The organism is Candidatus Protochlamydia sp. R18 (genome assembly GCF_000648255.1).
GTDB classification, from domain to species: domain Bacteria; phylum Chlamydiota; class Chlamydiia; order Chlamydiales; family Parachlamydiaceae; genus Protochlamydia; species Protochlamydia amoebophila.
In genome coordinates this window covers 1-57,671 of sequence record NZ_BASL01000724.1, presented here as the reverse complement: position 1 = coordinate 57,671, position 57,671 = coordinate 1, and the positions used below count along the sequence as shown (strand labels likewise).

The window sequence follows — 57,671 nt, the reverse complement described above, 5'->3', positions numbered from 1 at the left end:
TCCTGTTGGAAACTTTCAAGTTTTTGGTCATGGAGTCTTACCTCCAGCCGATTATCAAAATGATTGTGAAATTGTCAAAGCAAAAGTAATCCAATTTATTAATAATAATAAAGATGCTTTTCAACCAAACCTAGTTGACGCATTTGAGCAACAGCTTAAAAAAATGCGGGCAATACTTTCTCGCCCCTCCGGTTTTCCACGATTTCTGGAGTTTTTTCTCCGTTTCATCAAAAAGCCTCCTCTTAATAGACAATTTGATGATAAGCAATTTTTGGAGACTTTATTTAACTCTATCAATTTAACACGAAATTCTCGAGCTCACCCCCTTTCACAATCTTTATCTGAAGCAGCAAATAGTTGCTCTACAAATTATTCTCCCTCAAACGCTTTCTCTGTTCCTGAAGCTGAGCACAATGCTTTTGATACAAATCCAGCCATTATTTCCTCAGATCCTTCTACTGTTGCTTTAACCGAGCATGTTGCAACAGAACATGAAATTCCGCCAAATGGGCAAATTAACCAAATCGTTTCAATAAATCCCCCTCCTCCGCCTCTTCCCCCTCCTCCGCCCCCTACACAAAGAAAACCGCTAGGTGCGACATCACAAACAAAAACGACCTCATTTTTGGAAAATCCTCAGGTACGATCTGAAACAGACTATTACACACTCGAATCAAAGAGATTAAAAAGGAAACTGAAAGAAAGGGCTAACCCCAGCGGTTTTTATTCTTATAAAATTAACCCTGAAGAAGCAAAGCTAGCGACAGCCATTAATGAAAAAATAAAAACAATCCTTGATAGATTAGAAAAATCAGAACCTACTACTCTTCAAGATGCAAACATCCAAGAGCTGATTCAATCTATGAAAAACGATTTACAAAAAAACGAAATCACGATCAAAGGCACTTCAACAGCTATTGCAGGCATTCATGTAAATGGAAATAACGGAGTTAGGACATTTTTTCCAGAATTTATTTCTGTCGCAAATAAACTCACAAATCAAGAAATTCAATTTGTTATTGGACAATATTTTAATGGAATAGCCCCTACTCAAACTCATCCCGACTATGCGACCTATAAATTATTTCAATGTGATTTAGACATTATTTTTAGTCAATGGGATACTTTGTCTACAGGAGAAATAGCTCAGGAGTTTAGCCTTTTTAAAGATACTTGGAATGATTATTTGAAAAAACAGCTTAAAAGCTTATTAGGTTTACTGATCAATCGACAAAATCCGAACCTGTATCAAGTTTCTAATAATCAAAAAGAACCTATTTACCAAAGAGTCTCTTATGAAGATTATCTAACCAAGCCTAAGCAAAAAGTTGTGCAGCAGGACCTTAATGAGCAGCCAACTGACGTGCTTTCTGAACTTACTAATAGTAAAAGGTTCCAATCTAAAAAAACTAGTAGTCGGGTGGGATAGTTAATCCATACTATTTCTTCATAAATTCCAAAAAGTTCTAAATTCAAAATTTAGATCTTTATTTTTTAGAAATCTACCGTATTCATAATGATATCAATTGAGAAGCGAGCATGATGAAAAATTATTTAATTGAAATCAAAAAACTTTCTAAAAATTTTCTTCATTCAGCCTCTCAACACTCTACATATGCATTAAAAGATATTGATCTTGCTATTCCCGCAGGGTGCATTTACGGCATTATTGGCATGAGCGGGGCTGGAAAATCCACCCTGCTTCGTTGTATAAATGGTTTAGAAGTCCCTTCAAAAGGTGATATTTTAATTGAAGGAAAAAGTTTATTTCAAAAAAATCCGACAGCACTTCGTGCTATCCGGCAAAAAATGGGTATGGTCTTTCAACATTTCCAACTTTTTTCTTCTCGAACAGTAGCAGAAAATATTGCATATCCGATGGAAATTGGTTTTATTTCACAGGTTTTTCAAGAAGAGAGAATTAATCAACTTCTCAACCTAGTTGGACTTGAACAAAAAAAAGAAATATATCCCACAAGTTTAAGTGGAGGAGAAAAACAACGTGTTGGCATAGCGCGAGCCCTTGCCAATCATCCTCATATACTTTTATGTGATGAGCCAACATCTGCCTTAGATCCAAAAACTACGCGCTCTATTTTGCAACTCTTAGCTGAACTCAATCAAAAATTTGGTTTAACCATTATTATCATTACACACCAACTAGAAACGGTTAAACAAATTTGCCACCGGGTCGCTGTCCTTTCTGAAGGTGAAATTGTTGAGGAAGGAGAAGTTAAACAGGTATTTATTCGCCCTCAACATCAAGCAACTCGCCATCTTTTACATTTAGATGGAGATCAAATTCCAGTAGATTTGATCCAACAAAGAAATCCTGATAAGTTGCTTGTCAGACTGGGTTTTGAAGGTAATCAAGCCAAAGAACCTATTATCTCGCAGCTTATCAAACAATTTGACATTGAAGTCAATATTTTATCGGGTGGGTTGGATTACTTACAAAAAACTATAGTAGGTAACCTTTTTGTAGAAATATCCGGATTACCCCAAAATATCCAAAAAGCCCAAGCATTTTTAGAAAGTAAGCAAATAATCTGTGAGATCATTTTATGAAGCATAACCAAATTCTCTTAGCTTTCTCTCTCATCCCTATTGAATTTTGGAATACTCTTTACATGGTTTTTTGTTCGGCTGTCTTAGCAATGTTATTTGGAATTCCTCTAGGAGTTGTTTTAACTATTACCGATAAAGGGCATTTAAAAGAAAATCGTTGGCTACATGAAATTCTTGGTTGGATTGTAAACATAGGACGATCGTTTCCTTTTGCTATTTTAATGGTGGCTCTGATTCCTTTCACACGCTGGATTGTAGGAACAAGTCTAGGGACAACAGCTTCTATTATTCCCTTGACAATTGCCGCTACACCATTTTTAGCTCGCCTTATTGAATCTTCTCTAAAAGAAATTGATAAAGGAATCATAGAAGCAGCAATGGTCATGGGATCTACTCCTACCCAAATTATTTTAAAAGTATTACTTCCTGAAGCTCTAGCCTCTATTGTACTTGGAATGACTACAACAATTATTAATCTCGTAGGCTATAGCGCAATGGCTGGCACAATGGGAGGCGGGGGATTAGGAAAAATTGCTATTCAGTATGGTTATCAAAGATTTAATGTTTTTTTAATGACAATAACGGTTATTTTACTAATCTTACTTGTCCAAGCTATTCAGGCAAGTGGCCATGCAATCGCTAGAAACATTAATCGTAAAAGAGGCAAAGGTTTGAATAAATGAAAAAATACCTTAAAAAAATAATTGGAGCATTTTATCCTGCTCTTCTAGTAGCTTTGGTTGCTTTATCAAGCTGCTCACGTTCTTCAAAAACACAGCTAGAAGTAGCTGCAACATCTGTTCCTCATGCAGAAATTTTAGAATTTATTAAACCTGAATTGAAAGAACAGGGTATCAATTTATCGATTATTACAGTCGATGACTATCATACCCCCAATCGAGCTCTTCAAGATAGAGAAGTCGATGCCAATTTTTTTCAACACCTTCCTTTTTTAGAAGCACAAATTGCAGACTTTGGCTATCAACTCGAGCCACTTGTTGCTGTCCACCTTGAACCTATGGGACTTTATTCTCAGAAACTTAAGTCTTTGAAAAAAATGAAAAATGGCCTTACTTTAGCTATTCCTAGTGACCCCTCTAATCAAGCTAGAGCTTTAGCTATGCTTCAACAACTTGGCTTTATTCGTCTGAAAAAAACAGATGCGATGAGTAGTGTATTTGATATTATTTACAATACTTATCACCTGAAATTTATTGAAATTGACTCTCCATTACTAGCACGCTCACTCAATGATGTAGACTTAGCGGCCATTACAACAAATTTCGCTTTACAAGCAGGTCTTTCTCCGCAAAAAGATGCTCTTGCTTTAGAGGACAAAAATTCTCAATTTGTGAATGTTGTAGCAGTCAGAGCCGGAGAAATAAATAGAAAAGATCTACAAATATTAAAACAAGTTCTGACTTCGGAAAAGGTTAAAGATTTTATTGAAAGTCATTACCGAGGAGCTGTTATTCCAGCTTTTTAATTTTATAATGATTTTTTAAATGGGTAAACTCGTAATCTGTCATCGAATATTACATCTATTAAATTTAAAATTATATGCACTGTAGACAAGTTTAAATGATCACCTCCCTCCCCTAATACTTAAGTTGAGTTTTAAAAACGTTAGAAAAGCACCTATAAAAAATTAAAGACTTGTAAATACATTTTTGATGTCATCTCATTAATAGCTACCAACTCAATTCTATGAAAAAAATTTTTGATCCTTTTTCTTCTAAACTGAAATATCTAATCTCTCGGCAATCTTTCATTTCAAAGCACTTTATTTTCATATATATAATAAGTCTATTTTTCTTTTTTTATTACCCAACGCATATTTTAGAAGCTACCGACAAGAAAAAAACTCTCTGTCTAAATATGATTGTTAAAAATGAAAAAGAAGTGATTACACGTTGTTTAGCAAGTGTTAAGCCCCTTATTGACTATTGGGTAATTGTGGATACGGGTTCAACAGACGGAACGCAAGACATTATTAAACAATTCATGCAAGACATTCCTGGTGAATTACATGAGCGCCCTTGGAAAAATTTTGCTCATAATCGAACGGAAGCTTTAAAACTCGCCTCTAAAAAAACAGACTATCTCTTATTCATCGATGCGGATGAAACATTTACTTATGAACCAAATTTTAAACTTCCTGAACTAAAAAAAGATTTTTACTTTATTCAAACTAATTTTAATGAGACAAGCTATTTTCGAACGCTGATCATTAATAGCCACTTAAATTGGAAATGGGTTGGTGTACTACATGAATTATTACAAGCTACGCCTAATACGGTAGACTGCGAAATTTTGCCAGGCATTACAAACATCGTACGCAGCGATGGAGCTCGTTCAAAAGATCCACAAAAATATCAAAAAGATGCAGCTATATTAGAAGAAGCCTTCTTAGAAGAACCCCATAATTTACGCTACGCTTTTTACCTTGCACAAACATACAAAGATGCTGGTATGAAGGAAAAAGCGATCACCGCTTATAACAAAAGGATAGCTTTAGGTGGATGGGATGAGGAAATCTTTTGGTCTTTGCTACAAATTGGTTTATTACATGAATCTCTTAACGCAAATCCAAAGACAATTATTGAAAGCTATTTACAAGCTTATCTTTACCGCCCAACAAGAGCAGAACCCTTATACCGATTAGCCCAATATTACCGGTTATCTGAAAATTATTTAAAAGGCTATCAAACTGCCGCTCAAGGCCTTCCTCTTAGAAATAGTCCAGATCTTTTATTTGTAGAGAAATGGATTTATGATTGGGGATTATTGTTAGAATACTCGATTTGCGCTTATTGGATTGGAAAATATGAAGAAGCGCTCTTGGCTTCCTATGCCATGTTAGCACAAGCTAGACTTCCAGAAAATGTACGAGAATGCGTAGAGAGAAATTTAGTTTGGATCAATTTGAAGCTTAAAGAATCGGCTTCTCAGCTCAACTTAGTCAAACCTATTTTAAAAACTTCTCTCGAAACTAAAAGCGAAGCCCAAGAAAAAAAACCTTAAAAAAATAAAAAAAATTCAATTAATAAACACATACTCTTTTTGGTTTATTTATTTATATATCTACTTGTCAACGGTACAATCTTGTGATATAATTTATTCAATTTTGTATAAAAACAGCCGTATTCGAGAAAATTCTCAAAATTGAGTCATTTTTTCCGAGAGAACCATTTTTTACTCAGCCTCTCATTAAAAAAACCTTTTTCGCGATTGTAATTTAGATTAAATTTTCTTTTAGACACCGCTAGAGTGTTAAAATCCAAACCCAAGTACTTAGCAAAAAATATGATTACTCTTTCTAAAATCTCAAAAAATTTTGGTAGTCGTGTTCTATTCGAAGATGTCACAATTACTTTCAATGCAGGAAACCGGTACGGTTTGACAGGTCCAAATGGTGCGGGTAAAACTACACTTCTTAAAATTATTATGGGTTTTGATGAAGCCACCTCTGGAACGGTTACTCTCCCTAATCGAGTAGGAATTTTACGTCAAAATATTGAAACTTTCAAAAATGAAAAAGTTGTTGATACAGTCATTATGGGTAATAAACGACTTTGGGATGCTATAAAAGAACGAGATAGCCTTTATGAAGTAGAGATGTCGGATGATGTAGGTATGCGCTTAGGAGAATTAGAAGGTATCATTGCTGAAGAAGATGGTTATAGCGCCGAAGCAAATGCTGAAGAGTTTTTAGCAGGAATGGGAATTCTTAATGAATATTTCAATGAAAAGATGCATACCGTTCCTACAGACATTCAATTCCGTGTTCTACTATGCCAAGCATTGTTTGGCGAACCTCAAGCTCTCCTACTTGATGAGCCGACAAACCACTTAGATTTAGATTCGATTGGTTGGTTAGAAAAATTTTTACATAATTATAAAGGAACATTAGTTGTTATTAGCCATGACCGTCATTTCTTAAATTCTGTTACAACTCACATTGCAGATATTGATTACGAAACCATTATTATCTATCCAGGAAATTATGATGAAATGATCGTTGCTAAAACATCTGTTCGTGAACGAGCAGATGCCGATGCAAAATCTAAAGAGAAAAAAATTTCTCAATTAAGAGAATTTGTCGCTCGATTCGGAGCTGGAACTCGTGCAAGCCAGGTACAATCTCGTCTAAGAGAAATTGAACGTTTGCAACCTCAAGACCTGAAAAAATCCAATATCCAACGTCCATATATTCGATTTATTCCTACAGAGAAAGCACCTGGAAAAATCTTACTCAAAGTTGAAGAAATAAGTAAAAGTTATGAGAACACTCCTGTTATCAAGCATTTTTCGATGGAACTCGATAGAGGAGATAAAATTGGGGTCATTGGAAGCAATGGACGAGGAAAAACAACTCTTTTAAAAATACTCGCACAAGTTTTACGGCCAGATAACGGTCAAGTTGAACTAGGACATCAAGTTCTAATCAGTTACTTCCCACAAGAACACTCCGATATCGTCGAGAAAAAAGGGCAAAAAACGGCCTTTGATTGGTTGAAAGAAAGACGTCCAGGAATTTATGATCAAGAGATTCGTAGTGTGATGGGTAAATTACTGTTTGGAGGAGATGATGCCTTTAAACCTGTAGCAACATTATCTGGAGGAGAAACTGCTCGTCTAATTTTAGCAGGAATGCTTTTATCTGAGCATAATTTAATTATTTTGGACGAACCAAATAACCATCTAGATCTCGAAGCTGTTTCTGCGTTAGGCTGGGGGTTAGCGGAGTATAAAGGAACCGTTGTGGTAGCCAGCCATGACCGAGACCTTATTTCAACTGTAGCTAATAAAATTATTGCTTTTGAACCAGACGGCATCCATTTCTTTGAAGGCAATCTGGAAGAGTATTTATTACATAAAAGTCATTCTTAATCTCTAATTATGTACAATTTTACTTCCAGGAAGTTTCTAAATCTCCCCTTGGAAAGACAACATAAAAAATGCGCAGAGCTAGTTCGTTACTTATATGAACTTTCTCTGCAAAATCAACTAAATCCTTCACTCCTTACGCTTTATCACGAATTTCTTAATTGGATGAAAGAAAATCCTCTTAATAATTCTACTATTCAAGAACTTTCTAACCGTTACCATTACCACCTAAAAAAAGCAAAACTTCAAAAGAAAGAACATCATCTTTTATCAACTGTACGCACGCAAGATCGTTCTACAGGAATCCCTAGCTGGCCAATTTCTATCTATCTGGACAACTTACGGTCAGCTCATAACGTGGGAAGTATTATCAGAACAGTAGAAGCTTTCTCCCTAGGCAGCATTTATTTTTCTACCCAAACTCCCTATACAAATCATAAACAAGTACAAAATGTTTCTATGGGAGCTTATCAATGGGTAAAATGTTATCAAAATGAAGATTTAAATGATTTGACACAACCTATTATTGCTTTAGAAACTTCTGAGGAAGCTATTAATCTATACGAATTTATCTTTCCAGAGCGTTTCACATTAGTAGTGGGAAACGAGGAATATGGTTGTAGCCAAGAAATTCTTACAAAAGCACATTATTTAATAGAAATCCCTTTAAGAGGCAGGAAAAACTCTTTAAATGTTGCCAATGCTTTCGCTATTACGGCAGGTGAAATCTATCGTCAAAGAAAAACTGCGAAAATTTATGAATACCTTGCCTTAGAACCTAATAATGAGTAAAAAATTCATGACAAAAAAAGAGTTCCCTCAAAAAAAAATTCCTCCGTCTATCACAAATTTTCCTTCACCGATTCGGCGACATCAAAAGCGTTTGTCGGATCAAGATAAAATAAAGCTAATTGCTGAACATTTTAAAGCCATCATGGAGACACTTGAGCTTGATGTGGAAGATGAATCTTTAGCTCGTACCCCAGAACGAGTCGCCAAAATGTACGTTAATGAAATTTTTTCGGGATTAGATGAAGAAAATTTTCCTGAAATAAGTTTTTTCAAAGATGAAATTCATCACGAACATAAAGCCAATATGGTTTTTGTTAAAGTCGGCTTTACAAGTTTTTGTGAGCATCACTTTGTTCCCATGTCAGGTTTTGCTTATGTTGCCTATATCCCTACAAATCAATTAATTGGGTTATCTAAAATTCCTCGGCTGGTGCGATATTTTGCTAAAAGGCCTCAATTACAAGAAAGATTAACTGCTCAAATTGCTGACTCTTTAGCCCTTCTTTTAAATACTGAGCATGTCGCCGTCTCTTTGACAGCGATTCATTCTTGTGTTCAGGCTAGAGGAATTCAAGATGAATGTAGCCATACGATTACAAATGTTTTACGAGGTCAATTCGGAGCTGATGGAAATTTAAGACGCGAGTTTTTTGAAGGAATCAATCGAAGAGTTTTTGAATAAAAAAAATTATTGGATTAATATGAATTAAAATTAAAAAAAATTCTTATTAAATAAATAACAAATCCAGATAGAGGAAAAAATGTCTACATCAATATTGTCCTCATCCCGTGTGTTTACCACAATAAATTATTATACGGATCAAGTCACAAACTACCAAATTAATGTATTGGGGGAATATTCAAAAATTACTGATATTAAACAAGTTGCTGGCGGAGCTATTTATGGAGTAACAGCAATAGGAACAGGTTTAGGATGCGCTACTTTAGTCTTAGGCTCTTCTAAAGTATTTCAAATACTTAAGCCCAATCCAACATTTTTTCCTATTACAGCAACGCAAAAAACTCTTATTAAAATTTTATATATTCCCGTACTTAGTTATTACATATTTTCTATATGCATAGTTACTCCCATCCTAGAAGAGATCATTTTTAGGGATTTAATACAAACAAAATTACTTAAAAACAAAGTAACACCTTTTCTAAAAAACCATTGTCCAAGCCTAGCTCAGTCTCAAACAGCTTTAAAAATCTCCCGAATCTTTTTCACTTCAATTTTATTTGCTCTTGTTCATGCTCCTCAAAATGGATTGCAACTTTTCCTTTTCCATCAGTTTGGAGCAGGGCTCATTTTTGGAATTGCCAAAGAGCGAGATGGGCTTTTTTCAGCAACAATGGCTCATTCTACATTCAATTTTATATTTCTCATGTTATTTCAAATAGCTGTCGTTCGTCACATTTACTTTCGCTAAATAAGTAAACTAAAGGGGTGCTATTTTTTGAAGATAAAAAAAGTCTGGGAAGATATTAAGCCGGATTTTGTCGACTAACAAAGTTAGCCTAGTCATCATTCATCTAGGGATGGCGTCGCCGACATCCTCAAGCAACTCTTGAGAGCTCTGTGGAGACAGAATATGCTCTTGTCGGTCTTGCTTCAGATAGGGTTTGTCACTGTTTGAGTCTCCTCAAATCAGGCATAGCTCCCAAAGCTAGCATTTCACCCTGTCTATCAAAACACAAAGTGTTTAATAGCGGAATATTTTCTGTTACACTTTCCGTAGCCTTACGGCCCCCAATCTTTCATTGGTATCTTCTCCTGCGAAGTCCAGACTTTCCTCTCCTCTTCTTTCAACAGAAAAGCAGCGATGACTTCTCTTCCCAGACAAAAATTTTGAAAAACATTTGAAAAACCCTCAAAAATCAGCTTTAAGAGGGCTAAAAGGCTCTAAGCTGTTTTCGTTGTTCGCCGACGCCGTTGTTTTGTGGCAATCACACTATCTTCTAAAGCTTTACTTTCTTGCCAATAGTGAATACGTGAACAATGCTCACAAAATACTAGACGCTCTCCTTTACGAACGAGATTTTCATGTTGAGCTGTTAACATGATATGACAACCACTGCAGCACCGATTTTCTAAAGGCACAACAACCCGATCTTTTTTATTACGGAGAAGCCTTTCATAAATTTGAAAAACTTCTGGGTCAGCTTGTTCGACGAGTTCATCTCGTTGGGTTTTAAGAACACGACCTTCTTCGTTAATTTGTCGAATACTTTCATGAATTTCAGTTTCAACAATTTTAGAGTTAACAGCAGTTTCTTCTGCACTCTCTTTCAAACTCTTAAGCATATCTTCTTCAACCGCTAACTTATCATAAAAATCGCTTAAACGCTGCTCTTTATTGAGACGTTCGCGATCTGCGGCTGAAATCTCATGTGTGATTGCATTATATTCATCAACTTTTTTAATTGAATTTTGTTGTAACTCAAATTTTTTAATTTTTTCTAATATTTCTGCATGTTCACCTTCGGTCAAGCGAATCAACTTTTTCACTTCAAAAATTTCAGTTTCTTTATCTGTCACACGCTTGTGAAGTGATTCTTGCCCACTGTGAATAAGATCCAATTCTTTTTGTCTTTGTCTTTTTAAGAGCATCAACTGAATCATTTTCATGTCTAGTTCTTGAACTTCTAAAATCACTTTAAGGGCTTCTAGCATAGGTATTCCTTAAGGTATAGGGGTAAGCTTGTCTATCTACTAGAAAGTGTTCAACATTTATTTTAAATGATTTAATAATCTCTCAAATTTCATCTCATTTGAGAAATGTCAAATGCTGTGGAACACAATCTGATCATCCCTTAACATGAATTATTTTAGATTTAACACAATAAGGGACTGTTAAAAGATTTCTACTTAATTCCTGCTGAATGAAACACATTAGATTACGTAGTCGTATTTTGTCATGCAGCACAAACTATCGCCTAAATTTAGTTTAATTTAGGATACAAATAAGATATCCTGTCGAGAGTTAATATTCAATTAAAAACCTAAGGCTTCAAACAGATTTGTAAATTTTTAGTTTTCTTATTTCGCATCACAAACTTATCGTTTTTTTTATTGACAGAGATTCATCTAATTTACAATACATAAATAAATTCTTTTATTAACGTAAACATCATTTTTTAGACGCTTAATTTGTGTCTTAAAAGATGCTTAAGAACTATTTTTTACTTAAGTCAACCGAGAGGTGAACCATGTTAACCAAAAAAGACTCACTTAAAAATCCTGCTAAAACTAAAATAACGCAATCCCCGCAACCCAACGAAACAGATGTTTTTGCTTTAGCTAAAGCTCCGACTCAACATCCCGCTAAAATTTATGCAAATCAAAAGGATGAATGTGAACATGGATGCTCTCATTTTGAAAAAAAACCCTTATTTAAAACTTCAGTCTTAGTTAAATATGATGTAGGATTTAACAATCAACTGTACATTCGAGGCAATGGAGCGAACCTAACCTGGAACAAAGGGCAACCATTAAAAAACATTAAAGCAGATGAATGGATTTGGGAAAATGAAACCCCTTTTTCGAGCTGTGAGTTTAAAGTATTAATTAACGATAATCATTATGAAGCGGGTGAAAATCACACCATAACTAATGGCTGTTCATTTATTTATACTCCTTCATTTGCATAAAATTATATTTTGAGTCATTAGCCAAATTTTACTTGATAGCCCTTAAAACAAATCTATCAATATTTATTTTTAATAATTGATTATGAGCATTTTTTGGGCTTATTTTCAAATTTTAACGCTACTAATCAAGTCCATACCATTTTAAAAAATCTCGTATATCTTGCACAAAACAAACTTGTCAGACACAATAAATCCCACATCATTTATTTGTTCAAGCAAATGAATTTAGCCTAGGCGCTAGGTTTATCTACTTGAAAATCAAATTTTACTAAAATATTGCACTCATCTACTCACGGTAGTCAACGAAAAATAAATGCAAAAGATGTGGATTTAACGAGTAACTGCATGAAACTCAACAGATTTTCAGTCGTCATAAGGAGAACAGCATATGTCAAGACTTAAAAAATATCTCTCGTCTAAAACAAGCAATCAACAAAATTCAGCAGCGATTGCTTATTTAGCCGCTCTTGATCATATTGAAACTGTCTCCCCTGCTATTTCTTCTAGTATTATTCAAGAATTACAAGATGAACGCTCTCATCTAAAACTTATTGCATCTGAAAACTTTTCGTCTTTGGCTGTTCAGTTAGCAATGGGTAACCTTTTAACTGACAAGTATGCTGAAGGATATGCACATCACCGATTTTATGCGGGATGCGATAACATAGATAGCATTGAAGAAACAGCTAGTCAAGAATTGATTCAATTATTTGGATGTGAGCATGCCTATGTTCAACCCCATTCAGGAGCTGACGCAAATTTAGTGGCACTATGGGCCATCTTAATCCATAAAATTCAAAATCCGGAAATTGAAAAATTTGGAAAAAAAACTTTAGATGAGTTAACTCCCGAAGAATATGAAAAAATTCGGCAACTTCTCGTTAATCAGAAACTCATGGGCATGTCCTTAAATTCAGGGGGACATTTAACGCATGGATATCGCCATAATATCTCATCTAAGATGATGCGTTCTGTCTTATATGATGTTGATCCCAAAACCGAAATTCTTGATTACTCTGTTCTTGCAAAACAAGTGCAACAAGAAAGACCGACAATTCTTATTGCTGGTTATTCGGCCCATCCAAGGCGACTTAATTTCGCTAAAATGCGTGAAATTGCAGATAGTGTAGGAGCTACTTTGATGGTAGATATGGCTCACTTTGCCGGTCTGGTAGCCGGAAAAGTTTTCCAAGGCGAATTCGATCCTATTCCTTATGCAGATATTGTGACTTCTACTACGCATAAAACATTGAGAGGCCCAAGAGGAGGTTTTGTTTTATGTAAACAGTCCTTTAGCGAAGCCATTAATAAAGGTTGTCCGTCAGTTCTTGGAGGGCCACTTCCCAACGTTATGGCAGCAAAAGCCGTCGCTTTTAAAGAAGCAAATTCCCTTAATTTTAAACAGTACTCACAAAAAATTGTTGATAATGCTCAATCCTTAGCCAATTGCTTTCTTCAAAATGAAATTCGTCTTGTTACCGGTGGAACAGAAAACCATTTAATGATTCTCGATTTATCTAAATTTGGATTAACCGGTCGACAAGCAGAAACTGCATTAAGAGAAGCCCATATCACAGTTAACAGAAATGCAATTCCAAATGATCTACAAGGGCCTTGGTATACATCTGGAATTCGTTTAGGAACAGCAGCTTTAACAACCTTGGGAATGGGTAAAGATGAAATGAATGAAATTGCTTCTGTTATTTTCTCTGTCCTATCAAACTCTAAACCTGGCATTGTTCAAAAAACTGGACAACCAAGTAAGGCTTCTGTCATCACAGATTCCACAATTATCAATGAAGCAAAGGCACGAGTAAAAAATTTATTAATTCATTTCCCTCTCTATCCTGAAATAGAAATTTAATAAACTTTACTATCAAATCGATTTAGAGTTTGACACAATCAAACATTTTTTCTTATTTTGCGCCTTTAGAACTTGAAAAAGGATATCAGAAATCATAAGATACAACTAAAAAATGAGTTTTGACTCGGGAGACTTCCATGCCCAAACATGATAAAAACAAAAGTGCCATTCCTTCTAAAATGGCAGATCGTATTGAACATGCTATACTAGATTCTAGAAGAATTTTTATTTCTGATGCTGTTGATAGTGGATCGGCAAGTGAAATTATTCGTAAGCTTTGGTATCTCGAATTAACAGATCCTGGTAAACCAATTTTATTCGTCATTAATAGTCCAGGTGGCGCTGTTGATTCAGGATTTGCGATCTGGGATCAAATCAAAATGATTACTTCCCCTGTAACAACATTGGTTACTGGATTAGCCGCTTCAATGGGCTCTATTTTAAGCCTTTGCGCTTCCCCTGGACGCCGATTCGCAACACCTCATTCTAGAATTATGATCCACCAACCTCTTTTATCCGGAGTAATTAAAGGGCAAGCAACAGACTTGGAGATTCAAGCAAAAGAGATGCTAAAAACTAGAAATGGATTGATTGAAATCTACGTACAAGCAACGGGGAAAAATTTTGCTGCCATAGAAAAAGCAATTGATCGAGATACATGGATGACAGCACAAGAAGCCTTAGAATTTGGACTACTCGATAAAGTGATTAATAGCTTTGAAGAGATTGAGTCCACTTAAAAAAACTTATGCAGTGGTCTTTTACTAAATATGTGGGATGTGGAAATGATTTCATTCTTTTTGATAATCGAAATGGTAAATTTCCATTTTCCATCCCTCTTATTCAACAGCTTTGCCATCGGCAATGGGGTGTTGGAGCTGATGGGATTATCCTTTTAGAAAACTCGACAATTGCCCATGCCCGCATGCGCATTTTTAATGCAGATGGAAGTGAGGCCGAAATGTGTGGAAACGGTCTTCGATGTTTAATCGATTGGATGGAATCTTTAAATATTTTGCATTCCATTTATTCTATAGAAACAAATAACCATGTGCTAAAAGCTTGGAAAAGTGCATCTAATATCACTATTGAAATGGGCTCCCCCAACAAATTAAATTGGAATGTGCCTATTTCATTTGAGTCAAAAATCTATTATGTGCACTCATTAAATACAGGGGTTCCACACATTATCTTATTCGCTGAAAACATTGAACAATTTCCGTTAGAACGAATGGGGCCATTCATTCGTTATCATCCGTTATGGAAACCTGACGGAACTAACTTCTCAATTGTACAGCATCTCCATGGACAAACTTTCATGATTCGCACTTATGAAAGAGGGGTAGAAGCAGAGACATTAGCTTGTGGGACGGGAGCAACAGCAGCGGCTCTAGCAGCAGCTTTTCAATATCATTTAAGTGCTCCCATATCAATGCAAACTCGATCGGGGATTTGTTTAGAAATTGGTTTCACGTTGATTAATCAAAAATTTACAAATGTGACAATGACAGGTCCAGCATTGGCCGTTTTCAATGGCTCAATCAAATTAGAATCATAACCGAAACTTTAAGAAAAAAATTTAACGCTTAATTGATAAAAATATGCTAGTTAAAAAGCTTTTCGATTGCTTGTAACTCAATCAATTCGATACAATCCCAATCTTATATTACTATTTGAGGAAGTAACCGAATATGTGCGCCAGTAAAACTAAACAAGAAGCTCAAAACCCCCTCATTTTACGTTGCCACCGTTTAATGGAGGCTTTTGCTAAATCGGATGACGAACGTGATTTTTTTATTGATCGATTAGAAGGTTTTTTAATTTATGTTGATCTTGATAAACCTCAAAACGAATTGGACGCTTTACAAAAAGAATTGACAGAGAATTCGGATAGATATTGTCAAATCCCAAAACTATCTTTTTATGAAACCAAAAAGATCATGGAAGGATTTGTCAATGAAAAGGTTTATGATATTGATACAAAAGAAAAGCTCCTTGATATTATTCAATCTAAAGAAGCTCGAGAGAATTTTTTGGAGTTCATTTATGATCATCATTCTGAACAAGAAAAGTGGCAGCAATTTTATCAAGAACGTTCGCGCATTCGCATTATTGAATGGTTAAGGTTAAATCATTTTCATTTTGTTTTTGAAGAAGATTTAGATTTACCACGTCAACTTGTAGAAAAACTTAAACATTCACTTTTTCAATCAAAAGTAGGTAAGGATATTCTAACAGCCCGCAAAAACTTATTTGCAAAGGCAAAAACTTACTATTCCAACGAAGCTTTAAATCCCCGTCCAAAAAGAGGTCGCCCACCTAAGCAAGCTGCAAAACCAGAAATTGAACCTCAAGTAACAATTGATATTTTTACAACTGTTCCCCCAACAGTTCGCCCTTTTCTCTTTGTACCTAACATTCAATCTTCCCATTTTTCAGCTTTTTCGTCAAAATTTGATTCTGAAGATGACCTTTTAACAAACCGTCGACAATCCTTTGATGATGACACTTCTATAAGCCAAAAGCTTGCATCCTTACGTACTCTTTCTAATCGCTGGGCAGAAACTCAGAATCCTCCGACAGAAAAAGAGAATAATCCCTACGCAATGGATAACAGTTTTGATGACGAAGAAGATGACGACGATGATGAAGATTTTACTGAAAAAAAACAAAAAAAAACGAAAGAAAAGCTAACTAAAGCTAAAGCTGCCTCTAAGTCGACTGTCGTAACTAAAGCTGCAAAGCCAGCCAAAACAGAAAAGCCTAAAGCTAAGCGGATTATTCCGAAAGCAAAAAAAGAAGCAATGCCGACGAAAGGGAAAGTTTTAAAAAAAATCATGCCTAAAAAAGAGTCTTAGGCATTTTAGAAGTCCGATGCTGAATCGTCAATAATTCAGCATCGATTAAACTTTAGATTATTAATATGAGCTCAGTTATTTGCTACAGTTGTAGCTTGAAAAATAGAAATCAAATAACGCAGAGATAAATCTACGGTACCTTGTTTAAACTTCGTTCTGCCCGGCCCCTATATGTTTTAAAATCATCCTAAAACATGAAAACGGTAAAATTAAAATCTCTTAAATCATTCAGCTCTTTGCTTTTTTATTTAGACAATCTCGACGGTTTGTGAGAAAGATTTTTTTGAAAAATTTGACAAAGAAACAAAACAACGCTGATATAAATGTGATAAGTAAGCTTTAGTTGCTACCATCTTTTCATCAATTACATTATTTGAACTCGTGCCTAAAACACAAAAAGCTAGGTTATTAGCCACTAGGGCAAGTAGCGTTAACTCGTTAAATTTAGGGTAAACCATCAACGAAATCGCCAAAATATTATTGATGCTGTGTGCCAATATACTAACCGAAAGAGTTTGATATTTTTCACTGAGATACCCATATGTAACACCTCCCATATAACACCATGTTATTTGAGTAAACTTATTAGCATAATTACTATGAGAATTAGTAGCATGAGCTACTCCAAAGATAATAGCTGTCACATGGATACGCCAAGCCCTTTGGGAGATTATTTCTTGCTTTGACAACTCCCTTTTAATCACAAATCGATTCCATCCCGCTTGAGTTATACCAATTCCTCGCTGCAGCATCCCACGAAAAAAAAATTCTTCAACAGCGGGCCCCACAACTGTGATCAACCTTACATTAATCCCTGGTAATTGTTTGCTAGAAAAAAGAGTTTTTGTTACTTCTTCCAACAAAATTTTTACAACAATTATTTTCATCATTTCAGCAACAACTGGATCAATTATAACTATTGCTTTTAACCCAATTTCTTTTGCTTGAATAGCGATTGGAGAAAGATGTGCACTCCATGCGTGAAAATTTTCAGAAATTCTAGTCATCCATTTTCCTAAAGTTTTTTTATTATTAGCTATTTAAGTGCAAAAGTAACAATCATAAAAATAGATAAAGAAGCTTTCGTTTGCGTTACTATTTTACCAAATATGTTGTTGGAAGTAAACTTTATATAATCATTCCTCGGATCAATTAAAGTGCAAATAGTAGTGCTATTTTTGCATAAAAATCGCCAGCAATCTTGAGAGATTACTCATTCTATTTACTGAAATTTTTAAAGATATGAATGTTTCTCGCTTAAACTTTCATAGCTAACCCCCACGCAAATAAAATCAACTAGTTTGTTCAAACTTAGTATAGCAACTGGAATGAAAATTCTTGATATAAATAACTCCAAAATTTTTTTTTGCACAGCAACCATTTTTACAAATTTCACGATTATTATGGGTATAGCCTAATTCACTCATTTTCATAGTTATCTATAGGGGGGCTAATCTACCCTGGAGGAGAATATATTGTGTTTGAAAGTCATAAAAGTCCCCTAAAATATAACGCACAAATTTTTTAATAATAAAATTTAATAATGAAATATCAATCAATTAATAGTTGTCTTTACAAAGTAAATTCTACCAAAACATGCCTTTAATCCCTCTATATTTGATTGACAAAAAAAAACTTCCGCTTAAATTAAAATAAAATTAGGCCCTCCTCAATATAACGGAATGTGAATATGCAACCTTCCTTAAATTATTCTTGTCAGACAGAAGCTAACTGGATTTCGATTGAGACTTACGTAATGACTGAAACCCCATCAGAGCAAACATCCCAGCAATATTTAGCAAAAGTAACCACAGCATTAGAAACCTTCAAAAAGTTAGAAAAAGAACAAATCCAAAATTTTCCTTTAACTAAAAAGTTTTTTCAGAAATTAGTCCAAGAAAAAACAATTCCTAAAAATGTCATTGATATATACAAAAAGATCTGGAAAAAATACGGTTCATTCATTTCATCTGATCCCACTCATTTTGTTAAAATTAAGATCAAAGCTTTTAATCCATTCCCTAATATTCCCTCCTATATTCAAGTCCCTAAAAATTTATTGGAGACTTTAGTTCCTTTATTAAAAACTCAATCAGAAGGTGGATGGAAAGATCATAAAGAATTAATAATCGATTTTGAAAAAATAGCGGATATTATTGACACCAACAACCCAGACCTTGTTTCTTTAATTGCGGTAGACCTAATTCAAATCCTGTTAGGAAAGAATGTATTATTCACAAAAGACAATTTCATTCCTTTGCTCAAATTGTCTCTCTATTACTTTATTCCTATAAACTACACGCAATTAGCTATTTTACTCAAATCAAGGCGAAAAGATGTAAAAAATATTATTTACTTGATGGCAACTGGAAATTTAGACTTAACAAGCAAAAATTTAGAAATAGCGGACCAAAATATTCTCCCTATTCTTCAATTGTCACATTTTTTAGGAATTAAATTAGATTTGTCTAAGCATTCTAGAAGAAGATTGCCAGTTGATTCGCAAACATTACTACCTCAGCTGAATAAAGAAAATTTTGAAGTGATCTTTGAAGCATTGAGCGAACATATAGATGATGTTGAACAAAAAAAAGCGTTAAATACGACTTATTTTTGTTTTTTTATTCTAAGCAAAATGCAAAAAGCGGAAATTTTAAGCCAAACTTGTAAAAGCATTCATGAGGCATGGAAAACGTTTGGTTCAAGTTTAAGCTTAGATTCTGATGGTTTGGCATATAGCCTACAACCAGGCTGCGCGGAATTATTTAACAAGTTAAATTACTTAATTGACATTGTTAAATTTAATTTGTCTTCGCAAACGGGCAATGAGAAAGTGTTAATCAAATACGAGTCTATGCTAAAAGAGGTATATCCAAATGCTTTACTCGTCTGGAAATGCAAATCAGCCAGACAATTTCAAGTCTATTTAGCTCACGAAGCACCTTTTCATAACCTCCTAAGAAAAAAAGTTTATTTGAGAGATGTATCCGATTCAGACATGGAAAAAATCTTTCAGGCTACCTCTCTATTAACGAAGGTAGAGTTTACCCTTGTTTCATCTCACTTAATGCACTTAGTTTATCTTGGAAAAAATCCCATTTGTTTAACCTCTAAAAACTTAGAATTTTTTCATGCGCCTAATGCTCGAAGCATCAGCCTCTATTTCTATGATAAATTATTAAATTGGAAAGCAGATAATAGTCAAGACATCGTATTTGGCTGTAACAAAGAAGAAAATAGTCTTTTATCTGATTTTGAATTTAGGAATAAAAATTCCGTTAAATTCCTCTTTTCGAATGTCACAAGTGTTAAAGCAACTCATATTCAACATCTAGAATTTCAAAATTGCAATAATCTCGATCAATTGAATTGTCAGAGTGTTCAAAATTTGAAGTTAATCAGCACCGCTATCACCGAAATCCAAAGCCAGGATAATCATAAAATAGAATGTAATCATTGCTTCAATCTAGAAACATTAACCGTCGATTCTCGTCAGTTACTTTTTCATCGATGTACACGGCTGAAAACAATTAAAGCTCTTCAAGCTGAAGTTATTGACATTGATCAATGTCCAAATATTAAAGAAATTATTGTTCCTAAAAACACACGCATTCACGTTGAAGGTAAAGCAGTATTAGCGACTGATTTTCGTATTACGATCGTACACAATGAAGCTGCTTAAGAAAAAGAATAAAAAAAGCCGTTAGGAACTCCTAACGGCTTTAAATGCTCGGGAAAGGACTCGAACCTTCACGCCCAAATTGAGCAAGAGATTTTAAGTCTCTTGTGTCTACCATTCCACCACCCGAGCGAAATTGAATAAACAATCTAACTTTTCAACTGATATTTTGTCAAGGTTTTTCTATCTTAACTTAAATGTCCATTCAATTTAACCTCCTGAACTTAATCAGAAGGTTTTGTTTAAATTAAAATTATGCATCTGTTTTATTTTCAGAATGAACTATTTTTTCATTTTCCTCTCGCTTTTGACTTTCTTCGGAAAATACTTCTCCTTCATTTTCAGATTCTTTTTTATAAGCGGGAAAAGATAATTCTCCAGAATATTCAACAAGATTAGACTCATTTGTTAATGCGATTTCATTGGAAGTTGTGTTTTCAGACGGAATTTCTTTGAAAATTTGTTCTTGAGTTTGTTCTTCTCGCTTCAACTCTTGTTCAATAATATTTTCAAAAAGCTCTGTTTTATCACCCGTGAGCTGCTCTGTAGCCCCAGAATTAGAACTTTCTGGTTCCTTTGCAAATGTTGGTTCTTGCAAATAAGGGGCAAAATCGACATCATCATCTTCATTCAGGAGTTCTTGAACCTTGTCATGAGGCTTATATTGTTCCTCTTCAGTTAAGAAAAAAGCATTTTTAAATAACGCATTTTCTCTATAACGGTTAATTGTTTCTGAAATTAATGTAGGAGGTGGTTGTAACAGAGAAGATAGCAAACTAGGCGATAGCGTCGACGTTTGCCCATTTTCTATCACCTCTTCAGGTGGCAGGAGATTAATTTTCTCGTCTTCCAACGATGGAATGTCTGAAGGAGATAAATCATTGATGGCTTCTTTTGCATTTTCTTCTCGCTCTTCCCCCTTACCTCCTCTTCGTTTTCGATAATGGCGGCGTCTATCTCGTTTTTTATCGACTTTAACTTCTTGCCTAGATTCTGGATTTTCGGAAACTTGAATATTCGTATCTTCTTGCTCGGCAACAATTTCTTCCTCTATTACTCCCTCATTTTTGTCAAATTCTCGATTAGTTGCTTTTAAGTTTCCTTCACGCCCTCCTCCAATTTTAATTGAACGATCTAAACCTGCATTTTTTAAGACCATGCGAGCTTCCCTGACTTCTAAAATTTCATAGTCAGCTACGGGGACAAGAAATGATTTAGGCCTTTCCATGGAACGGAAAAATAGAGCATGACTAAAAGAGACAACTTCTACAGAATCAACAAAATACTCTTCTTGCGCTGATCCTTTACTGCTTCTAACGACTAATTTATATCCTTCTTTAGGAGTAACAATCGTTTCTATGATGGGTTCACGTGTAAAATCCACTTTAGTTATCCATTGTTAAGTGTTTCCATCTGATTTATATTCAGTCAACTTAACAAGTTTTATTAGCTAAAGACTAAGACAACAATATTTGAAGGATAGGCTAAAAACTCAAAAATGAGCTGATTAGTGCATTTATATCATGTTTTTAATCTAGTTTATTCAATAAAGAAATCTACTAAACTAAACGTACCTATACACTTTTTAATCGCTTTCTTGATCTTATAATCTTAAAACGATACATTTCTAGTCATTTAACTACTTCTATTCATGCATTCTCTTCCAGTTTATTCAAAAAGAATTCACTTATCAAAATAGGAATTCGCAATCACCCTTCGCATTTGTTTCATCAATTATCTACACTGAATGAATTTCCCAAATATTCATTTGTACATTCAGTATTGATATAATTCGTTCATTAAAATTTATTGATTCAAATCAAATAAAAAAATGGCGAATTTTTTATCAGTTCAGTTAAATCGATTAGAAGTCTTTAAGCCAATAAACATCTTATTAGTTGTTTTTCTTTATTCATTTCATGAATTTAATGATCTTAATTTTCCTGAGAATCAAACGATTTAAAAATTAATCTCTACATTAAACGAATTATTCATCTAAAATTTACTAGCCATCTTATTCGATGAGCTCGTTGTCCTAAAATTTATTTTATGACAACTATTGTACTATTATGCTGTCACCTAGTAAAATAACTTGCACAAATAAACCGAAAAGTAAAAAATATTTTAAATTTTTATTTTTCAAGGTTTTGGACAGATCGATAAATATTCAAAAAATTTATATCTTTACCTTTACTGTCATTAAAAAAATATTCGCACTTTAGTTTACCTATCTTGCTATTTGAAGGCAAACATCCTTTTACTGCGCAAATAGTTCCTGCACAAAAACAGCAGCTATGTGATAAAAACAAGCAGGGTTTACCTTACGATAAATTCATAACATAGCTTAATCTGTTTTTTAAAGAGAATTGTTGTTACAACAATTCATATAACTCACTAAATCAATAACTCGGCAAGCATATCCCATCTCATTATCATACCAAGCAATTAATTTATAAAATTTCGAATTCAAGGTGATTCCCGCACCTTTATCAAAAATAGCGGAATAGGGGCTACTGATAAAATCACTGGATACAACTTGTTCATCGCAAAATGCTAAAATTCCTTTCATTACTCCTTCCGATGCATTTTTCATTGCTTGGCAAATATCCTCATAGGATGTCTCCTTGCTCAGACGAACCGTTAAATCAATCGCAGACACATCCGCATTAGGCACACGAAAAGCCATTCCAGTCAATTTCCCTTTAACTTGAGGCAAGCATAGAGCAACTGCTTTTGCAGCACCTGTAGAAGCCGGAATGATATTTTGGCTAGCCCCTCTTCCTCCTCGCCAATCTTTTTTTGAAGGCCCATCAACGGTTGGTTGAGAAGCTGTGACAGCATGTATAGTGGTCATTAAACCTTCGTCAATTCCAAAATTATCTAATAAAACTTTTGTAATTGGAGCTAAGCAATTAGTTGTACAAGAAGCATTAGAAACAATCCGATCAGTTGCAGGATTATAGTTTTTTTCGTTCACTCCCATTACAAATGTCGGAACATCTCCTTTAGCTGGAGCAGAAATAACAACACGCTGCGCCCCGGCAATTAAATGTTTACCTGCCAATTCAGGAGTTGTAAACAAGCCGGTAGACTCAACAACGTAATCAATTTTCAAATCATTCCAAGGTAAATTTTGGGGATCTTTCTCAGAAAAAATTAGTATTTTCTTTCCATTCACATGGATAGCATTCTCTTCTACCTTTATCTCGCCCTTAAATCGACCATGAGTTGAATCAAACTTTAATAAATAAGCTAAATTATCTGCAGGAACTAGATCGTTGATGGCAATAATGCGAATATCTTCTCTTTCAATGGCGAGACGACAAACCAATCTCCCAATTCTTCCAAATCCATTGATAGCTATATTGACCGCCATAAGACCTCCTTTTTATTATTACTTGAAAATAATGCATCGCAAAGAGATTGTAAAGCAAAGAATAGAGGAAGATAATTTATTAACTTAGAGCATTAATGGCAGGATAAGGTTTATTTGCAGAAAAATCATTCAAATCGTTAGTTAATTTTTGATTTTATATTAAATAAACCTAAAACTTGAAGTATTCGTTTCTAAAATGGGTGTTCACGTTCTTTAAAAATAATCTCTACAAACGCTTTTTGTCACGCTGTTGAAAATATTCATGACTGCATTAAAAATTATTAAGGAATGAATTGACAAGAACATCTATCATATATGCTTCAAAAGGAACCATCGTTTACGTTAATAGAATGCCCATCTGAGCCACATCCATTTCAGCAAAAACTAAATAAGTAACAACAGGAGCATCGAGGATGTTGCAACGTGTCCCAAATGTAAGTCCTCTGCGAAGAAGTTTTCTCTTACATCTTTTGGCTGAGCAATAGATGGTATAACAACAATTGCAGTCACTAAACCGCTATAAATTCGAAAAACTTTATCCTTTGTTAAAGAACATATCACTTCTTCAAATTTTTTTTAAAACCCCCTAAAATCCACAGACTTTCCTTATTTGCGTCATTTGTTTTGCCTGATTAAAATAAATAGATATTTAATGATTAATCGTTATTATCAAAATTCCCTTATATTAATGAAGAAAAGAAATATGGAAAAACTTATGGAGGTGAAAAACTTATAGAGGTATAGAGAGATAGAAATGAATAAGTATATAAGCCAATTTAAATGATTAAGAAATCTAAATAAGAACTTAAAATGGCAAAAAAATAAAGAAATTTGAAAAAAAGACAGATCCGTTAACAGATCTGTCTTATAAAAACTAAAAATTAATCGGTGAGATATTCAATGATACAAGTTTGTGCATTGTCTCCCACACGATGTCCTTGTTTCACAATACGAGTATAACCACCTTGACGGGTAGCAAATCTCGTGCCTAAAACATCAAATAGCTTACCGATGACAAGACGATCATCATTATAAGCTTGTGTATTTCCTTCTTTAGCCGCTCTTTGCTCTTTTGGAGTCAAAGAATTAAAACGGATCATTAGCTCTGCAATCGCTTGACGACGTGCAGACAATGTATTCTTCTTAGCTAAAGTAATCATGCGATCGGCATAGCGGCGCAAAGCTTTAGCTTTCGGAACTGTTGTTTCAATACGCTCATTCGATATTAAAGATTTTAACATGTTGGCGAACATGCAACGTCTATGAGACGTGGTTCGATTGAGCTTACATGTTTGATTGAGGTGTCTCATAACTGTTTACCTACTTAGCATCTTCGTGTTTAACTAATTCTTTTTTCTTTTTCTTTTCTTCACGGTACTGCTTGATTTTATCCTTGACATTATCAGGTGAAACCCCAAAACGACTCAAGTCCATGCCTAAGTGCAATGACATCTCATGAAGTTTAGCTTTAATTTCATTTAAGGATTTTTTACCGAAGTTTCTGAATTCTAACATCCTACGTTCTGGAATGCAAACCAATTCTGCGAGTGTCTCGATATTAGCACCAGTTAAGCAGTTAGCTGAGCGAACTGATAACTCGATTTCATCAATTCCTAAAGAAAGTTTATCCATTAACTCATCTTGATCACCGTTACGATCTCCATCTTTTTCGTCAAAAGAAAGGGCGTAATTATTAAATTGATTAAATACTTCAAAATGTTTAAGCCCAATTTGAACTGCAAAACTCAAAGCTTCAGCAGGAGTAATACGCCCATCAGTGGTAACTTCCATGATGAGTCGATCAAAATCAGTATCTTGACCTACACGTGTATTCTCGATAAAATAATTGATTAAACGAACAGGTGAAAAAGCTGCATCAACTAAAATTTCATCGGATGTTTTATCACGTACCACGTGACGCTCAGACGGGACATAACCGCGTCCAAAAGCAATTCGAAGATCTACTTGACGACGCATAGGCTTAGTCACAGTAAAAAGATGTAATTCTGGATTAACAATTTCAAAATTGCCTTCTTGAACCACATCTTGCAATGTAACGCAGTATTGCCCCTGATTGCGATCTAAGTCGTCTTGTGTCACTTCGACGACTTTTGTCAAAATACGCGTATCTCTAGGAGTTTCTTCAGTAGGAAGTTTGCGTAGCAAAGCTCCTTTAAAGTTGAGGATAATATTAGTCATATCCTCAGAAATTCCTTCAATAGCCATATATTCGTGAGGAATGCCCTCTACGCGAACAGAAATGATAGCTGGAGCTTCTAAAGACGACAACATCATTCTACGCAATGCATTTCCAATTGTATGTCCAAATCCTCTTTCGAAAGGCTCAGCCACATAACGGGCAAAATTAGATTCAGGAGACTCTTGATCTACTGTAATCTTATGAGGCATTTCAAATTTGCCGTATTTTACTGACATGAAGTGACTCCTAAAAATAGTAATAGTTGAGATGAACGTTTGGCTCTTGATCGTATGAAGCAAATGAGCAGTCTATTAATAAGCCTTTTAATGCTGATACTAAAAATATCAACATAAAAGGCATACCAAACCGTTCATCATAATTTTTCTTTATACACGACGACGTTTACGCGGACGGCATCCATTATGAGGTACAGGCGTTGTATCTCTAATTGCAGTAATTGTTAAGCCCGCGCTTTGTAATCCTCGCACAGCAGACTCTCGACCCGCTCCAGGTCCTTTCAAATTTACTTCAACTTCTTTCATACCGAGAGAAGAAGCTGTTTTAGCAGCATCTTGAGCAGCTACGGTGGCTGCAAAAGCTGAAGATTTACGAGAACCTGAAAAGTTAACTTTTCCGGCAGATGCCCAAGAAATCACTCGACCTGATGGATCAGTAATCGCAATAATGGTATTGTTAAAGGTAGCTTTAACATGCGCGATTCCTGATGGAACATTTTGAAAAGCTTTTTTCTTAGCCTTTACAGGTTTTTTATTAGTGGCAGGTTGCTTACTCAAAGTTGAGAACTCCTATTCTTATTTTTTCTTATTAGCAACAGTCTTACGTCGACCTTTGCGCGTTCTAGAATTTGTTTTTGTCCGTTGACCGCGAACTGGCAATCCAAGGCGATGGCGCATTCCACGATAAGAATGAATGCTAATTAAACGTTTGATATTATTCTGAACTTGACGACGAAGATCTCCTTCAACCATATATTCAGATGTGAGTAAACCGTTTAGACGAGCTAAGTCATCTTGTGTAAGTTTATGAGCACGCATGTTTGGATCTAAACCCAATTTAACAATAATCTCATTTGACAAATGACGACCTATTCCATATAAATAGGTTAAACTGATTTCTAATCTTTTGTTATCTGGTATATCGATACCTATGACTCTAGGCATTGAACTCTCCTAATTTTTCCGAAAACGAACTGTAAATTGTATTGAACTTTTCTTTTTATTGCAACTTTATTTAATCATATTTTTTGAAGCTTTACACTAATGCTTAAAGCTTTCTTAACTATTAACGGCCGCGTACTCGCCCTTTCTTCATGAAACCATCATATCGCTTCATTAAAAGATGCGATTCTACTTGTTTCATTGTATCTAAAACAACTCCAACTAAAATCAACAGAGCTGTTCCACCAAAGAAATAACTAATAGTTGGAGGCACTCCCAGCACACTACCAATCATTGTTGGTAAAATTGCAATTAATGCCAAGAATACAGCTCCTAGTAGAGTCACTCGATTCATTGTACTTTCTAAATAATCTTGTGTTGGTTTGCCTTGTCTTATACCTGGAATAAAGGCACCATTTTTTTTCATATCGGATGCAATTTGGTCTGGCCTGAATTGTGTTGCTGTCCAAAAGTATGTAAAAAATATAATCAAAGCTACAAATAGGACAAGATATAAAGGTCCACCAGGCGATAGCCAATTAGCCACTTCTCCTAACCAATTTCCTCGTCCAACAAAAGTTCCCAGCGTGGCTGGAAACATTAATAAGGATGAGGCAAAAATAACAGGGATAACACCTGCATAATTAATTTTTAAAGGAATATAAGAACTTCCTCCCTGAACTTCTTTTCTACCTACAACACGTCTTGCGTGCTGGAGGGGAATCCTTCTGTGCCCCTGAATTACTAAAATAGTCGCCAGTGTCACAACAACGAAAACACTGATCAAAACTAAAATTGTTGAAAAATTCATTTGGCCAGGTTCTTGCGAGTCCAGATTAAGTTGTTGGAAAATTAATCCCATTGCTGTAGGAATTTGAGATAAAATACCTAAACAGATGATAAGGCTGATTCCATTACCAATTCCACGTTCAGTAATTTGCTCTCCTACCCACATCAAAAACATCGTTCCAGTTGTCATTGTAGCAATAGTTATCAAATAAAAAAGCCATGGTAGTCCAAATGCAGTAATATCTAGCAATTCCCCAGCCACAATACCAGGCCGCGAAAGATTTATTTGAAGCGCATATTTAGCAAAAAGAGCAGATTGTAAGAAAGAAAGGACAATCGTCAAAAAACGAGTCCAACGATTAATTTTTCTCTTTCCTGCATCACCATTTTCACGCAAATCTCTTTGTAAGCTAGGAACAAGAGCAACTAGCAATTGCATAATAATGGATGCTGAGATGTAAGGTGTTACGCCAAGAGCAATCACAGTCATCTGAGAAAAAGCACCACCAGAAAAAATATCGACCATCTGAAAAAGATTTTGACTTCCACCGGTCGCATGTCTAAAAAAGCTAACTGCAACTTCTCCATTAATTCCAGGAACTGGAATAAAACTTCCAAGTCTGCAAACAGCAAGTAAAAGAAGCGTTATAAGAATTTTCGTCTTTAGTTCAGGTATTTGAAAAACACGTCTTAATCCATTCAGCATCTCTATATCTTTGGGTAATAGGTTGCTTTTTTTCCTCAAAAGAAAATTTCTTTTGCGTGATTTGAATATAAATTCATCCAAAAAATCACTTATAAAAAGTGAACTTTGCAAGAGACCTAATGAAAACCACAAAAATAAATTTTTATTTTTGTGGTTTAATTTATCAACGTTTCTTTAGTAAAAAAATACTCTTATCTTAAGTTACGTTTTAGATGAGCATCAGTCTATAAATTAAGCTATTTTACAATTTCAAATGAAACTTTAGCTTGAGTTAATTTCTCACGAGCGCTTTCAGAAATTGCATGAACATGAATCTTAACTTTTTTTGTTAAATCTCCATTTCCTAACAATTTTATCCCGTGAGTTCTGCCGCTGATGAATCCTCGTTCTCTCAAAGAAAGTTCATCAACAGTTTCACCATCTTTAAAAACAGCTTCGATTTGATCTAAATTAATTACGTCAAATTGACGACGAAATTGTGCATTGCTAAACCCACGTAAAGGCAATTTCATAAACAAAGGCATTTGACCGCCTTCTTTACCTAAACGTCTTTTATAACCAGAGCGAGCACCAGCACCCTTTTCACCACGGCCACAAGTTTTTCCGTGTTTAGAACCAATACCACGACCAACTCGTTTGCGAGGTTTACGTTTACGCGTAGAATCTTTGAGTGTATTTAAAGTAATCATGAGTCTTTTTATACCCCTCTTCTCTGCTTAATTTCATCACGTGTAAGCAACTGCTGAATAGCTTGAAATGTTGCCTTCACTTGATTAATTGGATTGCTTGAACCTAAATTCTTCGCCATCACATCTTTGATACCAGCAAGTTCAAGGACGGCACGTACTTTAGAACCAGCAATCACACCTGTTCCAAAAGGAGCTGGTTTCAAAAGAACACTTGCTCCATCCCATTGAACAGTTACTTCGTGAGGAATGGTTGTACCTTCAGTTGGGCAAGAAATCATATTCTTACGAGCGGCTTCTCCGCCTTTACGAATGGCATCTGTCAACTCATTTGCTTTTGCAAATCCATAACCAATACGGCCTTTACCATCACCGACTAAAATAAGAGCAGAGAAACTGAATTTACGCCCACCTTTAACCACTTTAGAGCAACGGTTGATGTGTAAGACTTTTTCAGTCAAATCACTTTCTGCTTTCTCTCTCTCTTTTTTTGGAGACTCATTATTTTTTGCCATGACTCTTCCTTACATCTTTTTTCATTGTCATCCCTCTAGAATTGGAGACCACCTGCACGAGCTGCATTAGCTAACTCGGCAAGGATACCATGATACTTAAAGGGTCCACGGTCAAAGACCACTTCTTTAATATTTTTGCTTTTGGCAATTTCGGCAATTTGCTCACCTAGTTTGCGAGCAGAGGCCTTATTTTTTTTGCAGAACTCGGTGTTCCGATATTCTTTAGCAAATGTTGCTGTTCCACCAAGTGTTGTGCCAGTTTCATCATCAATCAATTGCGCTTGAATATGGCTATTGCTTTTTACAACACATAGACGCGGCTTTAGGCCTGTCCCACGAAGATGCTTACGAACTCTAACAGCACGTTTAACACGTAGTTTTGCAGTTTTATTAGCTTGATTAATCATATCATTCCTTCAGCGATTACTTCTTAGCAGCAGCTTTACCTGCTTTCTTACGTACAAATTCTCCTGCATAGCGAATCCCCTTACCCTGATAAGGTTCAGGTGGACGTTGGCTGCGCACAGTTGCGGCAAATTGGCCGACTAAATGTTTATCGAAGCCTGAAATAGTAATTAAAGTATTTTTATCTACTTTAACGGCCAAACCTTTCGGAATAGGTAACTTACATGGATGCGAAAATCCTAACTGTAAATCAAGCAGATCACCTTGCACAGCTGCACGATAACCAACTCCAATCATTTCTAATTTTTTCTCAAAACCTTCAGTTGTCCCAACTACCATATTATGGATAAGAGTACGGTAAAGGCCGTGAAAATGAGCAAGTTTTGCTTCTTCATCAGCTAACGAAACGAGAACCTCGTTTCCTTCTACATTAACGTTAACTCCAGGAATTAGTTTTTGTGTTAAAGCGCCTTTAGGCCCTTTAACAGCAACTTCTGTGTTAGAAACTTTAACCTCTACACCATTTGGGAGAGAAATAGGAAGTTTACCTTTACGAGACATTGTCACTTTCTCCTTCGATCATTACCAAATCAAACACAGAAGTTCACCACCGATTCCACGCTGAGTAGCTTCATTGCCTGCCATGACTCCTTGCGAAGTCGAAACAATGGATAAGCCCATATTACCGTAAAAGCGTGGGATATCTTGGTGCCCAACATATTTGCGTAAGCCGGGTTTTGAAATTCTTTTTAGGCCTTGAATAACAGGACGACGTCCGTTAGTATATTTCAAAAATATACGTATCGTTCCGCGCTGACCTTCATCAACTTTTACCAGATAATTTTCGATAAATCCTTGATTTTTGAGGATCTCAGCAAGCGTCTGCTTCATTTTGCTCCAGTTTACATCGACATAGCGATGTTGAGCTTTTGTACCATTGCGAATTCTTGTGAGGAAATCGGCTACTGGGTCGCTGACTACCATGATTTCGTCTCCTATTAAGCTGCTACCGAAATCGGTAAGTTTTTAAATGGAATGCCAAGTAACCTTAAGAGCTCAACACATTCTTCATCTGTTTTAGCACTTGTTACAAATGTAATATGCATTCCTTGCGTTCTTTTAACTTCGTCTAAATTAATCTCGGGGAAGATTTGCTGATCATCCAAACCTAATGTATAATTTCCCATTCCGTCACATTTAGAAGGAAATCCTCTAAAGTCACGAATACGAGGACAAACGATGTTAACAAAACGGTCAATAAAATCAAACATTCTTTGACCACGTAAAGTTACTTTAACACCGATTGGTTGATCTTCACGTAGTTTGAAGTTAGAAATCGCTTTCTTTGCTTTTGTGATCACTGGTTTTTGACCAGAAAGCATTGTCATTTCTTTGACGCAATCCTGGATAGAATTTTTGTCTTTTGATGCTTCTGCAATACCCATATTGATCACGACTTTGACTAAACCAGGTACCTGCATCAGGTTCTTATATGCAAATTTTTTTTGCAATTCTGGTTTTACATCAGCTAAATATCTTTTCTTTAACCTGGACATTGGCTTTTTCTACTCACTTAGGTTTTTTGACTGAACGGTAGACTACTTCTTGATCGTCTTTGTGATAAACAAATTGACGATGTCCTTGTTCATTAGTACGAACTTTCAACTTTGCCGTTGTTTCTCCTTCCACACAAACTTTCAAATTTGAAATGTGGATCGGTCTTTCAATTTCAACAATTCTGCCCTTAGGAGCTTCTTGGCTTCGTTTAACGTGTTTCTTGCGTACATTAAGGCCTTGAACTATTACTCTATCACCCTTACATGATTGTACAGTTCCTATCTGACCTCGGCTGTTACCGGCAATAGCAACAACTGTGTCACCTTGGCGAATTTTTTTTGATCCACTTGGCTTATTATCCATTTTCGTCATTGCCTCACTTATTAAATCACTTCTGGTGCGAGAGAACTAATCTTTAAAAAGTCTCTATCGCGCACTTCACGTGCAACAGGTCCAAAGATACGAGTTCCCTTTGGGTTCTTCTTGTCGTCAATTAAGACGCAGCTGTTTGTATCAAACCGTATTTTCGTACCATCTTTACGTTTAATGTATGATTTTGTACGAATGATAACAACTTTAACAACATCCCCTTTCTTAACACTTCCTTCAGGATGAGCATCTTGAACAGAAGCAACGACAATATCCCCAACATGGGCATAACGACGCTTTGATCCACCTAATACTTTAAAGCATTTGACTCGTTTTGCACCCGAGTTATCAGCTACTTCTAGCTCGCTTTCTTGTTGAATCATGGTTTACAAACTCCAACGATAATTAACTTTTGCTTAGGTGTAACTTATTGTCTTCACCTGTTTCGGATTTAGGCCTAACTTTTTGATACCAAGTTTAGAGAGTAGTCTGACAATGAATGCTTATATTTCTCTATCCTTTTACCAAGTGAGCGTAACCTAAACGCTGAGTTGATACTCATAGAATTAAATTCTATGCAACTACACGCCAACGCTTTAATTTTGATAAAGGGCGTGTTTCCATAATTTTTACTTCATCACCGATCTGTAAATCGCCTGATTCATTGTGAGCATAATATTTCTTGCCACGAGTGACAATTTTACCATACTGAGGATGAGCAAAAGTACGCTCAACTTTCACAACAACGGTTTTTTGCATTTTATTAGAGACGACGATGCCTTTTTTAACTTTACGGCTTCCTCTTTCTTCTTGTTGCATGATTATCCTTGATTAGTCTGATTTTGATTTTCGCGACGCTTCTCTGTAATCACTGTTAACAAGCGAGCGATATCTTTGCGAGTATGTTTCATCTCATGGGGTTTTTCTCTCTTTTTTTGAGAGCGAAACTCGTTGTTGAGTTCAAACAATTTTCTGCGAGACTCGTCGTGGGTTGCTTCGAGTTCTTCTAAACTTTGATCTCTTAAATCTTTCGCTTTATACATATAACCTCAAACTTGTTCTACGCGTTCAACAAATCGTGTTTTTAATCCCAATTTAGCCGCTGCTCTGCGTAAAGCACTTTGAGCCATATCTTTGGGCACATTAGCCACTTCAAAAAGGATTCGGCCAGGTCTGACGACTGCTACCCAATGGTCAACTGCACCTTTACCTTTACCCATTCTCACTTCGGCAGGTTTCTTTGTAATTGGTTTATCTGGAAATATTCTAATCCAGACTTTACCACGTCTTTGAAAGAAACGGTTGATTGCAACACGGCAAGCTTCGATTTGTTGGTTTGTAATCCACCCTCTTTCTAAAACTTGAATTCCGTATTCACCAAAGTGAACGAAATTGGCACCTTTGCTTAATCCAGCAAATTGCCCTTTTTGCATCTTACGATGCTTTGTCCTTTTTGGCATTAAAGGCATGTTTAAGCCTCCTTCTTCGCTAAGTTGTCTTCACCGCGATAAATCCAAACCTTCACACCTATACTACCATAAGTAGTTTCAGCTCGACCTGTCGCATAATCAATATCGGCACGAAGCGTATGAAGAGGCGTGCTACCTTCTTTATACCATTCTGTACGAGCAATCTCTGCACCACCAATACGGCCAGACAACTGAACTTTAATACCGAATGCACCAGCATCAATCGATGATTGCATCGCTTTTTTCATTGCGCGACGAAAAGGAATACGTCTTTCAAGTTGCTTTGCTATACTATCTGCAACGATTTTCGCATCCATGTCTGGCCGTTTTACTTCTTCAACAGCTACCCAGACTTCTTTTCCTGTTAATTTACTTAATTCCCCTTTCAACACATCGATTTCAGCACCTTTTTTCCCGATCACAAGACCTGGGCGTGCTGTCACAATTGTGACTTCGACTTTTCCGCTCATGCGCTTAATTTTGATTGCTGAAACACCTACTAAAGCAGGTTTTTTCAATAAATAAGCACGAATGATTTGATCTTCCACTAGAAGATCTCCAAATTCTTTCTTATTAGCAAACCATTTGGAGCGCCAATCACGTGTACGAACAAGGCGGAAACTTATTGGGTTGACTTTTTGTCCCATTCCATGACTCCTTAAAGATTGCTTACAATCACGGTAAAGTGGCTTGTTCTTTTCATAATTGGATGACGTCCGCCTCGGTTTTTAGGTTTCGCTCTTTTTAGCGTAGGACCTGCATCCACACGAACTTCTACAACTTTGAGATTTTCACGTCTCATATCTAATTGCGTTTCCGCATTTGCCACGGCACTATCTAATGTCTTCTTTAATAAGCGTCCACCCTTTAGACCGCTAAATGTCAATTGAAGGGAAGCGTCAGAAACAGATAGTCCGCGGATTAATCCTGCAGCTAAACGAGCTTTGCGAGGACTGATGCGTATATATTTGCTTATTGCTTTAGCATAACTCATCTTAGCAACCTTTACTTCTTAATTGGATGTCCTTTAAATGTACGCGTGGGAGAAAATTCACCCAAACGATGGCCAACCATGTTATCTGTAACAAAAACAGTGAGATGTTTGCGGCCATTATGTACTTCAAACGTATGTCCGACCATATCAGGTGTAATCATTGAACGTCTTGACCACGTTTTGATCGGCTTTTTTGTTCCTTCTTTATTTTGAACGTCCACTTTTTTTTGTAGATGGTGGTCAACAAAAGGACCTTTTTTCAACGATCTTGCCATAACTACTTCTTCCTTCGACGTTTCACGATAAGCTTGTTAGACTTCTTATTGGATCTTGTTACAAGTCCTTTTGTATAGAGACCCCAAGGAGTTTGTGGTGTGTTACCTTTATGTTTACCTTCACCACCACCGTGTGGGTGGTCAACAGGATTCATAGCAGTACCACGAACAGTTGGACGAATCCCCTTCCAGCGCATACGGCCAGCTTTTCCTTCAACGCGCAAATTGCGCTCTGGATTAGAAACAGCGCCAAATGTTGCTCGACAGTTTTCATTGATCATACGCACTTCACCTGATGGCATACGAATTGTAGCATAACCACCACTTCGTGCCATTAGCTGTGCAGATAATCCCGCTGAACGAACAAGTTTTCCGCCTTTTCCAGGGTATAATTCAATATTATGTATAACAGAACCAAGTGGCATAAGTCTTAATTTCATGCAGCAACCTATATGAAAAGGTGGCTCATCACTTGTCTGCACTTTATCTCCAGCTTTTAAGCCTTGCGGAGCTAAAATATATCGTTTTTCCCCGTCAGCATAATTTAGCAAAGCAATATAAGCTGTGCGATTTGGATCATACTCGATAGAGGCAACTTTAGCAGGGATATTTTCTTTATCTCGTTTAAAGTCGACAATACGATAGTGTTGTTTATGTCCCCCACCTTTATGGCGGCAAGTAATGTGACCATTGTTATTACGCCCATTTGTTCGTCTTTTTGGTAATAAGAGCGATTTAGTGGGTTTAACAGTGGCACGTGAGTTTTCGCATGGACGAGTCAATTGCTCATTAGTTGGAAGTGCTAATTGACGAGTTCCAGGTGTTACAGGTCGATATTTCTTAAACATCTACTCTCAAGCTCCTATTATACATTGTCTAGGCTATCGCCAGCACGAAGCGTGACAATCGCTTTTTTGAAAGCATTTTTGAAGCCGGGTCTCCCACGTACACGTCTAGCTTTCGCTTTTACGTTAATGGTGTTAACCGCCATAACTTTTACATTTTCGTTTTTGTAAATTTCTTCCACAGCTTGCGAAATTTCTTCTTTATTGGCATTGCGATCAACAATAAAGACATATTTCGGAGATTCACAACGTTTGACTGAAGGATTGCTTTCTGCAGTTTTCAACTGTTGAAGCACCATAGACTTTTCAGTCACATATTGATATTTTACTACTTGGTATGGGCTTTTTTTTGTCATGGACCTTTACTCCCTCAATTCAACCACTGATTTAATTCATTCAGCGCTGATTCTGTTAACACAATCTCACGAGCAATCATGACATCATAGCCATTAATATTCGAAGCTAACATAAAATTTGCACGTGGCAAATTACGCATGCTTTTAACAAAATGGTTATGCTTGTCAGTGCTAATGCTAACGCGCTGAACTTTTCCTTCCGTTTCGACATCGGTAAAGGTAGTTTCACCTAAAAACAGCACACGTCCTCGCAGGTCAAATCCCCTAAGGAATTGAGCTAAAGTTTTTGTTTTTGGTGCATCCATTGCCGTATCTTCAATCAACCAAACTTTATTTTCTTTTAATTTTTCAGATAAAAGAAAACGGATAGCTGCTTTTCTTTCTTTTTTATTAATACGAACATGCTGATCAAATTTTGGTCTTGGCCCAAATGCACGACCACCACCTCTATATTGTGGAGCAACAGTTGATCCGTGACGAGCGCGACCTTGACCTTTTTGAGGATGAGCTTTTTTCGTCGTATGCTTAACTTCAGCGCGCGTTTTGGTACTAGCTGACCACTGTCTAGCATTTGCTCTAAGTGCAACAATATAATCTTTAATCATCTGTCCGTTGGCTTCAACATTGAGCCAGGTATCATCAATATTTACCTGTCCAATTTCTTTACCAGCAAGATTGTACTTTTTTAGTGTAGCCACAATTTAACTCCAGAAGATCTTATTTCTTATGACTTTTTCTTTGCCAATTTTTTGGCTTGAGTAATATAAACCAAACCATTGCGTGGACCAGGAACCTGTCCTTTTACCACAATCACATGGTTTTCAGAGTCAACTTTTACAATACGTAAGTTTTGAACAGTTACTCTCTCATTACCCATCTGACCTGCTTTTTTCCCACCAGGTAATCCACGTCCAGGAGTAGAACGCATCCCAGTTGAACCTGCGTGCCTGTGATGTCCAGAACCGTGGGAAGCAGGACCTCCCGCAAAGTTGTGACGTTTCATCACCCCTTGGTATCCTTTACCTTTTGAGATCGCTGTTGCATCAACGAATTCGATACCATTAAAAGTATCGACGCTAATTTCTTGACCTAGTGTATACTCTTCAGTTGAATCTAATCTAGACTCTACTAAGAAACGTCGAGACTCCACCCCAGCTTTTTTAAAATGTCCTAACCGAGGCTTCCCTGTTCTCGCTTCAATTGTGTGCTGCGTTTTACCAGTCACTTTTTCAAAACCAAGTTGTAGAGCTGTATACCCATCTGTTTCTTTAGTTTTGATTTGAGTGATAACATTTGGCTCAGCCTGGATCACTGTGCACACGATTGCGTTACCTTTTTCATCAAAAAGCTGAATCATGCCACGTTTTTTACCCATCATTGTAAGCGCCATATAATCAATCCTTAACCAAATTAATGATCCGCTATTTCAACAAACACTAAGCTTGCTGTACTTTTAAAATATAAATTGCGGCTTTGTTTCATGTGGCAAGTTACGTACGAGATACGTTCTCACCAGAGCTAACAAAGCAAATATGAATGATCAGCGATCTTTTTAGAAAGCTAAAACAGCGAGGTTAGCAAATTCTGCCAATTTAATACAAGCGAAATTCCATCTTTTATTATAATCCTCACCATTTCTTTCTGTGAGGCGTTGCAAGACAGAGATAATTTAAAGCGAAGTAACAAAATACGAGTTGACAATAGCAACGAAATTTTTAGTCATAAAAAACTTAAATTATTTATCACGATCAATTTGCATCATTTTTAATGATTTAAACACATTAATGCTTTACTTTTTTTTGCTAACAATACAGCAAACAGTGGTCTGATGTGTTCTTTCCATATCTTATTTTTAATCAACACAAAATAGATAGAATCCTTTAAAAATCAAAATAATAAATCCTGGGCCTTCTTCTAGGTTCTCCTTCTTCTAACTTTTGTACATTCATTAGACGAGTTATCTTTTTCATACAAAAACAAAACTTAAAAAGGACGTTCTGAAGTTTCCGCAAAAACTTCCATTTTCATTTTTGAGTAAGTTTTTTATCCCTTAATAAATTGGATAACTAAGATTGAAGGAAACATCCTATGGCTATCCTCATATTCAAGCTTATGTAAAAACTATGAATACATTGCCAAATTATTTTACTGGCTTTCCCTCATATCATTTGAGGGAAAGAAAGAATAAAAAAAATATTGCAAATTTCTGATTTTATAAACTTATCAACTGCTAAAAAAGGTCAACTTTTTATTTGCATTTTCTATTTATTCAGCATAGGAAATATTTTTTACCCACCTCATATAAAAAAAGTGCGCAACAAAACTTTAAATCATTATTAAGAGAAGCAATCTGCTACCGCTAAAATGTTCGAGAGGGTAGAATATTTTTTATATTTATTAAATACAACTTGTGAGTCATTTAAAGTCATAAAAAAACGTCAAAAAAATAGCAGAAATGATTCCTCTCTTTTTGATCTGTTAAATTGATTTAACTTTTATAAATGGGCAAGCAACCTTTCTTCTCGGCACCACTCAATGAATTTTATTAAAATTCAATAATTGAATTGCATCACGTTGATACTCTCGTTAAAACTTACCAATCCAAAATCCGCAATCTGCTAATCGTCTCTTTTGCAACTTATTTTTTTAGTAACCTTTCTGTTAGGAAGAATTAAAAATCAACGCTTTGGTTCACAAGAACTCTCAAAAATGCTTAAAGAAGAGATTCAGTTTTTATAAACTCAATTACCTTTTTGACGTCATCGTTATTCACTCAACTTTAGGTTCAATTTTTTTATCTAATATCTTTTGTGCATTTTTAGAGATTTTTTTAGATCGAATGTGAATGACTTCTTGATCTTTTAAACGTCGCTTTGCATTTAGAATTTTGATATTCGCATCTTTTTGCAGCACAATCATGTTTTTAAGATCTTTGAGCTGAGTTCCTTTTAAAACGTGAAGAGCCCCTTCTTGTTGAACGGCTCCCTTAATATAAATCGTCAAATATTCTTTTAAAGGAATTTTAACCACTTGTCCATCACGCAAAAGTTGATTAGGTTTAAAACTGCTTAAATCAGCATCAAAAGTTGGTTTACAAAGGTTCCAAAGATCTTTTATCCTAGCTCCTTTACGGAGTTCAAAAATTCCTATATGCTCGGCAGCTCCCTGGACAGTAACATCCACCAATTCTGTTGTTAACAAGTGTTCTGTCCGAGGTATTGGCAAAACTCTTTTTTTTGAAAAAAAAGCCATACCAGTCAATAAAATTAGAGTTGTGATAAGAATAGAGACAATTAGCCATTCATGCCGTTGTAGTTTTGAAGGCATAAGGTTCTCTCCTTTGCAAGGTTTTGCAAAGAGTCTACTAGATGAATTGTAAAAAAACATTAATTTTTTTTTGAATAGAATATCTAAATATTCTTCTTAGTAATCGATAAGCTTCAAGTAGAATGATTTTCAAAGAAATGGGGACTGGGTCGATAAGCCAGACTTGCAATCCCAATAGATTTTGCTATAAAAGTCAGAAAAATAACGACAGGCTCTCGTACTTGGCTAAAAGCAGAAATATTAAAAGCAAATTCTGTAATAGAAACAGCTAATTCCCAATATGCACGTTTCTTTGTGCTCTCTCCTAGACGATCGTATTTTAATGTTCGACAGGTTTCTAAAAATCGAACAAAAAATCCTATACATAGACCCCCTCGTACCCAAGTATCTAAACTCTGTCCAGGCACCCAAGAAAAGAGTTTAAATCGACCTAAAGAATTGGCATAAGAAGCAAGTTCAAGCAAGTTTAAATCTCGTAGAAATGTAGGTACGCAAATTACATCTACAGTTAAAAATGTCAAGTCTGTGAGATTTTCAAGCCAAGTATTTTCTTTTTGAATCACTTTAAGTTTTTGTAAATCAATTTGATGAGCAGTGCATCCGTTAAGTAAATGATCAGGCTGAGCAGTTAATTCCCCAACCATCCATTTTTGCAAAACTTGACTAAATTCTTTATCGTCTATCCAAGCTAAATCATACGCAGACATTTGTTTTAAAAAAGTTCTTAAAGAGGCCTGAGAAAAATCGTGAATAGTAGAATTTTGCTTAAGACCTTCTTCATTTTCTTGACCGATTCCCCAATTTAAACATAGTTGGTGTTCTAATTGTTTTTGCGTACGAAATTCATCAATTTTATTGGAGTCTATCGCATGAAAAAGTTGATAAGGAATTTTAAGAAATCCATAAAAATCAAGCGTGTTTGAAATGTCTAAAATAGCCACTAATTGAGGTAAATACGGACGCTCACAATAATAATTAATTCCTTGCAAAATTGATAGTGCCACAAGGCAAATTCGTTGAAAACCTTCAGGATCCAATCGAATTTCATTAATTTCAAGAATGGTTGTTAATATAGTCTGTTGAGCTTTTTCACAATAATTTGTTAAAGATGTGCACACTGCGCGGCAGTAAGTCTGCATGCAAACTCCTATTTTCTGCCTTGTACGAACGACGTAAGAATATTTACGAATAATCACTCAGAATAAGATACTTATTCTGAGTGTAAATAAAAGCAATTTACGCTGCTACTGCTGGATTATGAAAGCGAACCTCTCTATCTCTAGAACGATCTTTCCAATATCTAATTAAACCAGCATTTTGTGTAATTACATCCACTAATGTGAACCAAAATGCAGTTCCATAGCGACTTCCACAACCAATTAAGATCATTTTACCAATGCTGCCAGTCAATTTAAGCCACGTACTTATATCCGATAAAATTTCTTTTCTCTTTCTTGTACGATCTTCCCCCGTCTCTCCTTCAACATTAACGAACGCTTTGACAAAGCGCGAAATCTCGATTCCTGAGGCAGCAAAAATAAATATATCTTTTGGAGAATAAAAAACATTGCTAAGCACGGGAATTTGATCTAAGGAAATTTGTTCTACCCGTTTACCTTTTAAATAAGACATTTTAATAGAACCAATTGCAGCACCTAATCTAGAAACAGTTTGAAACGCAACAACTTCATGTTTTTGCAAAAATCTTGCAGTATCTAAAAAATTGCCTATTCCATAGAGAACCGCGACCCAATTTGTTCCTTCTTTATATTTTGGAATTGTCAAACTAACTTTTTTTGTCACCTTGTCACGTTGAATAAAGTCACAGGCTGACCCAATAAATTTTGTTGCATAGTAGAGGTTTTTTTGACCCTCTAAAGTTTCAATGGCAGCATTAAATACGTTTGTATGCTTTATTCGCCCAATTAATTTTAAATTGGCAATGGCAGCTTTTGTCCATTTTTCAAACCCTTCTCTACGCAAATCATAAATATCGTAAGCAGCTCGGCTTGGACCTTCAGCTACGTACCTAATTCCTTTTTGAGCTTCTCTAGAAACTAGACTAGCTCCCTCACCAATAGTAGAAAGAGCGGAGTTAATCCCATAAGAGATACTGGAAGTGATAACATTCATATTAAATCCTTATATCGTTATATTTCTGATGATTAACCGCCTAAGCAGCCGTTGTTTCAAAATAATTTGGTTTTGGTCTTGCAAGGACGCAGGCAATACCAACTCCTTTCGTAATAATAGCTCCCGCATAAATAAATCCTGGAGAAAATTTTAAAATATTTCGACGATCTAAGTAGCCAGCTCCTTGATAAACAAATTCAAAAAGAGAGCTGATGGCGTCAATTTTAGCATTTCTTCTGGCTGTTGGCGTGAGTTTTTCATCTAATAATTTACGCGTTGCTTCAAATAATTTAGCGCCGAAAGCAAACGTCACACCACCTCTCACCCAAGTTTCTAATGATTGATATTTTACCCAGCTAAATCCACTATTCTGTCCAATGCGCATTGCCCAAGCACCTGTATCAACTAAATTCCAAGCGCTGGTGTAAAGACCTACGCAACCCATATTAATCAAAAGCCCTGTTACATGAACAATTTTATCTACAAGCGTTTGATGAACAACAGGAATCTGCACATCAGTTAAATCGACTACATTAAGAGTGGAGCTACTTGTTAAATCAGCTATAGGATCTTGCAAACGATTCTGCAGTGCTAACGCAAAATCTTCTGTGGAAGCATAAGCATCGCCATTTTTAGCCATACTTTTTAATTGATCTTGTAAATGCCTCATAACAGTTGTTTTTAAAACAGCACGTTCAACTCCTGGATAAATCTCACTTAGCCTGTTTACAATATTTTCTAAAGCTTGTGGAGCATCAATTGACTCAGCTTTTATAGGATATAAGGAATCATAGGGATCTTTAAAAATTTGATAAAAGTCATGCATATTCGCAGTAGATAACGTCCGTTCTAACTTTGGATAGACAACCGTTCCATGATGCCAATTATGATATTGGATAATACCGATGGCAATCTGCGCAGTTTTTTGGAAAATTTCTGGATTATTTCTATATTCCTTGAGCTTAATAACAACTTTTCCTATTGACTGTAAGGCAGCCTGAGGGAAATCTATCACTGCATTTGAGCATCTACTTAAGAGATTCATTTCTTACTCCTCGAGAAATTTTGTAGGAATTTTATCATATTCAATCCCTGGATTAAAAATCAAGGTGCTGATTAATTTAAATAAATAAAGACTAAAATTTATAAATCGCTCTATCTTAGTTAGAATTTTAAATATAAAATAAAGGTTGGTTATCAATATCAACCGTTTTTGAGAGCAAAGATGTAAATTTTTGTATTATTTGTCAATGCACTTGCACAGAAACGGATTTATTAAAAAGCAGGCTTAGCTTGTTAAACTTATAGTCAAACCTAAGTAACTAATTAAAGTGGGGACAAATTTCCTTCTAAAAGAATCACACTTAAAATTGATATTTGATTGGCACAAGATAAACGTCAGTTACAAGACGCAGCTTTTGTTTATTCTTCCAAATTAAAAGCTTAATAATAATCCATTGCCAACAACCCTATACAAAAAATAGTTCTCATTGCTACCCAGATATACCTAGATTGAACGATTAGTATTTTCCAAGTGACTTTTAAAATCGAAAATTCTCCTCGTGAAAAAGGCTGACCATAACTCCAAGCAAACTGACTATAGTAAAACATGCCATAAAAAAAATTTATAAAAATAGGTTCTGATTTTTTCGAATTAGCACATGAGAAACAATTTGAGATGCTTTTTTTATTTTTGATCTAAACAAACTTTTTTTTAAAGCATTTAACACTTCAGTAGAAATATCATAATTTTTTATCATTATTTAATAAGTTCATGGTTAATTGTTGAGATTTTGCTTAATCTCTTTATTAAACAATTCTTCTTTCTTACATGCATGTGCTAAGTGTTTTTTGAATCGATATGTTGCCTTAAGGAATAGATATTTGACAAAAGCGTCTTATTACAGCAAAAATACTACCTGTAAATTGAAATACTTTTTTTTCCATGACTGCAGCAGGATTTTGAGCTATTTTATTTGAATGCTATATTCAAATTAGAAGATAAAAAAGAATAGAAACATGGGGTTAATTAATAATCAAAAAAAATAATATAAAAATAAATTATATTATTAGCGCACTTATATTAATTAACTAAGAAATTTAACTGATTTTTTGACATTCCTCGGATCCATTGTTCAGAAGACATTGTTTTTTTTCCTTCCAGTTGAACCTCCACAAGTTCTAATGCTTGATCGCCAGTCAAAATTTTCAAATTTCCCTTAGAACTATCTAAAATAGTACCAGGACAATTTGATGGATAAGGGATTACTCGCGTACGGCTGATTTTTAATCGTTTTTGCTCTCCATTAACTTTGACATAACACCAAGCTCCAGGATGAGGATTAACTCCTCTCACCAAATCGTGTAAATATTGAGCTGATTGGTTCCAATCTAACTCGCAATCCTCTAGTTCAATCTTTGGTGCGAATGTTGCTAAATGAGAATCTTGAATTTGACGAGATGGCTCACCTCGATCGAACTGCTTGATTACTTCTAGCAAGGCATGCTTTCCTATTTGGCAAAGAACTTGTTCGAGCTCACCATAAGTCATTTCCGAAGTGATTTGCACTGGCACTTTTTTGATCATGTCACCTGCATCCATTTTTTTCACCATATGCATGATCGTTACGCCTGTTTCCTTTTCTCCTTCAATAATCGAGCGTTGAATAGGAGCAGCACCTCGATATTTTGGCAATAAGCTAGCGTGTAAATTAATGCAAGCCCGTTTAGGCATGTCTAATAAATGTTGTTTAATAATTTCTCCATAAGCAACAACGATAAATAAATCTGCTTCATAATTTTTTAAAACAGACGCGAAATCTAAAGATGAAACTACTTCAGGTTGATAAAGGGGTAAGTGATAGCTTTGAGCAATTAATTTAACTGGAGTAGGAACAGGTATGCTTGAACGCCCTTTTGGTCGATCAGGTTTGGAAATAACAGCAAGCACTTCCACCTGATTTTGCAAAAGGAATTCTAGGACTTGCGCAGCAAAAGGAGGAGTACCAAAAAAAATAATCTTCATTTTTCTATTTCTCATTACTTGCTTGCATTTAGAGGCTCAGTGGGTTCTTCCAAATTCAATCCCTCCTCTTCCGCCTGAAGGCACATTAACCCCCTTTTTGTCAAACGACAAAAGTTGACAAAATGTTGAATTTCGGGAAGCGGCTTTAATTCCTGTTCAATTTGATTAAGTGCTTCTTGCATACGAAAACCTGAACGATAAAGAAGCTTAAAAGCTTTACTCAATTCTTGCCGAACTTCTAGAGTATATCCCTGTCTTTTCAATCCAACAATATTTAATCCCCCAAATTTATAAGGAATTCCAGCTCCAATTGTAAATGGAGGGATATCATGAGTCACACGACTCATTCCTCCAACCATTGCATTGCGTCCAATTCGAACAAACTGATGGATAGGAGTCATACCTCCAATCACAGCATAATCTTCCACAATTACATGTCCTGCTAATGTAGCATTATTACTCATAATCACTCGATTTCCAACGACGCAATTATGGGCAACGTGGCAATAAGCCATAATGAGGCAATTGTCCCCCACTTCTACTACTGATCCTTCTTGGCAAGATGAATTGATCGTGACAAATTCCCGTATCTCACAATTTTTACCGATCTTGACGAATGTTTTTTCACCTTGAAATTTCAAATCTTGTGTTTTCGTTCCGATACTTGCCATCGGATAAATAATGGTCCCTGCTCCAATGGTTGTGTAACCATCAATATAAGTATGAGATTTAATAACAACATCATCTTCTAAAATCACATGAGGTGAAGCAATCACAACATAAGGTTCAATGACGACATTTTCTCCGATAACCACTCCAGGCGCAATAATAGCTGTTGGGTGTATTTGACAAGAACTTTTCATGCAACATTCACTTAACTTAAAATATTTTAATTTTTTGAGATGTGTATTAAATTTGACTTTTTTCTACAAACACAAAGCCTATTTCAGCCTCGGCTGCAATTTTTTGGTTCACTAGTGCTTCAGCTTTAATTCGCCCCCCTTTGCTACTAAAATGCAATCCTTCGCCTTTCAAATGGAGAACATCGCCTGGTTTCACGGGCTGTCTAAATTTAGCGTGATTGACATTAAGCAAAATTGCAATTTTATCTCCTGGCCCTCTTAAATGAACCAAAATACCACCCGCCTGAGCTAACGCCTCTAAAATCAATACGCCTGGCATGATCGGAGCATTAGGAAAATGACCTTGAAAAAAAGACTCGTTAATTGTTACGTTTTTTTGCGCTAGGATATATCCTTTTTCTACATCGATTTCTAAGACACGATCGACAAGCAGAAAAGGATAACGGTGGGGTAAAATATTGATGATTTGATTGATATCCAATGCCTGTGGGTTATCTGAAAGATTAACCATCAATGACTCTCCATAGTGATATGTTTTAATAATTCTTTAGCAAAAAGAAAGTTTGTCAAATGTCCCGATCGAATCGCAATGATGTGAGCATGGAAATCATATCCCACTAAAGAAAGATCGCCGATCAGGTCCAAAATTTTATGTCGTGCCATTTCATCTGGAAAAAAGAGCCCACCTTTACTCAAGATCACTTCGTCTTTAATTACAACAGCATTATCCAAACTTCCTCCTTTAATTAACCCTCTATCCATCAAAGCAGATATTTCTTTATAAAGGGAAAAAGTGCGACAAGGAGCAATCTCTTTTTTAAAATTTTCTTCATTTACTATAACAGAATGGAATTGACCGCGCAAAAAGGAGGATCCTGGATAACTCAAGGTGTAGCTAATACGATAACCATCGAAGGGTAAAGCCACTAAATGAATATCACCTTCAGATAAATATACAGGGTGTTTGATCTTTACAACGGGTATCGCTTGTTCTTGTGTTCTTATCCCTACTTTTTCAATCATTTCTACAAAAACGTCGGAACTACCGTTTCCAACTGGAGGTTCTATACTTGTAATTTCAATACATAAATTATCAATTTGATAAGCTTTTACAGCAGAAAGGACATGTTCAACTGTGTGAATACGAACATCATTAATGCCAATTGTCGTGCTGCGCGCAGTATCTTGAACATACTCAACAGTCGCTGGAATAATCGGTTGTCCAACCAAATCAATACGCTTAAAAACAATTCCTGTACCTTCTTTAGCAGGACAAAATCGAAGTCCCACTTCTTTTCCAGTATGAATACCAATACCAGAAAAAACGGCAACATCTTTTAATGTACGTTGCTTGCGAACAATTGTTTCCAATGCTGGATTGACGGTCACGCATCAACCTTTAGTTATTTGTAAGAAGTTGAGTATGTTAATTATAAATCGGTTTTAAAGCAAGGAAGTAATCATAGCACTCATCAAAGTTTTCTATTAATTCTAATCAAATAATTCACCAATACAAGGACTTATTTAGAAAAAGAAACATCGGAAAAATTTGTCTGCAATTGTCCAAATCATAAGTAAACTACTCAGGCATAAAATAAATAGATCACCCCATTTTGCATATAGGGTTTTATAATGGTAAACAGGGACTTGTACATAAAGAGAATCGGCTATTTCTTGTGTTTTCATCATATCTGGTCCTAATACATTAATTACTTGACCTAAAGAATCGATTGCCCCAGTGATTCCGGTGTTACAAGCTCTCATCAAGGGAATTCCATTTTCAACTGTACGCAATCTCGCATGATCAAAATGTTGTTTAGGAAGCTTAGAATTAGGATACCAGCCATCGTTTGTCAAGTTGACTAGCAGTTCGGCTCCTTTTTGTCTATTTTCACGGATTAAATCGCCGTAAGTTTCCTCATAACAAATTGTTGCTCCATAAGGAACTGGTCCATTAAAAATTTTGGCTCCTTTCCCGCAAGTAAAAGAACCTGAAATACCATACCTGGCAGCTAATTCCCGGCAAAATTCGAAAGGAATGTACTCTCCCATCGGAACGAGTATACGTTTTTCATACCTTTCAGCAGGACGCTGATCCGGAGAAAAGTGAAAGGCAGCGCTATAAGATGCATGACATGTTTTTTCTTCATCAAGATAGACACTATCTTCAAATCCCACGACAACATATGACTGAAATAAATTAGCCAAGGATTTCACGATAAAAGCGTTAGAAACGAGCCATTGATTTCCTCGATCGGACGATAAAAATGAAGCATAAGGAGATATTAAAGGAGCAAGGGACTTTAAAGCTTCAAATCCAAATAGCTCTTTCCACAACTTCTTGATATTTTCTAAAGGAAAAACTGGGTGATATGTTCCATAAGGAACTACATATTCGGGTAAAACAATCAAATCAATTTGGCGACCTTTTTGTTTTTGCATTGTCGATAAAATCTGATGCCATTCTTGTAAAACAAAGTTACGTGCCTCTTCCGCACTTTGAAATCCCAAATTTTCTTCAATCGGAAGGGCAGGTTGCACAAGTACCGCAGAAATGAATCTTGTGTTTTGATTCATTTGATTTAAGTGGTAATAAAAATGGCTTCCCCCCATTAAATAAGGACTCAAAGCACATCCAATCGCTAAGCTTATTTCTCTTTTATTCCATCCAAAAAACCAGGTCCTTAGCATCCATAAATTGGTTAACATTACCCAAAAAGAAAGAAAATAGACTCCTCCGATTGAAGCAAATTGAAGAGGATAAATGAATCCTGATAAAGCAATGCCTACTGGATTAAACGATAAACCTGATAAAATGAATAAACGTGACCATTCTAACCAAACCCATAATCCTGCTAAACCAAATAAATAAGAAACTCTTTTTAGAGTAAAAGGTTGAATGGCTAAAGCCAGCAGACCAAATTGTGCCCCCATCAACCATGCACAAAAAAATAGCACTCCATAGATGTAAAAATAAGGATGAGAGACAAACCATCCAAGCTGCACCATTTGTACCGCCGCATACCACCCCATTGCTAAACAAAAGCGCTCTTTTTTAGAAGAAATTGTCAGCAAAATGCGCCAAAAACAGGCAAACCCACCAATCGACGCTAAAAGCCCTAAAGATATACTCCAAGCAGGTTGACCAAAAGCCACAATAAGGAAAGAGAAGAAAAACCCTCCCCATTTCTGAAGAGGGCTTAAATTTGTATTTTCAGAAGAAAAAAAAGCTAGCATACGAATTACAGACTTTTGTCGATTATTTTGAAATTGACATCATTGCATATCAATGAGAAAAGATCGATTAAAAGATATTTATTCAAACGTGATCTATTAAAAAAAGCCCGACGATGGCAATTTGGACCAAGCAAACAGGCTTTCTAGTTATTTTTTTTTAATTACACTCAATGAGTTTTTATTCTGCTAGCTCAATTCAAATTCTTTAAAAGGTTTTTTACCTCTGCTTGTTATCTCGGATATGAATTTAACAATATAGGATAACTTTTTAAATAATCCCTTGTCATACTCATTTTTTATTAAGCTCATTTCATCGAGTAATTTTACAAAATCTCGATAACTTGCCTTAAATTCTTCAAAGTCTTTGAAAGGGCCTCCCCAGGTTTGATATTGAGACTTACTAAACTCTTTATTTCCTTCTACAAATTCCCTTTGAATTGAAATTAAAGTCAATGGAGAAAGTTTATCAAAGAATAAATCAATCTTAGTAGTTTCTTGATCACTAATTTTAAAAGAAATTTGCTTTATTAAATCTTTTCTTAATTTTTCAATTCGTTCTTCAGCTTGTGCAAGATCTATCTCTCGAACTCTAGCAAGGTGTTCTTCTATGGATCGTCGACCGTCAGCTTTTCCTTTTGAATTTTCGCGATATTTTTCTTTTAATTTTTTTAAGTAAAATTCAAGATAATTTTTAAACGGTTCAATTTCGTTTTCTACATCTGGGGTTTCTTCAATCATACTTCGCATCATTGAATTTTTCTTTACAGGCCCAAATTTACCCCATTCCAAAGCTTCAATAAGCCCTTCGATTTCAACGATAAGTTCATGTAAAGCAGGGCCCATATATTTATCTAGCGAGCTTTTATGTTTAGGACGTAGCTCAAAATTCCCCGATTTTACCCTATCAACAGTTGTTGACGTTGATTTAAGTTTTTTATAGCATCCACGAATTTGCTCAAGTAAGTTAGCTCTATTTTCATTGTCATTTGACAATTCCCCATTTTCCAAAGTTGAAACTGTAAATGCTCTATCATTTTGTGCTGAGGATTCAAATGTCGCAGAACGAGCTAAAACGTTCAGGATAGAAATTTCAGCAACTGTTTCCATGTTTGAAACGACGGATTCAATTTGTTCCAAGGCGTTTTTGGACTCTCCTTCTTTAGCGATAGTCTCTTCTAAAACTTTAATTCTATTTAATAACTCTTGCTTCTCATTTTCCAAACTATTAATCTTTTCTTGTAACTGATTGGCATCCATTTTCGAAGACTCAACTTGCAATGATAAAACTTGCTTTTGTTCTTCTGCTGCCGCTAATTCTGTTTTTATAGATTGAATTTGTTGTTCTAATTCTTTTTTTGATTCTATGAGGTTTTGATTTACTAATCTTTTACCCTTTAAGATTTCCAACGTATCTGCTGAAAACTTGGTAAGTCGATTTTTCTCTTCCTCTATTTTTTTTTCTGCTTCTATAATTTTATTATTTGCCCATAGTGTTGCTTGTCTTTCCTCATTTAATTGTCGCTTGAGGGTTTCTAGTTGATTTTTTAAATCCTCTTTTTCTTGATCTAAGTGCTCTTGATGGTTTCGATTGAGATTAGATAACTGCTTATTCAACTCGGTTAACTGACCTTGAAGATCAACAATGGTGTTTTCTTTACTAGCGTTATCTTTCCGTTCTTGCTCGACTTGTTCTAAAGCCTTTTTTAAAGACGCTTCAATCTCAGCAATTTTACTTAATAACGTCGTTTTTTCTAATTCTAAATCCTCAGCCTGAGCCTCACGTGAAGCTTTTTCTCTTTGTAGATTTTGCAAAGCTTGGTTGGCTTGTTGTAAAGACTGCTTATCTTCATTTTTTAGATGGTTTCGATTGAGAGTAGATAGCTGCTTCTTCAACTCCGTTAGCTGACCTTGAAGATCAACAATTGTGTTTTCTTTACTAGCGTTATCTTTCCGTTCTTGCTCGACTTGTTCTAAAGCCTTTTTTAAAGATGCTTCAATCCCAGCAATTTTACTTAATAACGTCGTCTTTTCTAATTCTAAATCTCCAGCCTGAGCCTCACGTGAAGCTTTTTCTCTTTGTAAATTTTGCAAAGCTTGGTTGGCTTGTTGTAAAGCCTGCTCATCTTGACTTTTCTTTTCTTCTAAAGATCGAATATCTTTTTGCAATGCGTTAAGATTAGGAGTCAAACTTCCCAGATCTCTTCTAGCCGCTTCTAAATCAACCCTTTTTTGATTGAGCTCTTGTTGTTGCTTGCTAATTTGATTTTTTAAAGATGTAATCTCATTCTTTAATGTTGAGTTTTGCTTTTCAGACAAATTCTCTAAGCGTGAACGCACAAACTGATAAGCACTTTCGGCATTAATAAGGTAAATGAAAGGCAGAATGGCTGCAGTAAAAATACTTTCAACTAGACGATTGAGGTGAATGAGTGAAGAAGCTAAACCGGAACTACGAGATGTTGACAAAGAAGCGGAGAAAGGGGTTACAACAAAATTCCAAGGGAGTGTCAACCCACCTAGAATAAGTTTACTAGCAAATCCTGTTGCGTGAACTATTACATCAACGGCACTAGCACTAATAATAGCAACAGGACTCGCAAGCTTAGCACCAAAAGCTTTTAAATAGCTTTCTTGGTTTAAGCTATACAAATAAGCTGTTGTTTGAGCTGTCAAACTAAAATTTTCAAAAGAAGTCAATGGACTTGGCATTAGAATCTCCTAAAATAGAGATATTATTATACTTACTTCTGCAAATCTTATTACAAGGAAATTAAAAACAAATAAAAATCTTATTAAGAAAAAGTTAACAAAGAATTATTCATCTAATCAATTTTTTTTAATCGTTGAATATTATATTTTCTTTGTTCAACTCTAATTTTGAACTAATTATGATTTCTAAAAGGCTTAAAGGATTCAAAGGTTTTTTTTCCGCTAAACCTTGTTGATAAAAAACTGTCGATGGAGTGAGCCCTGGAAGTGTATTAGCTTCAATAACAACCATTTTTTTTGTCTCTCGATGATAAAAAATATCAAGTCGAGCATAATTTTGAATTTGCAAAGCATCTGCCGTTTTCTCAATTAAAAATTTAATTTGAGAAACATCTTCGGAAGCTAGAATTTTTTCTGGAGGTGGGGTTAAATTAACTCCCGTCCCCCCTTGAAATTTTTCTTCCAAACTTAAAACGGCTCCTTCAGCAAGTGTAATGCTTGGATTCAATGAGCGATAAATTTGATTATGCTCAAGAACTCCGACAGTCAATTCTACCCACCCTTCTTTTATTTCATAAATTAGCTCTCCTTGATCAAGAATAATTCGATCTGTTTCGATATAAGGTTCTAATAAGTATTCAACGCAAGTTGATGAAGGCATTTCAATCACATCTTTTTGTTGGTTAAAAGAACCTTTTGGAATTAACGAAACGTTATTTTGAATAAACGCAAAATACTTTTCTAAATCTGCCCCAGATTCTAATAAAACAATTCCGGCGGAACATCCATCTTGACGTGGTTTAATAATTAGTCGATTCGATCTTAATGAAGTACAAATTTTATTCCATTTTTCCAAAAAATATTTTGTAGATTGACCGAACAAATTGGCAGCTTCTACACATTCTTTAGGAAGCGAAAATATATTTGGATGTTTGAGCTGTTCAATTACTTGACCTGTTAAAAATTTATCCATACAAATGGAAGAAGTTTTTGCACAAGAGCCATTATAATTCAGTTGGTTTTTTTCCAATTCTTTTTGCAAAATTCCATTTTCCCCTTCCCCTCCATGCATAGCAATAAAAACAAAGGCTTGGTTAGAGGCGGAAAGTTGATAAAAATCTTGTAGACACATGCTAGAAGGAGTTTCTTGAAAATTACATGGAATACCAAGCTGCTCGCAAATAGAATTAAAATAGTTCGGAAGGTTTTTGTTCGATGCTTCTCTAGTTAAACACCTATGTAAAATTTCTTCAACTGTATGATCCAGTGTATAAGCATAAGGTAGTTGCCAGATTAAGTCATTTTTTCCATAGAAAAAAGGGATAGGATGATACTTAGATGATCGTAAAAGTTTTAACCAAACATTTGTTCCACTCATTAATGAAACTTGCCTTTCTGCATTTTTACCTCCAAACAGAACATGAACCTTTTTTTTTTCTAGCATCGATTCATCAACAAAAGTTGGAGGAGTCAATTTCCATCTCAAGCACGCACTTGTAATGATCAAACGAAACACATCGCGGTGAGTTAATCCAAGAAGAGAGGCTTGCCTAAAAAGAAAACTGTTCTGCTCCATTCCACTAATTGGATTAAGATCAGTAAAATAAATTGTTCCATCATTTAGTAACCAACCATCTAAACGAGCGAAATCGCGCATATGAAATAATGTAAAAATTGCTTCGGCTTTTTGTCTAATGCCTTGAATAATCGTCTCATCAAAGCGTGCAGGGGTATGATAAGTTGTTTGGTTTGTAGGAAGATATTTTTTTCGATAATCAAAAATCTGATGGTTTTGATAACTCATTTCAATTTCAGTCGGAATTAAAGCGACAGGTTTACTTTGTTGATTTTGTAGGACAACAACGGTAAATTCTGTCCCTTCACAAAAAGGCTCTATGAGGGCTCGTTTAGCTATTCCTTGCTGGAAAAGCATTTCAATTTTTTCAAAAGCATCTTCTGGAGTTTGAACAGAGGTCACACCTATCGAAGATCCACCCATGGTTGGTTTAACAATAGCTCTTTTTAACTGATGCTGTTCAAAAAAAGATTTAATAGGTGCCAAATCATTGGTTTCAGGACACACTTCCAATTTCATAAAAGTCGGAAATCGATTTTGATGTAGGATTTGCGAAGCATGATATTTACAAAACATTTCTGCACAGGCTTGACTACCTGTTCCTACAAAAGGAACATCTATTTCTTCCAAAATTTTTTGTAATTCTCCATCTTCACCAAATATTCCATGAATAACAGGAAAAACCAAATCTATATTTCTTAAAATTTTTTTGAATTCTCCTCGATTCATTGCTTGCGCTGACTTTTTTAATTTAAAATCAAAATCTGCCGGAGTATTTGAATAAAGTTGAGCTGTTGAAATAAGATAAAAAAAATTTTGATAGTCTACGTAAATAGGAATTATCTCTATAAATTCAGAAGCCAAATGATCTAGAACAGAACGAGCAGAATTCAGAGATATCCCTCTCTCTAATGAAGGACCTCCGCAGATAAGAGCTATTTTAAACATGAACCTTCAACCTGATAGTCAAGAATGTGAAGAATAAGTGTAATAAACTTAATATAATTAGTCGATGACGAATTATTCTAGAAACCATTTTTAAAGAAGTAAGGGAGATAATTTTTAATGAAAATGGTTTTTCTCAATACCTAATTCGTTTCATCATTTATCAAACAACAATTTATGAGATAATTCTATTTAGAATAATCTTTGCCTTCCTCTATAATTGTTTTATGATACAAAAAATTCCTTTCCGTGATTACCATTTATTTTCTTTATTAGAAGCCTATGACAGGCAAACTTTACCTCTTGATCTTTTCATCAGTCATTATTTTAGAGAACATTCTTCTTTAGGGTCAAAAGACCGGGGGTTTTTAGCAGAAACCATTTATGCATTAATACGCTGGAAAGGATTGCTAGAATATCTTGCCCCTTCTTCTTCCTGGCAGGAAAAATATATTGTTTACCAAACAACAGACTTATCTAAAATGCAGACTCGTGAAGATATTCCTCTTCATGCACGAGTCAGCTTTCCTTCCCATTTATTTGAATTATTCGAAGAATGTTATGGGGTAGAAAAAGCTGTTAATTTATGTTTAATCAACAACACCACTGCCCCTACAACAATTAGAGTCAATCGAATCAAGACAACGAGAGATTCTTTATTTAAAAGATGGGAAGGTCAATATAAAATCTCCCATACACGTTATTCTTCAGAAGGAATCATCTTTCATAAGAAAATTAACTTTTTTAGTCTCCCCGAATTTAAAGAAGGCTTGTTCGAAGTACAGGACGAAGGAAGCCAACTATTGGCACAGCTTGTCCGGCCTAAACCTGGTGATCAAGTATTAGATTATTGCGCAGGATCGGGTGGTAAAACGTTAGCATTTGCTCCTCACATGGAACATCGAGGGCAAATTTATCTTCATGATATTCGCCCTTTTGCTCTTCAAGAAGCAAAAAAAAGGTTGAAACGAGCAGGCATTCAAAATAGTCAAATTCTTTTACCAAATAGCCCTCAATTATCAAAATTGAAAAAAAAGATGAATTGGATTTTAGTAGACGCTCCTTGCACAGGGACGGGTACATTACGCCGTAATCCTGACATGAAATGGAAATTTGATGAAACCGTTCTTCCTCGCTTGATTGGCCAACAAAGAACAATTTTTGAAAAAGCTTTAAGTTTTTTACACCCTGAAGGGCGCATTGTATATGGGACCTGCAGCATGTTAAATGCTGAAAATCAGAATCAATTAGAACATTTCATTAAAACATATTCTCTTGAAATGGAAGAAGAAATACTCCAAACAATCCCAGCTCAAGGGGAAATGGACGGTTTTTTTGGAGTTGTTCTTAAAAGAGCATAACTTTATCATATAATGGCAGTTTCCATAAATATATACCCTTTAACATATAAAATTTTATTTCTTGTTATGAAAAAAACTATCTTTATTGCTTCTCTTTCTTTCTTTTTAACTTTTTACGCGCTAGAAGCAATTAAATCAGACGACTTTCTTTCTTCTTCTCGTACTGAAGAACCTAAAATTTTTATTAATAATCGAATTCTAGCAAGAATTAACGGTAAACCTATTTCTGCCTATGATCTTGTCAAAAAAATGGATGTCACCTTCTATAAACAATTTCCCCAATATCTTTCTTCTACCGAAGCTCGCTACCAATATTATCAATTTAGTTGGAAATATGCTTTAGAAGATTTAATCAATAAAGAACTTATTTTAGCTGATGCCCAAGAAAGTAAAGTTGAGGTTACTAGTGGAGATGTTCGACAAGAAATGGAACTCATGTTTGGCCCTAACATTATTGCGAGCTTAGATAAAATTGGTTTATCTTTTGAGGAAGCTTCAAAAATTGTTCAAGGTGATATCCTTTTAAAGCGTATGATCGGTGCCAGGGTCAATGGTAAAGCTATTCGTCAAGTCACACCCTCCAGGGTCCGTAAAAGCTATGAAGACTTTATTAAAGATCCAGCAAATATCCGATTGACTATCTGGAACTATAAAGTTTTGACAATTAAAGATCGTAATCTCAAAAAATCTGAAGAAATCGCCCAGGCTGCTTATCAACTTCTTAGGAAGGGTTTTTCAATTGAAGAAGTTCCAGCTAAATTAAAAGAAGGGAAATTGCTTGGTCGCAAAGGAAAAGTAACTGTTTCAAAGGTCATCCATAACAATGAAAAAGAACTTTCTAAGTCCTACCAACAAATTTTAAATTCTTTAGATACAGGAATGTATAGCCTACCTTTCGAAAATAAAAGTCGCGTTGAGCATACCACTGTCTATCGAATTTTATTTGTTCTAGAAAAAATTCCTGGTGGTTACCCTTCCTTTAAAGAAATGGAACCTGTTTTGAAGGAACGACTTTTAAATCAAGTGGCTGATGAAGAGACTGACTTATACCTCAAAAAATTACGAGAACATTTTTACGTCAGAGATAAAGATTTAGAAGCAATGGTTCCTGCTGACTATCAACCTTTTGTTTTAAAATAAGCAAATTTATGCCTATTTATAAACCCAGCGAATTACGTCTTTTTTTAAATCAACTTGGAATTTTCCCCAAAAAAGGGCTCTCTCAAAATTTTTTGATTGATGGAAATATCATTCGTAAAATCGTTAGAGCCTCGGACGTACAACCAGGAAATCTTGTCTTAGAAATTGGCCCAGGGCCAGGCTCATTAACACAAGCTATGCTAGAAGCAGAAGCCCATGTAGTGGCTGTTGAAAAAGACTCTATACTAGCCCGCGAATTAAAAAGATTTCAAACGCCATCAAAGCAACTTGAAATATTTTGTGAGGATATTTTAATGTTCTCAGTTGAAGAAGAGCTTCAAAGTCGATTAAGAGATGATCAGAAAGCAAAAGTGATTGCTAATCTCCCCTATCATTTGACAACTCCAATTCTCGCAGAAATGGTTGTTCGACGAAAACTTTTTTCTTCGTTAACTGTCATGGTACAAGAAGAAGTCGCTAGGCGTATGACAGCTTTACCTGGCCAATCTGATTATAGCTCTTTTACAATCTTTCTGAATTTTTATTCTAAGCCCCGCTATGGTTTTACGGTCAGCCGAAATTGCTTTTACCCTGCCCCAAAAGTTGATTCTGCTATCGTTGTTTTAGAATTAAAAGAGCCCCCTCCTAATATTGATGCACAAGTCTTTTTTAAAATCACTCGTACAGCCTTTGAACAGCGTCGTAAAATGCTTCGTGCCTCACTCAAATCTCTTTTTGACCCATCTAAAATATCAAGCGCTTTAGAAATAATTGGGCAAAATCCTCAAGCTAGACCGGAAGTTTTATCTTTAGAAGATTTTATTAAACTATATCACGAACTATATAGCTCTGAAAGGCATTAATGCCATTCAGCATCGATAAACTCAAAATTTTCTTCTTTTAATAATCTCATTCATCATACTTTGCATTTAAAATAAATAAGGACATTTTTTAACCCGAGAGAATTTTTTCCTCGATTTTATCTAATGCTAGTTTTGACGCTCTTCTATTTGGACTTAATTTAACTAAGCCATGCTTCAGGATGATCAAGTTATTTTTCAAATTTTATTTCCACTAATCTCATTGCATACTAAAAATATTTTAAACCAATATTTAATTTTAAGTTTTTAAGGCTATTTCTAGAAATTTTATAGCTAAACCTAAATGACTACTTTTTGCTTGGCTCTGCGTTTTTTTATAACAAATTAAAAGTTAAACTGTTTAAAAAAAATTATTTTTTCAATAATTTCAAATTAATAAGTAATGTAAGTTGCAAATAACTAAGTCGAAATAAAATTTAGATGTAAATAAAAAGGCCTCAGATCCTTAAATT

56 protein-coding genes, 1 tRNA gene and 1 other RNA gene (1 of these 58 running past the window's edge) are annotated in these 57,671 nt (G+C 35.4%); 18 read left to right on the top strand and 40 right to left on the bottom strand.

Annotation, left to right across the window (positions count from 1 at the left end; genetic code table 11):
* From TY19_RS07620 to TY19_RS07580, 9 genes are all read left to right on the top strand, one after another.
* Positions 1 to 1,429: the 3' portion of a hypothetical protein gene (locus tag TY19_RS07620; RefSeq protein WP_042281477.1), read on the top strand. It extends 65 nt beyond the left edge of the window; only the last 1,429 of its 1,494 coding nucleotides appear in the window; its start codon lies beyond the left edge, outside the window; the stop codon is at positions 1,427 to 1,429.
* A 110-nt stretch (positions 1,430 to 1,539) separates the two neighbouring features.
* Positions 1,540 to 2,568 (top strand): methionine ABC transporter ATP-binding protein, encoded by a 1,029-nt coding sequence (locus TY19_RS07615; protein WP_226988501.1) that lies wholly within the window; start codon positions 1,540 to 1,542, stop codon positions 2,566 to 2,568.
* Positions 2,565 to 3,251, top strand: coding sequence for a methionine ABC transporter permease (locus TY19_RS07610; protein ID WP_042281470.1), 687 nt, complete (start codon positions 2,565 to 2,567; stop codon positions 3,249 to 3,251). The genes TY19_RS07615 and TY19_RS07610 overlap by 4 nt, the downstream gene beginning before the upstream one ends.
* The gene (locus TY19_RS07605; protein WP_042281468.1) at positions 3,248 to 4,054 is read left to right on the top strand and encodes a MetQ/NlpA family ABC transporter substrate-binding protein; all 807 of its coding nucleotides are present in this window, start codon (positions 3,248 to 3,250) and stop codon (positions 4,052 to 4,054) included. Before TY19_RS07610 ends, TY19_RS07605 begins: the two co-directional genes overlap by 4 nt.
* Positions 4,055 to 4,446: 392 nt before the next feature.
* Positions 4,447 to 5,592: a tetratricopeptide repeat-containing glycosyltransferase gene (locus tag TY19_RS07600; protein ID WP_226988500.1), complete on the top strand. Its 1,146-nt coding sequence runs from the start codon at positions 4,447 to 4,449 to the stop codon at positions 5,590 to 5,592.
* A gap of 282 nt (positions 5,593 to 5,874) precedes the next feature.
* Positions 5,875 to 7,461, top strand: a complete 1,587-nt coding sequence (locus TY19_RS07595; protein WP_042281463.1) for an ABC-F family ATP-binding cassette domain-containing protein — start codon at positions 5,875 to 5,877, stop codon at positions 7,459 to 7,461.
* A gap of 48 nt (positions 7,462 to 7,509) precedes the next feature.
* On the top strand, positions 7,510 to 8,250 hold the full coding sequence (locus TY19_RS07590) for a TrmH family RNA methyltransferase (protein ID WP_079979266.1): 741 nt from the start codon (positions 7,510 to 7,512) through the stop codon (positions 8,248 to 8,250).
* Between the two features lie 7 nt (positions 8,251 to 8,257).
* Positions 8,258 to 8,932: a GTP cyclohydrolase I FolE gene (gene folE / locus TY19_RS07585; RefSeq protein WP_011174999.1), complete on the top strand. Its 675-nt coding sequence runs from the start codon at positions 8,258 to 8,260 to the stop codon at positions 8,930 to 8,932.
* A gap of 79 nt (positions 8,933 to 9,011) precedes the next feature.
* Positions 9,012 to 9,680, top strand: coding sequence for a CPBP family intramembrane glutamic endopeptidase (locus tag TY19_RS07580; protein WP_079979265.1), 669 nt, complete (start codon positions 9,012 to 9,014; stop codon positions 9,678 to 9,680).
* Between the two features lie 40 nt (positions 9,681 to 9,720).
* Here the strand turns inward: TY19_RS07580 and rnpB are convergent.
* Both rnpB and cdsZ read right to left on the bottom strand, forming a co-directional pair.
* An RNA gene (rnpB, locus tag TY19_RS11795) (RNase P RNA component class A) lies at positions 9,721 to 10,090 on the bottom strand.
* Positions 10,091 to 10,153: 63 nt separating this feature from the next.
* Positions 10,154 to 10,924: a zinc ribbon domain regulatory protein CdsZ gene (gene cdsZ / locus TY19_RS07575; RefSeq protein ID WP_042281454.1), complete on the bottom strand. Its 771-nt coding sequence runs from the start codon at positions 10,922 to 10,924 to the stop codon at positions 10,154 to 10,156.
* Positions 10,925 to 11,460: 536 nt separating this feature from the next.
* Between cdsZ and TY19_RS11790 the strand changes: the two genes are divergently transcribed.
* From TY19_RS11790 to TY19_RS07550, 5 genes are all read left to right on the top strand, one after another.
* The gene (locus TY19_RS11790; RefSeq protein WP_052236284.1) at positions 11,461 to 11,901 is read left to right on the top strand and encodes a CBM20 domain-containing protein; all 441 of its coding nucleotides are present in this window, start codon (positions 11,461 to 11,463) and stop codon (positions 11,899 to 11,901) included.
* Between the two features lie 388 nt (positions 11,902 to 12,289).
* Positions 12,290 to 13,765 carry a glycine hydroxymethyltransferase gene (locus TY19_RS07565; protein WP_042281453.1) on the top strand — a complete coding sequence of 492 codons (1,476 nt, stop codon included), beginning with the start codon at positions 12,290 to 12,292 and terminating at the stop codon, positions 13,763 to 13,765.
* Between the two features lie 137 nt (positions 13,766 to 13,902).
* Positions 13,903 to 14,505, top strand: coding sequence for an ATP-dependent Clp protease proteolytic subunit (locus TY19_RS07560; protein WP_039356797.1), 603 nt, complete (start codon positions 13,903 to 13,905; stop codon positions 14,503 to 14,505).
* Between the two features lie 8 nt (positions 14,506 to 14,513).
* Positions 14,514 to 15,323 carry a diaminopimelate epimerase gene (gene dapF, locus TY19_RS07555; protein ID WP_042281452.1) on the top strand — a complete coding sequence of 270 codons (810 nt, stop codon included), beginning with the start codon at positions 14,514 to 14,516 and terminating at the stop codon, positions 15,321 to 15,323.
* Between the two features lie 133 nt (positions 15,324 to 15,456).
* On the top strand, positions 15,457 to 16,623 hold the full coding sequence (locus TY19_RS07550; protein ID WP_042281451.1) for a UPF0158 family protein: 1,167 nt from the start codon (positions 15,457 to 15,459) through the stop codon (positions 16,621 to 16,623).
* A gap of 248 nt (positions 16,624 to 16,871) precedes the next feature.
* On the opposite strand, the gene TY19_RS07545 is transcribed toward TY19_RS07550, so the two are convergent.
* Positions 16,872 to 17,630, bottom strand: a complete 759-nt coding sequence (locus TY19_RS07545) for a CPBP family intramembrane glutamic endopeptidase (RefSeq protein WP_042281448.1) — start codon at positions 17,628 to 17,630, stop codon at positions 16,872 to 16,874.
* 683 nt (positions 17,631 to 18,313) lie between these two features.
* Here TY19_RS07545 and TY19_RS07540 point away from each other — a divergent pair.
* On the top strand, positions 18,314 to 20,305 hold the full coding sequence (locus TY19_RS07540) for a hypothetical protein (protein ID WP_042281446.1): 1,992 nt from the start codon (positions 18,314 to 18,316) through the stop codon (positions 20,303 to 20,305).
* A gap of 45 nt (positions 20,306 to 20,350) precedes the next feature.
* On the opposite strand, the gene TY19_RS07535 is transcribed toward TY19_RS07540, so the two are convergent.
* The 37 genes from TY19_RS07535 to TY19_RS07355 all read right to left on the bottom strand — a co-directional run bounded on the left by TY19_RS07535 (position 20,351) and on the right by TY19_RS07355 (position 53,840).
* A tRNA-Leu gene (locus TY19_RS07535) sits at positions 20,351 to 20,434 on the bottom strand.
* Between the two features lie 121 nt (positions 20,435 to 20,555).
* Entirely contained in the window at positions 20,556 to 21,686 is a 1,131-nt protein-coding gene (locus TY19_RS07530) for a hypothetical protein (protein WP_052354852.1), read from the bottom strand.
* A 972-nt stretch (positions 21,687 to 22,658) separates the two neighbouring features.
* Complete coding sequence (gene gap, locus TY19_RS07525) at positions 22,659 to 23,678, bottom strand: type I glyceraldehyde-3-phosphate dehydrogenase (protein WP_042281444.1); 1,020 nt, start codon at positions 23,676 to 23,678, stop codon at positions 22,659 to 22,661.
* An 881-nt stretch (positions 23,679 to 24,559) separates the two neighbouring features.
* The gene (rplQ, locus tag TY19_RS07520; protein ID WP_039356786.1) at positions 24,560 to 24,988 is read right to left on the bottom strand and encodes a 50S ribosomal protein L17; all 429 of its coding nucleotides are present in this window, start codon (positions 24,986 to 24,988) and stop codon (positions 24,560 to 24,562) included.
* Between the two features lie 10 nt (positions 24,989 to 24,998).
* Complete coding sequence (locus tag TY19_RS07515) at positions 24,999 to 26,114, bottom strand: DNA-directed RNA polymerase subunit alpha (RefSeq protein WP_011174983.1); 1,116 nt, start codon at positions 26,112 to 26,114, stop codon at positions 24,999 to 25,001.
* Between the two features lie 150 nt (positions 26,115 to 26,264).
* Positions 26,265 to 26,672, bottom strand: coding sequence for a 30S ribosomal protein S11 (gene rpsK / locus TY19_RS07510; RefSeq protein ID WP_011174982.1), 408 nt, complete (start codon positions 26,670 to 26,672; stop codon positions 26,265 to 26,267).
* Between the two features lie 18 nt (positions 26,673 to 26,690).
* Positions 26,691 to 27,059, bottom strand: coding sequence for a 30S ribosomal protein S13 (gene rpsM, locus TY19_RS07505; RefSeq protein WP_011174981.1), 369 nt, complete (start codon positions 27,057 to 27,059; stop codon positions 26,691 to 26,693).
* A 121-nt stretch (positions 27,060 to 27,180) separates the two neighbouring features.
* Positions 27,181 to 28,548, bottom strand: coding sequence for a preprotein translocase subunit SecY (secY, locus tag TY19_RS07500; RefSeq protein ID WP_420885286.1), 1,368 nt, complete (start codon positions 28,546 to 28,548; stop codon positions 27,181 to 27,183).
* A 239-nt stretch (positions 28,549 to 28,787) separates the two neighbouring features.
* On the bottom strand, positions 28,788 to 29,240 hold the full coding sequence (gene rplO / locus TY19_RS07495; RefSeq protein WP_011174979.1) for a 50S ribosomal protein L15: 453 nt from the start codon (positions 29,238 to 29,240) through the stop codon (positions 28,788 to 28,790).
* Positions 29,241 to 29,248: 8 nt separating this feature from the next.
* Complete coding sequence (rpsE, locus tag TY19_RS07490) at positions 29,249 to 29,752, bottom strand: 30S ribosomal protein S5 (protein WP_011174978.1); 504 nt, start codon at positions 29,750 to 29,752, stop codon at positions 29,249 to 29,251.
* A gap of 35 nt (positions 29,753 to 29,787) precedes the next feature.
* Positions 29,788 to 30,159 carry a 50S ribosomal protein L18 gene (rplR, locus tag TY19_RS07485; RefSeq protein WP_011174977.1) on the bottom strand — a complete coding sequence of 124 codons (372 nt, stop codon included), beginning with the start codon at positions 30,157 to 30,159 and terminating at the stop codon, positions 29,788 to 29,790.
* Between the two features lie 16 nt (positions 30,160 to 30,175).
* Positions 30,176 to 30,718 carry a 50S ribosomal protein L6 gene (gene rplF / locus TY19_RS07480; protein WP_042281442.1) on the bottom strand — a complete coding sequence of 181 codons (543 nt, stop codon included), beginning with the start codon at positions 30,716 to 30,718 and terminating at the stop codon, positions 30,176 to 30,178.
* 21 nt (positions 30,719 to 30,739) lie between these two features.
* Positions 30,740 to 31,141 carry a 30S ribosomal protein S8 gene (gene rpsH / locus TY19_RS07475; protein ID WP_011174975.1) on the bottom strand — a complete coding sequence of 134 codons (402 nt, stop codon included), beginning with the start codon at positions 31,139 to 31,141 and terminating at the stop codon, positions 30,740 to 30,742.
* A gap of 14 nt (positions 31,142 to 31,155) precedes the next feature.
* Positions 31,156 to 31,713, bottom strand: a complete 558-nt coding sequence (rplE, locus tag TY19_RS07470; protein WP_011174974.1) for a 50S ribosomal protein L5 — start codon at positions 31,711 to 31,713, stop codon at positions 31,156 to 31,158.
* A 13-nt stretch (positions 31,714 to 31,726) separates the two neighbouring features.
* On the bottom strand, positions 31,727 to 32,077 hold the full coding sequence (gene rplX / locus TY19_RS07465; protein WP_011174973.1) for a 50S ribosomal protein L24: 351 nt from the start codon (positions 32,075 to 32,077) through the stop codon (positions 31,727 to 31,729).
* A 20-nt stretch (positions 32,078 to 32,097) separates the two neighbouring features.
* Positions 32,098 to 32,466 (bottom strand): 50S ribosomal protein L14, encoded by a 369-nt coding sequence (gene rplN, locus TY19_RS07460; protein ID WP_011174972.1) that lies wholly within the window; start codon positions 32,464 to 32,466, stop codon positions 32,098 to 32,100.
* 190 nt (positions 32,467 to 32,656) lie between these two features.
* A complete protein-coding gene (gene rpsQ, locus TY19_RS07455; RefSeq protein WP_011174971.1) occupies positions 32,657 to 32,902 on the bottom strand; it encodes a 30S ribosomal protein S17 in 246 nt (81 codons plus the stop codon).
* Positions 32,903 to 32,904: 2 nt separating this feature from the next.
* On the bottom strand, positions 32,905 to 33,126 hold the full coding sequence (gene rpmC, locus TY19_RS07450; RefSeq protein WP_011174970.1) for a 50S ribosomal protein L29: 222 nt from the start codon (positions 33,124 to 33,126) through the stop codon (positions 32,905 to 32,907).
* A 6-nt stretch (positions 33,127 to 33,132) separates the two neighbouring features.
* Positions 33,133 to 33,552: a 50S ribosomal protein L16 gene (gene rplP / locus TY19_RS07445; RefSeq protein WP_011174969.1), complete on the bottom strand. Its 420-nt coding sequence runs from the start codon at positions 33,550 to 33,552 to the stop codon at positions 33,133 to 33,135.
* 2 nt (positions 33,553 to 33,554) lie between these two features.
* Entirely contained in the window at positions 33,555 to 34,199 is a 645-nt protein-coding gene (gene rpsC, locus TY19_RS07440; protein WP_011174968.1) for a 30S ribosomal protein S3, read from the bottom strand.
* A gap of 11 nt (positions 34,200 to 34,210) precedes the next feature.
* On the bottom strand, positions 34,211 to 34,546 hold the full coding sequence (gene rplV / locus TY19_RS07435) for a 50S ribosomal protein L22 (RefSeq protein WP_011174967.1): 336 nt from the start codon (positions 34,544 to 34,546) through the stop codon (positions 34,211 to 34,213).
* Positions 34,547 to 34,557: 11 nt separating this feature from the next.
* Positions 34,558 to 34,821 (bottom strand): 30S ribosomal protein S19, encoded by a 264-nt coding sequence (rpsS, locus tag TY19_RS07430; RefSeq protein WP_011174966.1) that lies wholly within the window; start codon positions 34,819 to 34,821, stop codon positions 34,558 to 34,560.
* A 2-nt stretch (positions 34,822 to 34,823) separates the two neighbouring features.
* Positions 34,824 to 35,669, bottom strand: a complete 846-nt coding sequence (gene rplB, locus TY19_RS07425; protein WP_011174965.1) for a 50S ribosomal protein L2 — start codon at positions 35,667 to 35,669, stop codon at positions 34,824 to 34,826.
* 17 nt (positions 35,670 to 35,686) lie between these two features.
* Positions 35,687 to 36,022, bottom strand: a complete 336-nt coding sequence (rplW, locus tag TY19_RS07420) for a 50S ribosomal protein L23 (RefSeq protein WP_011174964.1) — start codon at positions 36,020 to 36,022, stop codon at positions 35,687 to 35,689.
* A gap of 14 nt (positions 36,023 to 36,036) precedes the next feature.
* A complete protein-coding gene (rplD, locus tag TY19_RS07415) occupies positions 36,037 to 36,720 on the bottom strand; it encodes a 50S ribosomal protein L4 (protein WP_011174963.1) in 684 nt (227 codons plus the stop codon).
* Between the two features lie 26 nt (positions 36,721 to 36,746).
* The gene (rplC, locus tag TY19_RS07410; RefSeq protein WP_011174962.1) at positions 36,747 to 37,412 is read right to left on the bottom strand and encodes a 50S ribosomal protein L3; all 666 of its coding nucleotides are present in this window, start codon (positions 37,410 to 37,412) and stop codon (positions 36,747 to 36,749) included.
* A 1,379-nt stretch (positions 37,413 to 38,791) separates the two neighbouring features.
* Positions 38,792 to 39,349, bottom strand: coding sequence for a hypothetical protein (locus TY19_RS07405; RefSeq protein ID WP_042281437.1), 558 nt, complete (start codon positions 39,347 to 39,349; stop codon positions 38,792 to 38,794).
* A 113-nt stretch (positions 39,350 to 39,462) separates the two neighbouring features.
* Positions 39,463 to 40,488 carry a hypothetical protein gene (locus tag TY19_RS07400; RefSeq protein ID WP_042281435.1) on the bottom strand — a complete coding sequence of 342 codons (1,026 nt, stop codon included), beginning with the start codon at positions 40,486 to 40,488 and terminating at the stop codon, positions 39,463 to 39,465.
* Positions 40,489 to 40,585: 97 nt separating this feature from the next.
* Positions 40,586 to 41,482: a hypothetical protein gene (locus TY19_RS07395; RefSeq protein WP_042281434.1), complete on the bottom strand. Its 897-nt coding sequence runs from the start codon at positions 41,480 to 41,482 to the stop codon at positions 40,586 to 40,588.
* Between the two features lie 40 nt (positions 41,483 to 41,522).
* A complete protein-coding gene (locus TY19_RS07390) occupies positions 41,523 to 42,527 on the bottom strand; it encodes a hypothetical protein (RefSeq protein ID WP_042281430.1) in 1,005 nt (334 codons plus the stop codon).
* Positions 42,528 to 43,565: 1,038 nt separating this feature from the next.
* Entirely contained in the window at positions 43,566 to 44,507 is a 942-nt protein-coding gene (gene fmt / locus TY19_RS07385) for a methionyl-tRNA formyltransferase (protein WP_042281487.1), read from the bottom strand.
* 14 nt (positions 44,508 to 44,521) lie between these two features.
* Positions 44,522 to 45,370, bottom strand: coding sequence for an acyl-ACP--UDP-N-acetylglucosamine O-acyltransferase (lpxA, locus tag TY19_RS07380; protein WP_042281427.1), 849 nt, complete (start codon positions 45,368 to 45,370; stop codon positions 44,522 to 44,524).
* A 46-nt stretch (positions 45,371 to 45,416) separates the two neighbouring features.
* Positions 45,417 to 45,881, bottom strand: coding sequence for a 3-hydroxyacyl-ACP dehydratase FabZ (fabZ, locus tag TY19_RS07375; protein WP_042281425.1), 465 nt, complete (start codon positions 45,879 to 45,881; stop codon positions 45,417 to 45,419).
* On the bottom strand, positions 45,881 to 46,759 hold the full coding sequence (lpxC, locus tag TY19_RS07370; RefSeq protein WP_042281424.1) for a UDP-3-O-acyl-N-acetylglucosamine deacetylase: 879 nt from the start codon (positions 46,757 to 46,759) through the stop codon (positions 45,881 to 45,883). Before lpxC ends, fabZ begins: the two co-directional genes overlap by 1 nt.
* 135 nt (positions 46,760 to 46,894) lie before the next feature.
* Positions 46,895 to 48,607: an apolipoprotein N-acyltransferase gene (lnt, locus tag TY19_RS07365; protein WP_052354850.1), complete on the bottom strand. Its 1,713-nt coding sequence runs from the start codon at positions 48,605 to 48,607 to the stop codon at positions 46,895 to 46,897.
* Between the two features lie 186 nt (positions 48,608 to 48,793).
* A complete protein-coding gene (locus TY19_RS07360; RefSeq protein WP_042281421.1) occupies positions 48,794 to 51,316 on the bottom strand; it encodes a hypothetical protein in 2,523 nt (840 codons plus the stop codon).
* A gap of 127 nt (positions 51,317 to 51,443) precedes the next feature.
* A complete protein-coding gene (locus tag TY19_RS07355; protein ID WP_042281420.1) occupies positions 51,444 to 53,840 on the bottom strand; it encodes a hypothetical protein in 2,397 nt (798 codons plus the stop codon).
* A gap of 224 nt (positions 53,841 to 54,064) precedes the next feature.
* On the opposite strand from TY19_RS07355, the gene TY19_RS07350 reads away from it, so the two are divergent.
* The 3 genes from TY19_RS07350 to rsmA all read left to right on the top strand — a co-directional run bounded on the left by TY19_RS07350 (position 54,065) and on the right by rsmA (position 57,201).
* Positions 54,065 to 55,198, top strand: a complete 1,134-nt coding sequence (locus TY19_RS07350) for an RsmB/NOP family class I SAM-dependent RNA methyltransferase (protein WP_042281418.1) — start codon at positions 54,065 to 54,067, stop codon at positions 55,196 to 55,198.
* A 66-nt stretch (positions 55,199 to 55,264) separates the two neighbouring features.
* Positions 55,265 to 56,338 (top strand): peptidylprolyl isomerase, encoded by a 1,074-nt coding sequence (locus TY19_RS07345; RefSeq protein WP_148300655.1) that lies wholly within the window; start codon positions 55,265 to 55,267, stop codon positions 56,336 to 56,338.
* 8 nt (positions 56,339 to 56,346) lie between these two features.
* Positions 56,347 to 57,201, top strand: coding sequence for a 16S rRNA (adenine(1518)-N(6)/adenine(1519)-N(6))-dimethyltransferase RsmA (gene rsmA / locus TY19_RS07340; RefSeq protein ID WP_042281415.1), 855 nt, complete (start codon positions 56,347 to 56,349; stop codon positions 57,199 to 57,201).
* The last annotated feature ends 470 nt before the right edge of the window (positions 57,202 to 57,671 follow it).

What these genes read in the sequence shown, in the direction of transcription:
- lnt (WP_052354850.1), bottom strand. Translation starts at nt 48,607, where the DNA reads ATGCTAGCTTTTTTTTCTTCTGAAAATACAAATTTAAGCCCTCTTCAG.
- rplX (WP_011174973.1), bottom strand. Translation starts at nt 32,077, where the DNA reads ATGGATAATAAGCCAAGTGGATCAAAAAAAATTCGCCAAGGTGACACA.
- TY19_RS07600 (WP_226988500.1), top strand. Translation starts at nt 4,447, where the DNA reads ATGATTGTTAAAAATGAAAAAGAAGTGATTACACGTTGTTTAGCAAGT.
- TY19_RS07515 (WP_011174983.1), bottom strand. Translation starts at nt 26,114, where the DNA reads ATGTCAGTAAAATACGGCAAATTTGAAATGCCTCATAAGATTACAGTA.
- TY19_RS07565 (WP_042281453.1), top strand. Translation starts at nt 12,290, where the DNA reads ATGTCAAGACTTAAAAAATATCTCTCGTCTAAAACAAGCAATCAACAA.
- TY19_RS07405 (WP_042281437.1), bottom strand. Translation starts at nt 39,349, where the DNA reads ATGCCTTCAAAACTACAACGGCATGAATGGCTAATTGTCTCTATTCTT.
- TY19_RS07540 (WP_042281446.1), top strand. Translation starts at nt 18,314, where the DNA reads ATGCAACCTTCCTTAAATTATTCTTGTCAGACAGAAGCTAACTGGATT.
- rplC (WP_011174962.1), bottom strand. Translation starts at nt 37,412, where the DNA reads ATGGCGCTTACAATGATGGGTAAAAAACGTGGCATGATTCAGCTTTTT.
- rpsQ (WP_011174971.1), bottom strand. Translation starts at nt 32,902, where the DNA reads ATGCAACAAGAAGAAAGAGGAAGCCGTAAAGTTAAAAAAGGCATCGTC.
- folE (WP_011174999.1), top strand. Translation starts at nt 8,258, where the DNA reads ATGACAAAAAAAGAGTTCCCTCAAAAAAAAATTCCTCCGTCTATCACA.
- rplP (WP_011174969.1), bottom strand. Translation starts at nt 33,552, where the DNA reads ATGCCTTTAATGCCAAAAAGGACAAAGCATCGTAAGATGCAAAAAGGG.
- TY19_RS07350 (WP_042281418.1), top strand. Translation starts at nt 54,065, where the DNA reads ATGATACAAAAAATTCCTTTCCGTGATTACCATTTATTTTCTTTATTA.
- rpsE (WP_011174978.1), bottom strand. Translation starts at nt 29,752, where the DNA reads ATGGCAAAAAATAATGAGTCTCCAAAAAAAGAGAGAGAGAAAGCAGAA.
- rplQ (WP_039356786.1), bottom strand. Translation starts at nt 24,988, where the DNA reads ATGAGACACCTCAATCAAACATGTAAGCTCAATCGAACCACGTCTCAT.
- TY19_RS07400 (WP_042281435.1), bottom strand. Translation starts at nt 40,488, where the DNA reads ATGCAGACTTACTGCCGCGCAGTGTGCACATCTTTAACAAATTATTGT.
- TY19_RS07395 (WP_042281434.1), bottom strand. Translation starts at nt 41,482, where the DNA reads ATGAATGTTATCACTTCCAGTATCTCTTATGGGATTAACTCCGCTCTT.
- cdsZ (WP_042281454.1), bottom strand. Translation starts at nt 10,924, where the DNA reads ATGCTAGAAGCCCTTAAAGTGATTTTAGAAGTTCAAGAACTAGACATG.
- TY19_RS07545 (WP_042281448.1), bottom strand. Translation starts at nt 17,630, where the DNA reads ATGACTAGAATTTCTGAAAATTTTCACGCATGGAGTGCACATCTTTCT.
- rplO (WP_011174979.1), bottom strand. Translation starts at nt 29,240, where the DNA reads ATGATTACTTTAAATACACTCAAAGATTCTACGCGTAAACGTAAACCT.
- TY19_RS07610 (WP_042281470.1), top strand. Translation starts at nt 2,565, where the DNA reads ATGAAGCATAACCAAATTCTCTTAGCTTTCTCTCTCATCCCTATTGAA.
- rplB (WP_011174965.1), bottom strand. Translation starts at nt 35,669, where the DNA reads ATGTTTAAGAAATATCGACCTGTAACACCTGGAACTCGTCAATTAGCA.
- rpsC (WP_011174968.1), bottom strand. Translation starts at nt 34,199, where the DNA reads ATGGGACAAAAAGTCAACCCAATAAGTTTCCGCCTTGTTCGTACACGT.
- rpmC (WP_011174970.1), bottom strand. Translation starts at nt 33,126, where the DNA reads ATGTATAAAGCGAAAGATTTAAGAGATCAAAGTTTAGAAGAACTCGAA.
- rplN (WP_011174972.1), bottom strand. Translation starts at nt 32,466, where the DNA reads ATGATTCAACAAGAAAGCGAGCTAGAAGTAGCTGATAACTCGGGTGCA.
- TY19_RS07345 (WP_148300655.1), top strand. Translation starts at nt 55,265, where the DNA reads ATGAAAAAAACTATCTTTATTGCTTCTCTTTCTTTCTTTTTAACTTTT.
- TY19_RS07580 (WP_079979265.1), top strand. Translation starts at nt 9,012, where the DNA reads ATGTCTACATCAATATTGTCCTCATCCCGTGTGTTTACCACAATAAAT.
- TY19_RS07355 (WP_042281420.1), bottom strand. Translation starts at nt 53,840, where the DNA reads ATGTTTAAAATAGCTCTTATCTGCGGAGGTCCTTCATTAGAGAGAGGG.
- TY19_RS07615 (WP_226988501.1), top strand. Translation starts at nt 1,540, where the DNA reads ATGATGAAAAATTATTTAATTGAAATCAAAAAACTTTCTAAAAATTTT.
- TY19_RS07560 (WP_039356797.1), top strand. Translation starts at nt 13,903, where the DNA reads ATGCCCAAACATGATAAAAACAAAAGTGCCATTCCTTCTAAAATGGCA.
- TY19_RS07605 (WP_042281468.1), top strand. Translation starts at nt 3,248, where the DNA reads ATGAAAAAATACCTTAAAAAAATAATTGGAGCATTTTATCCTGCTCTT.
- dapF (WP_042281452.1), top strand. Translation starts at nt 14,514, where the DNA reads ATGCAGTGGTCTTTTACTAAATATGTGGGATGTGGAAATGATTTCATT.
- rsmA (WP_042281415.1), top strand. Translation starts at nt 56,347, where the DNA reads ATGCCTATTTATAAACCCAGCGAATTACGTCTTTTTTTAAATCAACTT.
- rpsH (WP_011174975.1), bottom strand. Translation starts at nt 31,141, where the DNA reads ATGGTAGTCAGCGACCCAGTAGCCGATTTCCTCACAAGAATTCGCAAT.
- TY19_RS07595 (WP_042281463.1), top strand. Translation starts at nt 5,875, where the DNA reads ATGATTACTCTTTCTAAAATCTCAAAAAATTTTGGTAGTCGTGTTCTA.
- rplR (WP_011174977.1), bottom strand. Translation starts at nt 30,159, where the DNA reads ATGATTAATCAAGCTAATAAAACTGCAAAACTACGTGTTAAACGTGCT.
- TY19_RS07360 (WP_042281421.1), bottom strand. Translation starts at nt 51,316, where the DNA reads ATGCCAAGTCCATTGACTTCTTTTGAAAATTTTAGTTTGACAGCTCAA.
- rpsS (WP_011174966.1), bottom strand. Translation starts at nt 34,821, where the DNA reads ATGGCAAGATCGTTGAAAAAAGGTCCTTTTGTTGACCACCATCTACAA.
- fabZ (WP_042281425.1), bottom strand. Translation starts at nt 45,881, where the DNA reads ATGGTTAATCTTTCAGATAACCCACAGGCATTGGATATCAATCAAATC.
- rplF (WP_042281442.1), bottom strand. Translation starts at nt 30,718, where the DNA reads ATGTCTCGTAAAGGTAAACTTCCTATTTCTCTCCCAAATGGTGTAGAG.
- fmt (WP_042281487.1), bottom strand. Translation starts at nt 44,507, where the DNA reads ATGAAGATTATTTTTTTTGGTACTCCTCCTTTTGCTGCGCAAGTCCTA.
- rpsM (WP_011174981.1), bottom strand. Translation starts at nt 27,059, where the DNA reads ATGCCTAGAGTCATAGGTATCGATATACCAGATAACAAAAGATTAGAA.
- rplE (WP_011174974.1), bottom strand. Translation starts at nt 31,713, where the DNA reads ATGTCCAGGTTAAAGAAAAGATATTTAGCTGATGTAAAACCAGAATTG.
- TY19_RS07390 (WP_042281430.1), bottom strand. Translation starts at nt 42,527, where the DNA reads ATGAATCTCTTAAGTAGATGCTCAAATGCAGTGATAGATTTCCCTCAG.
- gap (WP_042281444.1), bottom strand. Translation starts at nt 23,678, where the DNA reads ATGGCGGTCAATATAGCTATCAATGGATTTGGAAGAATTGGGAGATTG.
- lpxA (WP_042281427.1), bottom strand. Translation starts at nt 45,370, where the DNA reads ATGAAAAGTTCTTGTCAAATACACCCAACAGCTATTATTGCGCCTGGA.
- rplV (WP_011174967.1), bottom strand. Translation starts at nt 34,546, where the DNA reads ATGAGTTATGCTAAAGCAATAAGCAAATATATACGCATCAGTCCTCGC.
- TY19_RS11790 (WP_052236284.1), top strand. Translation starts at nt 11,461, where the DNA reads ATGTTAACCAAAAAAGACTCACTTAAAAATCCTGCTAAAACTAAAATA.
- TY19_RS07550 (WP_042281451.1), top strand. Translation starts at nt 15,457, where the DNA reads ATGTGCGCCAGTAAAACTAAACAAGAAGCTCAAAACCCCCTCATTTTA.
- rplW (WP_011174964.1), bottom strand. Translation starts at nt 36,022, where the DNA reads ATGACAAAAAAAAGCCCATACCAAGTAGTAAAATATCAATATGTGACT.